General features: G+C 49.7%; 48 protein-coding genes, 24 tRNA genes and 3 pseudogenes (2 of these 75 only partly in view). 32 read left to right on the plus strand and 43 right to left on the minus strand.

The features are described from left to right. The 5 genes in view from lnt to miaB are tightly spaced (at most 60 nt apart) and all read right to left on the minus strand, a layout consistent with a single transcriptional unit that may run on beyond the window. A protein-coding gene (lnt, locus tag WCN91_RS08235; protein ID WP_342678127.1) for an apolipoprotein N-acyltransferase crosses the window boundary here: on the minus strand, positions 1 to 1,292 show its 5' portion. Its footprint begins 259 nt before the window's first position; 1,292 of the gene's 1,551 nt are visible here — the first part of the coding sequence; its start codon is at positions 1,290 to 1,292; the stop codon falls past the left edge of the window. Next, positions 1,267 to 2,148, minus strand: a complete 882-nt coding sequence (gene corC / locus WCN91_RS08240; protein WP_342678037.1) for a CNNM family magnesium/cobalt transport protein CorC — start codon at positions 2,146 to 2,148, stop codon at positions 1,267 to 1,269. Before corC ends, lnt begins: the two co-directional genes overlap by 26 nt. A gap of 60 nt (positions 2,149 to 2,208) precedes the next feature. Next, positions 2,209 to 2,670 carry an rRNA maturation RNase YbeY gene (ybeY, locus tag WCN91_RS08245; RefSeq protein WP_105213646.1) on the minus strand — a complete coding sequence of 154 codons (462 nt, stop codon included), beginning with the start codon at positions 2,668 to 2,670 and terminating at the stop codon, positions 2,209 to 2,211. Next, positions 2,667 to 3,698, minus strand: coding sequence for a PhoH family protein (locus tag WCN91_RS08250; RefSeq protein ID WP_342678129.1), 1,032 nt, complete (start codon positions 3,696 to 3,698; stop codon positions 2,667 to 2,669). Before WCN91_RS08250 ends, ybeY begins: the two co-directional genes overlap by 4 nt. Before the next feature lie 54 nt (positions 3,699 to 3,752). Further along, a complete protein-coding gene (gene miaB / locus WCN91_RS08255) occupies positions 3,753 to 5,189 on the minus strand; it encodes a tRNA (N6-isopentenyl adenosine(37)-C2)-methylthiotransferase MiaB (protein ID WP_342678042.1) in 1,437 nt (478 codons plus the stop codon). Positions 5,190 to 5,456: 267 nt separating this feature from the next. Between miaB and WCN91_RS08260 the strand changes: the two genes are divergently transcribed. After that, a complete protein-coding gene (locus WCN91_RS08260; protein WP_342678044.1) occupies positions 5,457 to 6,620 on the plus strand; it encodes an FAD-dependent oxidoreductase in 1,164 nt (387 codons plus the stop codon). Positions 6,621 to 6,796: 176 nt separating this feature from the next. On the opposite strand, the gene WCN91_RS08265 is transcribed toward WCN91_RS08260, so the two are convergent. From WCN91_RS08265 to lolB, 16 genes are all read right to left on the minus strand, one after another. Next, positions 6,797 to 6,881: transfer RNA gene (locus WCN91_RS08265), tRNA-Leu, on the minus strand. 94 nt (positions 6,882 to 6,975) lie between these two features. Beyond that, a tRNA-Leu gene (locus WCN91_RS08270) sits at positions 6,976 to 7,060 on the minus strand. A 121-nt stretch (positions 7,061 to 7,181) separates the two neighbouring features. Next, positions 7,182 to 7,258, minus strand: a tRNA-Met gene (locus tag WCN91_RS08275). A 1-nt stretch (position 7,259) separates the two neighbouring features. Then, positions 7,260 to 7,334: transfer RNA gene (locus tag WCN91_RS08280), tRNA-Gln, on the minus strand. A 38-nt stretch (positions 7,335 to 7,372) separates the two neighbouring features. After that, positions 7,373 to 7,457 (minus strand) — tRNA-Leu (locus WCN91_RS08285). Positions 7,458 to 7,462: 5 nt separating this feature from the next. Next, positions 7,463 to 7,537: transfer RNA gene (locus WCN91_RS08290), tRNA-Gln, on the minus strand. A gap of 37 nt (positions 7,538 to 7,574) precedes the next feature. Further along, positions 7,575 to 7,659, minus strand: a tRNA-Leu gene (locus WCN91_RS08295). A 5-nt stretch (positions 7,660 to 7,664) separates the two neighbouring features. After that, positions 7,665 to 7,739, minus strand: a tRNA-Gln gene (locus tag WCN91_RS08300). A gap of 140 nt (positions 7,740 to 7,879) precedes the next feature. Continuing rightward, positions 7,880 to 7,964: transfer RNA gene (locus tag WCN91_RS08305), tRNA-Leu, on the minus strand. A 113-nt stretch (positions 7,965 to 8,077) separates the two neighbouring features. Beyond that, positions 8,078 to 8,154, minus strand: a tRNA-Met gene (locus tag WCN91_RS08310). 200 nt (positions 8,155 to 8,354) lie between these two features. After that, positions 8,355 to 9,446 (minus strand): redox-regulated ATPase YchF, encoded by a 1,092-nt coding sequence (gene ychF / locus WCN91_RS08315; RefSeq protein ID WP_342678046.1) that lies wholly within the window; start codon positions 9,444 to 9,446, stop codon positions 8,355 to 8,357. A gap of 28 nt (positions 9,447 to 9,474) precedes the next feature. Continuing rightward, positions 9,475 to 10,044: an aminoacyl-tRNA hydrolase gene (gene pth, locus WCN91_RS08320; protein WP_342678131.1), complete on the minus strand. Its 570-nt coding sequence runs from the start codon at positions 10,042 to 10,044 to the stop codon at positions 9,475 to 9,477. A 34-nt stretch (positions 10,045 to 10,078) separates the two neighbouring features. Then, positions 10,079 to 10,702: a 50S ribosomal protein L25/general stress protein Ctc gene (locus WCN91_RS08325; protein ID WP_342678048.1), complete on the minus strand. Its 624-nt coding sequence runs from the start codon at positions 10,700 to 10,702 to the stop codon at positions 10,079 to 10,081. Positions 10,703 to 10,943: 241 nt separating this feature from the next. Continuing rightward, on the minus strand, positions 10,944 to 11,891 hold the full coding sequence (locus tag WCN91_RS08330) for a ribose-phosphate pyrophosphokinase (protein WP_105200654.1): 948 nt from the start codon (positions 11,889 to 11,891) through the stop codon (positions 10,944 to 10,946). Positions 11,892 to 12,014: 123 nt separating this feature from the next. Next, positions 12,015 to 12,872: a 4-(cytidine 5'-diphospho)-2-C-methyl-D-erythritol kinase gene (ispE, locus tag WCN91_RS08335; RefSeq protein WP_342678051.1), complete on the minus strand. Its 858-nt coding sequence runs from the start codon at positions 12,870 to 12,872 to the stop codon at positions 12,015 to 12,017. An 8-nt stretch (positions 12,873 to 12,880) separates the two neighbouring features. Further along, positions 12,881 to 13,465, minus strand: a complete 585-nt coding sequence (gene lolB, locus WCN91_RS08340; protein ID WP_342678053.1) for a lipoprotein insertase outer membrane protein LolB — start codon at positions 13,463 to 13,465, stop codon at positions 12,881 to 12,883. 217 nt (positions 13,466 to 13,682) lie between these two features. Here lolB and hemA point away from each other — a divergent pair, with 217 nt between their 5' ends. The 11 genes from hemA (at position 13,683) to rlmM (ending at position 23,447) form a co-directional block, all read left to right on the plus strand. Continuing rightward, a complete protein-coding gene (hemA, locus tag WCN91_RS08345) occupies positions 13,683 to 14,939 on the plus strand; it encodes a glutamyl-tRNA reductase (RefSeq protein ID WP_342678055.1) in 1,257 nt (418 codons plus the stop codon). 7 nt (positions 14,940 to 14,946) lie between these two features. Further along, entirely contained in the window at positions 14,947 to 16,032 is a 1,086-nt protein-coding gene (gene prfA / locus WCN91_RS08350; protein ID WP_342678057.1) for a peptide chain release factor 1, read from the plus strand. Position 16,033: 1 nt separating this feature from the next. Further along, positions 16,034 to 16,888: a peptide chain release factor N(5)-glutamine methyltransferase gene (gene prmC / locus WCN91_RS08355; RefSeq protein WP_425416024.1), complete on the plus strand. Its 855-nt coding sequence runs from the start codon at positions 16,034 to 16,036 to the stop codon at positions 16,886 to 16,888. A 36-nt stretch (positions 16,889 to 16,924) separates the two neighbouring features. Further along, entirely contained in the window at positions 16,925 to 17,296 is a 372-nt protein-coding gene (locus tag WCN91_RS08360) for a SirB2 family protein (protein ID WP_342678059.1), read from the plus strand. Positions 17,297 to 17,390: 94 nt separating this feature from the next. Further along, complete coding sequence (locus WCN91_RS08365) at positions 17,391 to 18,191, plus strand: tetratricopeptide repeat protein (RefSeq protein WP_342678061.1); 801 nt, start codon at positions 17,391 to 17,393, stop codon at positions 18,189 to 18,191. 12 nt (positions 18,192 to 18,203) lie between these two features. Next, entirely contained in the window at positions 18,204 to 19,457 is a 1,254-nt protein-coding gene (locus WCN91_RS08370; RefSeq protein ID WP_342678063.1) for a DUF819 family protein, read from the plus strand. 10 nt (positions 19,458 to 19,467) lie between these two features. Continuing rightward, entirely contained in the window at positions 19,468 to 20,322 is an 855-nt protein-coding gene (kdsA, locus tag WCN91_RS08375; protein ID WP_342678065.1) for a 3-deoxy-8-phosphooctulonate synthase, read from the plus strand. A gap of 141 nt (positions 20,323 to 20,463) precedes the next feature. Next, complete coding sequence (locus tag WCN91_RS08380) at positions 20,464 to 21,363, plus strand: transcriptional regulator GcvA (RefSeq protein WP_105200646.1); 900 nt, start codon at positions 20,464 to 20,466, stop codon at positions 21,361 to 21,363. Beyond that, positions 21,364 to 21,990, plus strand: coding sequence for an alpha/beta family hydrolase (locus WCN91_RS08385; protein WP_342678068.1), 627 nt, complete (start codon positions 21,364 to 21,366; stop codon positions 21,988 to 21,990). Next, positions 21,987 to 22,352 (plus strand): DUF423 domain-containing protein, encoded by a 366-nt coding sequence (locus WCN91_RS08390; RefSeq protein ID WP_342678070.1) that lies wholly within the window; start codon positions 21,987 to 21,989, stop codon positions 22,350 to 22,352. The genes WCN91_RS08385 and WCN91_RS08390 overlap by 4 nt, the downstream gene beginning before the upstream one ends. Before the next feature lie 9 nt (positions 22,353 to 22,361). After that, positions 22,362 to 23,447: a 23S rRNA (cytidine(2498)-2'-O)-methyltransferase RlmM gene (gene rlmM, locus WCN91_RS08395; RefSeq protein WP_342678072.1), complete on the plus strand. Its 1,086-nt coding sequence runs from the start codon at positions 22,362 to 22,364 to the stop codon at positions 23,445 to 23,447. Positions 23,448 to 23,478: 31 nt separating this feature from the next. Here the strand turns inward: rlmM and WCN91_RS08400 are convergent, their stop codons facing one another. From WCN91_RS08400 to WCN91_RS08420, 5 genes are all read right to left on the minus strand, one after another. Then, positions 23,479 to 23,883, minus strand: coding sequence for a VanZ family protein (locus tag WCN91_RS08400; RefSeq protein ID WP_342678074.1), 405 nt, complete (start codon positions 23,881 to 23,883; stop codon positions 23,479 to 23,481). 2 nt (positions 23,884 to 23,885) lie between these two features. Further along, positions 23,886 to 24,617 carry a sulfate transporter CysZ gene (cysZ, locus tag WCN91_RS08405; protein WP_342678076.1) on the minus strand — a complete coding sequence of 244 codons (732 nt, stop codon included), beginning with the start codon at positions 24,615 to 24,617 and terminating at the stop codon, positions 23,886 to 23,888. A gap of 151 nt (positions 24,618 to 24,768) precedes the next feature. Then, positions 24,769 to 26,688 carry a hypothetical protein gene (locus WCN91_RS08410; protein WP_342678078.1) on the minus strand — a complete coding sequence of 640 codons (1,920 nt, stop codon included), beginning with the start codon at positions 26,686 to 26,688 and terminating at the stop codon, positions 24,769 to 24,771. Positions 26,689 to 26,716: 28 nt separating this feature from the next. Next, the gene (locus WCN91_RS08415; RefSeq protein ID WP_342678080.1) at positions 26,717 to 27,742 is read right to left on the minus strand and encodes a M48 family metallopeptidase; all 1,026 of its coding nucleotides are present in this window, start codon (positions 27,740 to 27,742) and stop codon (positions 26,717 to 26,719) included. Between the two features lie 3 nt (positions 27,743 to 27,745). Further along, positions 27,746 to 28,855 carry a YjgN family protein gene (locus WCN91_RS08420; protein WP_342678082.1) on the minus strand — a complete coding sequence of 370 codons (1,110 nt, stop codon included), beginning with the start codon at positions 28,853 to 28,855 and terminating at the stop codon, positions 27,746 to 27,748. Between the two features lie 162 nt (positions 28,856 to 29,017). On the opposite strand from WCN91_RS08420, the gene WCN91_RS08425 reads away from it, so the two are divergent. From WCN91_RS08425 to msrB, 8 genes are all read left to right on the plus strand, one after another. Next, positions 29,018 to 29,761: a TrmH family RNA methyltransferase gene (locus tag WCN91_RS08425; RefSeq protein WP_342678084.1), complete on the plus strand. Its 744-nt coding sequence runs from the start codon at positions 29,018 to 29,020 to the stop codon at positions 29,759 to 29,761. 53 nt (positions 29,762 to 29,814) lie between these two features. After that, positions 29,815 to 33,210 carry a chromosome segregation SMC family protein gene (locus WCN91_RS08430; protein WP_342678086.1) on the plus strand — a complete coding sequence of 1,132 codons (3,396 nt, stop codon included), beginning with the start codon at positions 29,815 to 29,817 and terminating at the stop codon, positions 33,208 to 33,210. Positions 33,211 to 33,239: 29 nt separating this feature from the next. Continuing rightward, positions 33,240 to 34,031, plus strand: coding sequence for a cell division protein ZipA (gene zipA, locus WCN91_RS08435; protein WP_342678088.1), 792 nt, complete (start codon positions 33,240 to 33,242; stop codon positions 34,029 to 34,031). Positions 34,032 to 34,126: 95 nt separating this feature from the next. Continuing rightward, on the plus strand, positions 34,127 to 36,145 hold the full coding sequence (ligA, locus tag WCN91_RS08440; RefSeq protein WP_342678090.1) for an NAD-dependent DNA ligase LigA: 2,019 nt from the start codon (positions 34,127 to 34,129) through the stop codon (positions 36,143 to 36,145). Positions 36,146 to 36,148: 3 nt separating this feature from the next. Further along, on the plus strand, positions 36,149 to 36,493 hold the full coding sequence (locus tag WCN91_RS08445) for a DUF3392 family protein (protein WP_342678092.1): 345 nt from the start codon (positions 36,149 to 36,151) through the stop codon (positions 36,491 to 36,493). After that, positions 36,490 to 36,993 (plus strand): DUF2919 domain-containing protein, encoded by a 504-nt coding sequence (locus tag WCN91_RS08450; protein ID WP_342678094.1) that lies wholly within the window; start codon positions 36,490 to 36,492, stop codon positions 36,991 to 36,993. Before WCN91_RS08445 ends, WCN91_RS08450 begins: the two co-directional genes overlap by 4 nt. A gap of 1 nt (position 36,994) precedes the next feature. Next, entirely contained in the window at positions 36,995 to 37,468 is a 474-nt protein-coding gene (locus tag WCN91_RS08455; RefSeq protein ID WP_342678096.1) for a hypothetical protein, read from the plus strand. Positions 37,469 to 37,552: 84 nt separating this feature from the next. After that, complete coding sequence (gene msrB / locus WCN91_RS08460; RefSeq protein ID WP_342678098.1) at positions 37,553 to 37,993, plus strand: peptide-methionine (R)-S-oxide reductase MsrB; 441 nt, start codon at positions 37,553 to 37,555, stop codon at positions 37,991 to 37,993. 39 nt (positions 37,994 to 38,032) lie between these two features. Here the strand turns inward: msrB and WCN91_RS08465 are convergent, their stop codons facing one another. The 8 genes from WCN91_RS08465 to WCN91_RS08500 all read right to left on the minus strand — a co-directional run bounded on the left by WCN91_RS08465 (position 38,033) and on the right by WCN91_RS08500 (position 43,209). Continuing rightward, the gene (locus tag WCN91_RS08465; RefSeq protein ID WP_342678100.1) at positions 38,033 to 39,895 is read right to left on the minus strand and encodes a DUF885 domain-containing protein; all 1,863 of its coding nucleotides are present in this window, start codon (positions 39,893 to 39,895) and stop codon (positions 38,033 to 38,035) included. A gap of 99 nt (positions 39,896 to 39,994) precedes the next feature. Next, complete coding sequence (locus WCN91_RS08470) at positions 39,995 to 41,626, minus strand: response regulator (RefSeq protein WP_342678102.1); 1,632 nt, start codon at positions 41,624 to 41,626, stop codon at positions 39,995 to 39,997. A 319-nt stretch (positions 41,627 to 41,945) separates the two neighbouring features. Then, positions 41,946 to 42,021, minus strand: a tRNA-Val gene (locus WCN91_RS08475). Positions 42,022 to 42,141: 120 nt separating this feature from the next. Next, positions 42,142 to 42,217, minus strand: a tRNA-Val gene (locus WCN91_RS08480). Between the two features lie 313 nt (positions 42,218 to 42,530). Next, a tRNA-Val gene (locus WCN91_RS08485) sits at positions 42,531 to 42,606 on the minus strand. Positions 42,607 to 42,736: 130 nt separating this feature from the next. Beyond that, a tRNA-Val gene (locus tag WCN91_RS08490) sits at positions 42,737 to 42,812 on the minus strand. Positions 42,813 to 43,026: 214 nt separating this feature from the next. After that, positions 43,027 to 43,102 (minus strand) — tRNA-Val (locus tag WCN91_RS08495). A gap of 31 nt (positions 43,103 to 43,133) precedes the next feature. After that, a tRNA-Val gene (locus WCN91_RS08500) sits at positions 43,134 to 43,209 on the minus strand. A gap of 275 nt (positions 43,210 to 43,484) precedes the next feature. Here WCN91_RS08500 and WCN91_RS08505 point away from each other — a divergent pair. The 12 genes from WCN91_RS08505 to WCN91_RS08560 all read left to right on the plus strand — a co-directional run bounded on the left by WCN91_RS08505 (position 43,485) and on the right by WCN91_RS08560 (position 49,637). Continuing rightward, on the plus strand, positions 43,485 to 44,285 hold the full coding sequence (locus tag WCN91_RS08505) for a DODA-type extradiol aromatic ring-opening family dioxygenase (protein WP_342678104.1): 801 nt from the start codon (positions 43,485 to 43,487) through the stop codon (positions 44,283 to 44,285). 192 nt (positions 44,286 to 44,477) lie between these two features. Beyond that, positions 44,478 to 44,553 (plus strand) — tRNA-Ala (locus WCN91_RS08510). Between the two features lie 199 nt (positions 44,554 to 44,752). Further along, positions 44,753 to 44,828 (plus strand) — tRNA-Glu (locus WCN91_RS08515). Positions 44,829 to 44,971: 143 nt separating this feature from the next. Continuing rightward, positions 44,972 to 45,047, plus strand: a tRNA-Glu gene (locus WCN91_RS08520). A gap of 143 nt (positions 45,048 to 45,190) precedes the next feature. Continuing rightward, positions 45,191 to 45,266: transfer RNA gene (locus WCN91_RS08525), tRNA-Glu, on the plus strand. 81 nt (positions 45,267 to 45,347) lie between these two features. Next, a tRNA-Glu gene (locus WCN91_RS08530) sits at positions 45,348 to 45,423 on the plus strand. 143 nt (positions 45,424 to 45,566) lie between these two features. Then, positions 45,567 to 45,642 (plus strand) — tRNA-Glu (locus WCN91_RS08535). A 27-nt stretch (positions 45,643 to 45,669) separates the two neighbouring features. Beyond that, positions 45,670 to 45,745, plus strand: a tRNA-Ala gene (locus WCN91_RS08540). Between the two features lie 153 nt (positions 45,746 to 45,898). After that, a tRNA-Glu gene (locus WCN91_RS08545) sits at positions 45,899 to 45,974 on the plus strand. A 247-nt stretch (positions 45,975 to 46,221) separates the two neighbouring features. Further along, complete coding sequence (locus WCN91_RS08550; RefSeq protein ID WP_342678106.1) at positions 46,222 to 47,388, plus strand: sugar ABC transporter substrate-binding protein; 1,167 nt, start codon at positions 46,222 to 46,224, stop codon at positions 47,386 to 47,388. Continuing rightward, on the plus strand, positions 47,389 to 47,523 hold the full coding sequence (locus WCN91_RS08555) for a hypothetical protein (protein ID WP_342678108.1): 135 nt from the start codon (positions 47,389 to 47,391) through the stop codon (positions 47,521 to 47,523). After that, positions 47,499 to 49,637 carry an ATP-binding protein gene (locus tag WCN91_RS08560; protein WP_342678110.1) on the plus strand — a complete coding sequence of 713 codons (2,139 nt, stop codon included), beginning with the start codon at positions 47,499 to 47,501 and terminating at the stop codon, positions 49,635 to 49,637. The genes WCN91_RS08555 and WCN91_RS08560 overlap by 25 nt, the downstream gene beginning before the upstream one ends. Before the next feature lie 326 nt (positions 49,638 to 49,963). On the opposite strand, the pseudogene gloA reads toward WCN91_RS08560, so the two are convergent. From gloA to WCN91_RS08605, 9 genes and pseudogenes are all read right to left on the minus strand, one after another. Further along, positions 49,964 to 50,362: pseudogene (gene gloA / locus WCN91_RS08565) on the minus strand (lactoylglutathione lyase). Beyond that, entirely contained in the window at positions 50,362 to 51,000 is a 639-nt protein-coding gene (nth, locus tag WCN91_RS08570; RefSeq protein WP_342678112.1) for an endonuclease III, read from the minus strand. The pseudogene gloA and the gene nth overlap by 1 nt, the downstream one beginning before the upstream one ends. Positions 51,001 to 51,039: 39 nt before the next feature. Next, positions 51,040 to 51,741 carry an electron transport complex subunit E gene (locus tag WCN91_RS08575; RefSeq protein ID WP_342678114.1) on the minus strand — a complete coding sequence of 234 codons (702 nt, stop codon included), beginning with the start codon at positions 51,739 to 51,741 and terminating at the stop codon, positions 51,040 to 51,042. Then, positions 51,741 to 52,379, minus strand: a complete 639-nt coding sequence (gene rsxG / locus WCN91_RS08580) for an electron transport complex subunit RsxG (protein WP_342678116.1) — start codon at positions 52,377 to 52,379, stop codon at positions 51,741 to 51,743. Before rsxG ends, WCN91_RS08575 begins: the two co-directional genes overlap by 1 nt. Further along, positions 52,376 to 53,433, minus strand: a pseudogene (rsxD, locus tag WCN91_RS08585) (electron transport complex subunit RsxD). The gene rsxG and the pseudogene rsxD overlap by 4 nt, the downstream one beginning before the upstream one ends. Further along, positions 53,430 to 55,856 carry an electron transport complex subunit RsxC gene (gene rsxC, locus WCN91_RS08590; protein WP_342678135.1) on the minus strand — a complete coding sequence of 809 codons (2,427 nt, stop codon included), beginning with the start codon at positions 55,854 to 55,856 and terminating at the stop codon, positions 53,430 to 53,432. Before rsxC ends, rsxD begins: the two are co-directional and overlap by 4 nt. 11 nt (positions 55,857 to 55,867) lie before the next feature. Beyond that, entirely contained in the window at positions 55,868 to 56,422 is a 555-nt protein-coding gene (rsxB, locus tag WCN91_RS08595; RefSeq protein WP_342678136.1) for an electron transport complex subunit RsxB, read from the minus strand. 2 nt (positions 56,423 to 56,424) lie between these two features. Continuing rightward, a complete protein-coding gene (rsxA, locus tag WCN91_RS08600) occupies positions 56,425 to 57,006 on the minus strand; it encodes an electron transport complex subunit RsxA (RefSeq protein ID WP_105190380.1) in 582 nt (193 codons plus the stop codon). A gap of 114 nt (positions 57,007 to 57,120) precedes the next feature. Next, a pseudogene (locus WCN91_RS08605) lies at positions 57,121 to 57,671 on the minus strand (LacI family DNA-binding transcriptional regulator); it runs 464 nt beyond the window's last position.

Genomic DNA, 57,671 nt, shown 5'->3' on the forward strand with positions numbered 1-57,671 from the left:
ATTTGCATATGCTGATGGGGGCCGTGAGAGTCGCCAAACCAGGCGTCGTTGCTGACGGTAAAGAGAATATCCGAGTCACTGCGATAGTTGGCGCGCACTAAATCGGGAAAGACGATTTCATAGCAGATTGCCGGTAAAATATGATAGCCGTTGGCAAGCAGATTATTCTGCACTCGCTCGCCGCGGCTAAAGCTCGACATGGGCAAGTCGAACAGCGGCGCTATGGGGCGCAATAAATCCTCAAAAGGCACAAACTCACCTATGGGCAAAAGCTGGTGCTTGCGATAGCGATTTCTATGCAGGTAAGTATAGTGACCTTCACTGCTGTCGGCCTCTTGTTTACCCACCACCACAAGCGTGTTGTAGGCCTTGCGGGTGTCATACTGGTAGTCCACTATGCCGGTGATAAGCGCACTGTCGTTAAAGACTGCGGCTTTATCCAAAGAGCGCAGGAAGTCGCCGGCCAGGGACTCCAGCTCGGGCACGGCCGCCTCGGGCCAGACCACCAGATCCGCCTGCCAGTGAGTGCGGGTCATATCCTGGTATTTGAGCATGGTTGGCCAGAAGTTTTCCGGCTCCCAGCGCATGCTTTGTTTAATATTACCCTGCACCAGAGCCACGGAAATATGCTTGTTGGCATACTGATTAGCCGGGGCAAAGTATGCACTCAGCGCTATCACAGCCACTAGGGCACAAGTGCCAACTAGGGGTTGCCAGGCACGGTTCAGGACTAAGCGGAACAGGCCATAACCCAGTGCCAATACGACACAGGCGAGCCCAAATTCGCCCACCAGGGGCGCAAGAATATTAAGCGGTGAGTCGGTCTGCGTATAACCCAGGGAGAGCCAGGGAAAACCGGTTAACAGGGTGCCACGTAGCCACTCAGCGAACGTAAAACTAAGAATGAGAGGTGCAAACCAGCTGCCGCTGCGACGGTAACACCAGCCGGTTATCGCCAGCGCTAGCGCCGGAAACAGGGCCAGATAGCATACCAATAACGCCATAACCGCCAAGGAGGCGATAATGGGTAAGCCGCCGAACTCGGCAATGGAAACATGAACCCAGCTAACTCCGGCTCCAAACCAGCCAAGGCCAAAGGCAAAACCATACCAGGCTGCTTTTTTGGGAGTTTGTTGATAGCTGCACCAGCTCAGCACTGCGATGCTGACAAAGGCGATGGGCCAAAGTGAAAATGGGGCATAGGCCAGGGTTAAAACAAGGCCGGCCACTAAGGCCAGCCAGGTTTTACTATCCCTTAGTGCGCCCTTAAGCCACGTCAGAGTCTTCGCCATCATTCGATTTTGGCAAAGTGACCTGCAGCTGCAAAATTCGACGATTGTCGGAGCTTGTTACCTTAAACTGCAAGGGAGGGATATCAATGATTTCACCGCGCCCAGGCATATGGCCAAAGGCATGAAGAACAATACCACCTATGGTATCGGCTTCGTTGGTATTGAAATCGGTGTTGAATTTATCGTTAAATTCATCGATAGGTGTGAGCGCTTGCACTGAAAACACATGCTTGGAAATCTGCTTAATTTGCAGATTTTCTTCCTCATCATCGTGCTCATCTTCGATTTCGCCGACGATAATTTCCAAAATGTCTTCAATGGTTACCAGACCGGATACACCACCATATTCATCAATGACTATGGCCATATGGTAGCGTTGCTGACGGAACTCGTTAAGCAGGGTGTCAACACGCTTGCTTTCGGGAACAATCACAATCGGGCGTAATAATTCGCGTAGGGAAGGAAGATCGGCTTCCTTATCCATCAATAGAGGAAGTAAATCCTTCGCCAGCAAGATCCCTTCAATATGATCTTTGTCCTCACAGACCACAGGAAAACGCGAGTGCGCCGACTCGATCATCTGCGGTAATTGGTCGAACAGGGGTTTATCGACATCCAGGGTGATCATTTGCGAGCGAGGGATCATGATATCTCGTACTTTGAGTTCAGAGACACCCAAAACACCTTCAATCATTTCCTTGGTTTCAGGATCGATCAGATCACGCTCTTGGGCGTCTGAGATCACTTCTGCCAGCTGTTCCTTATTTTGGGGCTCTCCTTGAAACATCTGGCTGATACGATCTAACCAGGATTTTCCAGAAGAACCCTCTCTACTATGCGAGTTTTCGTCGCTCATTAGCTTTATGCGCTCCAAGTTGAATTAATTCCGATAATGAGACCTAGCTCACTATTGGGATTAACACTCATCATCCCTGTATGGGTCGCTAATATTGATGCTGGCCAGCAAACGTTTTTCCAACGCTTCCATAATCTCGGCATCGGCCTCATTTATATGGTCATAGCCAAGTAAATGCAAGCACCCGTGTACCACCATGTGGGCAAAGTGGTCATGAAATGCCTTGTGTTGTTCTAAGGCTTCACCATATACCACTTGCGGGCAAATAATCAAATCACCCACCAAGGGTAATTCGATTCCGGCCGGGGCGTCAAATTCAAAGGATAAGACATTGGTCGGCTTGTCTTTGCCGCGGTAGCTGTGATTCAGACTTTGGCTTTCCTGCTCATCGGCAATGCGAATAGTGACCTCTGAGTCCGGCTTGAGCTCATCAAGCACTAGTGCCGCCCAGCGCTGAAACTGGGCCTCGCTCGGTAAGTTATCAAACTCACAGGCTATTTGCAGATCGACAGTGGTGCTCATTGATCAGACTCTTTTTTGGCTTGTTCTTTTTGCTGGCGCTTAACACGCTCTGTTTCTTCGTGATGCTCATAGGCTTCAACGATGCGCGCTACCACTGGGTGGCGAACAACATCATGAGATTGGAAGAAGTTCATGCTTATTTCATCAACCTCACCTAGCACTTCAATGGCATGGCGCAGGCCGGAGCGGGCACCACGAGGTAGGTCGACCTGAGTGATATCACCTGTGATCACCGCCTTGGAATTAAAGCCGATACGGGTTAGGAACATCTTCATTTGTTCCACCGTGGTGTTCTGGCTTTCATCGAGAATAATAAAGGCGTCGTTCAAGGTACGGCCACGCATATAAGCCAGTGGAGCAACCTCAATAACGTTTTTCTCAATTAAGCGCTCAACCTTTTCAAAGCCCAGCATCTCAAACAAGGCATCGTAAAGGGGACGTAGATAAGGGTCGATTTTCTGGGTTAAATCACCCGGTAAGAAACCCAGTTTTTCACCGGCTTCTACCGCAGGGCGGGTAAGCAAAATACGGCGAATTTCTTGGCGCTCCAAGGCATCTACGGCGGCGGCAACGGCAAGATAGGTTTTACCCGTACCGGCAGGACCAATACCAAAACAAATGTCATGGTTGAGAATGTTGGCTACATACTGGCTTTGATTTGGGTTACGAGGCTTTATTACGCCGCGGCGGGTTTTAATAAAGACTTCTTTACCCCAGACGCTGGGAGCTTCTTGCTCCAGCACATCGGCTTCTATGATGGCCAGATGCACATGCTCGGGCTCAATTTCTTTTTGCTTGCCTTTGACCGGCGCAGTTTCAAGGTACAAGCTTTTGATGATCTCGCTTGCAGCTTTTGCTGTATGCGGTTTGCCGGTTATTTTAAAGAGGTTTTCGCGGTGCGCAATTTCAACTCCCAGGCGACGCTCGATGTGTTTTATGTTCTCGTCAAAAGGGCCGCATAAAGAAGAAAGACGGGCATTGTCGGACGGTTCTAAATAAATATCGATGTTCTTCAGCTGGTTATTCAAAGTTGCTTCCTGTTGATTGGCGCCGTAGCCTTGGCCACAGCGCATTATTTTTCATTAATTAGGAGTAAAGGTACCCACACCAATCTCGTTGGTTTGCTCTTCGCTTGGTGCCTTGGCGAGAATATCGCTTGGGGCTACGTCACGACGCAGGTTCATATCTGCTTCGGTACGGATAAGTTCACCACGCAGTGAGTTTGGCAGTGCTTCGGTAATACGTACATCCACAAATTGACCGATCACCGAGTGTGGACCTTCAAAGTTTACCACACGGTTGTTTTCGGTACGGCCACGCAGTTCCATTGGGTTCTTCTTCGAAGGACCTTCAACCAAAATACGTTGCTCGGTACCAAACATATCACGGCTGATCTTCTGCGCCATTTGGTTGATGCGATCTTGTAAAATGTATAGGCGTTGCTTTTTCTCGTCTTCGCTTACATCATCCGGTAAATCGGCCGCCGGCGTACCAGGGCGAGCGCTGTAGATAAAGCTAAAGCTCATATCGAAGCCGATGTCATTGATAAGCTTCATGGTGGCTTCAAAGTCTTCGGTGGTTTCACCTGGGAAGCCGATAATAAAGTCTGAGCTCATGCTGATGTTAGGGCGCACCTTGCGCAGGGCACGAATTGTCGACTTGTATTCCATCGCCATATGGCCGCGCTTCATCAGGTTTAAGATACGGTCTGAGCCACTTTGTACTGGCAAGTGTAAGTGGTCAACTAGCTCAGGCACATCGGCATAGGCATCGACTATGTCTTGCGTAAATTCAACCGGGTGCGATGTGGTGTAACGAATACGGTCGATGCCATCAATGGCGGCAACATAGCGCAGTAGATCTGAGAAATAACAGATCTCGCCATCATGGGTGGCACCACGGTAGGCATTTACGTTTTGACCTAGCAGGTTCACTTCACGCACGCCTTGCTCAGCCAACTGAGCCACTTCAAGCAAAACATCATCAAGAGGGCGGCTTACTTCTTCGCCACGGGTGTAAGGCACCACGCAGAAAGTACAATACTTAGAGCAGCCTTCCATAATTGAAACGAATGCACTTGGGCCTTCTGCTTTAGGTTCTGGCAAACGGTCGAACTTCTCGATTTCTGGGAAGGTAATATCGACGACCGAGCCTTCTTTGGCTTGTACTTGCTGGATCATTTCCGGCAGGCGGTGCAAGGTTTGCGGGCCAAATACGATATCAACGAAAGGCGCGCGTTGGCGAATTGTGTCGCCTTCTTGTGAGGCCACACAGCCACCCACACCGATAACCAGATCCGGGTTTTTATCTTTTAATGGCTTCCAGCGGCCTAACTGGTGGAATACTTTCTCTTGTGCTTTCTCACGGATAGAGCAGGTGTTAAGCAAAATCACGTCCGCATCTTCGGCCTCTTCGGTTAGTTGATAGCCATTGGTATCATCTAGAAGATCCGCCATTTTCTGGGAGTCATATTCATTCATCTGACAACCCCAGGTTTTAATATGCAGCTTTTTGCTCATTGAAATATTGCCTCGTTTTCAATCCGGTACTGACTATGCACGACTAGGCCAAATTAATACTCTGAACCTGTAGTCATTGACTTAGCTTAGCCTAAAGGACGCGTATTTTATATGCTATCGCGCTATGAGCCAAGTATAGTTTTGATATTTGCCGCGCTGGGGTGCAGTAAATCAAAGATGCTTGACATCTTGATGTCAACAACTGCCATTTGCCTAAAGAACTGGGTTACAATTGCGCCAGCGAAACAAGAATAAGAGACAAGGCCAATGAGTGTAAAACAGGTGCTGATTGTCGGTGGCGGTATGGTGGGCGCAGCCTGTGCCATCAAGCTTGCCAAGCAGGGCATGCAGGTATGCGTTATCGAGCAGCAGGTAATAGACCCGCAGGCGGTTCTACAAAGCGAGCAGGTTGATATTCGCGTATCCGCTATTAACCGTTTTTCTGAACAGCTGTTAGATGAATTGGGAGCTATGCCGGCTTTGCGTCAAAACCGTATTGCACCATACACCCAGTTGGAAGCGTATGAAGATAAGCCTGAGCAGCTACTTTTCGACTGCCAGGAACTCGGCGCCAGTCATTTAGGGCACCTGGTTGAGAACAAGCTTCTACAAGCAGCATTGTGGGCCCAGTTCGAGCAATACGACATCAAGGTTTGCTCACCCGAGGGACCCGCTCTGCAATTGCTGCAGACGTCTCAAGGGGCAACTCTTATCTATGAACACGAGCAATTTGAGTGCGATTTGATCATTGCCGCTGACGGTGGCCGCTCTCGTATTCGTCAATTGGCGGGCATTGGTGTAACCGGTTGGCAGTATCAGCAACATTGTATGGGCATACTGATAAAGCTGGACGCCCCACAACAAACGAAAACCTGGCAACAATTTAAACCCAGTGGTCCTATTGCGTTTCTACCCATGCAATATCCCTATGCCAATCTTATTTGGTATGACGAAGGCGCTAAGCTTAAGCAACTGCAACAGCTGGATAAAGCGGCGTTAAAGAAACAGATCGAAGCGCACTTTTTTACTCTGCCTGGTGACTTTGAGATAGAAACCGCCGCCGTGTTCCCCTTAGCTCGTCAGCATGCAAATACCTATATCGGCCGACGCGTTACACTAATTGGTGATGCTGCCCACACCATTAACCCTTTGGCGGGGCAGGGGGTTAACCTTGGCTTTAAAGATGTGGATGCACTTGCCAAGGCGCTAGCTGATACCAGCGCGAACTTAGCGGGCGCACTGGTGCATTACCAACGCACGCGACGTACGGACAATCTGCTGATGATGAGTATGATGGATGCCTGTTACTTTGGTTTCTCGAACAGCCTATCGCCACTTAAACACTTGCGTAATTTGGCTCTGACGGCGGCGAATAAGGCTGGCCCCATTAAAAAGCAGGTATTGAAACACGCCATGGGTGGCATTACTTAAAGAAAAACGTTTAAGGTAAAGCGACTGAAAGTATTTCTAAGCTGCTCAATAGGGCGGCTTTTTTATGTCATAACAAATCAGGTATATAACGAACGGATAGAAAGAAGTTTAAGGGTGTTTAAATGATTAAGAATCAGGATTGATATTTTTGAAGGATAACTATGAAGGTTAATACATGGTGCGGAAGGTGAGACTTGAACTCACACATCCGAAGATACTGGAACCTAAATCCAGCGCGTCTACCAATTCCGCCACTCCCGCAATGTATTATTTACATCCAAATTGATTATGGAAGCTAAGTCCAACGTCTCATTTGCATGTATTAAGATGATAATTTTAGTTCTTATCAAGAACATGGTGCGGAAGGTGAGACTTGAACTCACACATCCGAAGATACTGGAACCTAAATCCAGCGCGTCTACCAATTCCGCCACTCCCGCATTTTTTCGCGTTCTGAGAGGGAAGCTAAATCCAGCGTCTAATTCAAGACATCGGCCAATTCCGTCACACCCGCATTCATATTTTGTGTTTTATACCATTTTCTTATTGGTAGCAAGAAAATGGTGGCTACGCCCTGATTTGAACAGGGGACCCCATCATTATGAGTGATGTGCTCTAACCAACTGAGCTACGTAGCCATGGCTGGAGTACCAGGATTTGAACCTGGGAATGGCGGGATCAAAACCCGCTGCCTTACCGCTTGGCGATACTCCAACTAAAGGGTTGATATGTTTTAGTTCTTATCAAGAACATGGTGCGGAAGGTGAGACTTGAACTCACACATCCGAAGATACTGGAACCTAAATCCAGCGCGTCTACCAATTCCGCCACTCCCGCAAGGTTGGCTGGAGTACCAGGATTTGAACCTGGGAATGGCGGGATCAAAACCCGCTGCCTTACCGCTTGGCGATACTCCAACGAAACAAAGTTATTTTAGTTCTAACTTTAAGAACATGGTGCGGAAGGTGAGACTTGAACTCACACATCCGAAGATACTGGAACCTAAATCCAGCGCGTCTACCAATTCCGCCACTCCCGCAAGGTTGGCTGGAGTACCAGGATTTGAACCTGGGAATGGCGGGATCAAAACCCGCTGCCTTACCGCTTGGCGATACTCCAACGAAATCTCAAATCTTTATTGGTCCAGGATTTGAATCTGGGGGTGGACGAGTGAGGGATCAAAACCTCTCTCCTTCTGCCCTTACCGCTTGGCGATACTCCAACGAAACAAAGTTATTTTAGTTCTAACTTTAAGAACATGGTGCGGAAGGTGAGACTTGAACTCACACATCCGAAGATACTGGAACCTAAATCCAGCGCGTCTACCAATTCCGCCACTCCCGCATTTCGCTTAAGTATTTTTATGGAACCTTAATCCAGCGTCTAATTCAAGACATCGGCCAATTCTAATACTTTTGCATACAAACTAGTTTTCCATTCTCCTTGGTAGTGGAAAATGGTGGCTACGCCCTGATTTGAACAGGGGACCCCATCATTATGAGTGATGTGCTCTAACCAACTGAGCTACGTAGCCAACTTTTGTTTGTCATCATCGCTGATGCGGGGCGTATTATGCTGATATGGTGAAAGCGCGTCAACACCTTTTTGCGAAAAACATATTCAGGATGAATCGTTTGCCTGAAAAACAAACGAAGCGAATAAAAATCGACTTACCTTGCTTAAAAAGCCTACAAAAAAGCCCGCTAACAGCGGGCTTCTTAAGGTCAAAAGTTTTTATACGTTGAACAAGAAGTTCATCACATCGCCGTCTTTAACTATGTATTCTTTACCTTCTTGGCGCATCTTACCCGCTTCTTTGGCACCACTTTCACCTTTGAATTCGATGTAGTCAGCAAAAGCAATAGTTTGGGCGCGAATAAAGCCACGTTCAAAGTCGGTGTGGATCTTACCTGCGGCTTGTGGCGCCGTTGCACCCACTGGAATAGTCCAGGCACGAACCTCTTTCACACCGGCGGTGAAGTAGGTTTGCAGTTTTAACAGCTCATAACCACCACGGATTACGCGGTTAAGACCCGGCTCTTCAAGGCCCAAGTCGGCCATAAATTCTTCGCGATCTTCATCATCAAGCTCAGAAAGCTCCGCTTCGATGGCGGCACAAACTGGGATCACAACAGCATCTTCTGCAGCGGCGATTTCACGTACCTTGTCCAGGTGTGGGTTATTTTCAAAGCCATCTTCATTGACGTTGGCAATGTACATGGTTGGTTTGATGGTTAAGAAGTTAAGGTAATCGATAGCCGCCTTTTCTTCTTTCTCCAGGCTTAATGAGCGTAGCGTTAGGCCTTCATCAAGGTGGGCTTTTACTTTCTCAAGTACCTGAATTTCAAATTTAGCGTCTTTGTCGCCACCTTTGGCTTTTTTCGCTTGACGCTGCATGGCGCGATCGGCGGTATCCATATCGGCTAGTACAAGCTCGGTATTGATAACATCGATATCGTCAGCTGGGTCGATTGTGCCTGCTACGTGAACGATATTTTCGTTCTCAAAGCAGCGAACCACGTGGCCGATGGCATCTGTTTCACGAATGTTGGCAAGGAACTGGTTACCTAGGCCTTCACCCTTAGAGGCGCCTTTTACCAGACCGGCAATATCCACAAACTCCATGGTCGTAGGTAGAATACGCTGTGGTTTTACGATTTCGGCCAATTGATTTAGGCGCGTATCTGGAACAGGAACTACACCCGTGTTTGGTTCAATGGTACAAAACGGGAAGTTTTGCGCTTCAATACCAGCTTTAGTAAGTGCGTTAAATAGAGTTGATTTACCTACGTTAGGCAAGCCAACGATGCCACATTTAAAACCCATATTCTTAATACCTATTTAATCTTTAAGCCTAAGGCTTAAATGAATGGAGTCTGTTTTGTGCTTTAAGCACGCCATCTTTCGCCAAAATTTCCATACAACGCACCGCTTCATCTACCGCTGCATCGATCTTTTCTTGATCTGCCGCCGGTGCCTTGCCAAGTACCCAGCCAGTTACTTTATCTCTGTGCCCGGGGTGACCAATGCCAATGCGTAAGCGCATGAACTCTTTATTATTGGCCATTTTGGCAATGATGTCTTTAAGGCCGTTATGACCACCATGACCGCCACCTTTTTTTAATTTGGCTGTGCCAGGCTCTAAGTCCATCTCGTCATGAGCGACAAGAATACTCTCAACTGGGATCTTATAAAAGTTTGCCAGGCTTGAGACGGCTTTACCACTGAGGTTCATATAGGTGGTGGGGATCAATAACTTATATTCTGTGCCAGCAATAAGCACCTTGCCGGTTAGGCCGTGGTGTTTGCTATCGGGCTTGAGGGTGCAGTTGTAACGGGCGGCCAGTTCTTCGATAAACCATGCCCCTGCATTATGGCGAGTATCTTTATATTCGGGGCCTGGATTAGCCAGGCCCACTAGCATTTGAATAGTATTCAAGGTGCTAACACCTTAAACCTTATTCTGCTGCTTCAGTTTCTGCGTCTTCAGCGTCTTCAGCTGCAGCGCCTTTAGGAGCAACAACAGTTACAACTGCTTGGTCGTGATCAGCACCTTTAGCAAGCTCAACTGAAGTAACACCTGAAGGAAGTTTAACGTCAGATAGGTGTAGTGAATCACCTGCAGCTAGTGCAGCTACGTCTACTTCGATGAACTCAGGAAGTGCTTTAGGAAGACACGTGATTTCGATCTCAGTTAGCTGGTGAACAATAGTTGCACCTGTCTTAGCTACTACTTCTTCGTTGATGAAGTGTACAGGGATGCTGGTGTGGATCTTAGAGTTAGCGTCAACACGTTGGAAGTCTAAGTGAGTGATCTTAGGCTTGTACGGGTGACGTTGAACGTCTTTAAGGATCGCTTCAACTGACTCACCGCCGATGTTTAGCGTAAGGATGTGAGTGTAGAAACCTTCGTGTGCTTGGGCTTGGATGATCTTGTTGTGATCAAGCGTAAGTGATACAGCTTCTTTGTCTGCACCGTAAAGGATCGCAGGAACTTTGTCTGCACGACGTAGGCGGCGGCTCGCACCAGTACCTAGCTCAGCACGTACTTCTGCATCAAATGTGTAAGAAATGTTAGACATAACGTCTCCAAAAATAAGTAAATGATTTAAGTTTTAAGACCTTCGCGACCAAAAGTCTTAGCCGATTGATGACAGTTTAAACAATCACCAATCAAAAAAGGCGCGCTATAGTACCACCGCGCCCTTATAAAATAAACAAGAGATATAAAAAAACACCGCAATTGCTCAGAGCTAATGGCTAAGCGATTGCGGTGTTTTTCAAAAGGCTGGGAGAACCCAAGCCCTTGATAAGATGTTGAGCTTAGTGCTCGAACATCGCTGAGATTGATTCTTCGTTGCTGATGCGGCGAATGGTTTCGGCCATCATATCGGCAAGGGTCAATACCTTGATGTTGTCAAGCGCTTTTAGTTCATCAGATAGTGGGATTGAATCAGTTACAATCACTTCATCGATTACTGAGTTGCGCAGGTTCTCGGCTGCTTTACCAGAAAGCACTGGGTGCGTGGCGTAAGCAAAAACGCGCTTGGCGCCATGCTCTTTCAGCGCTTCAGCTGCCTTACATAAAGTACCACCGGTGTCGATCATATCGTCAACGATAATACAGTCACGGCCTTTAACATCACCAATAATGTGCATTACTTGTGATACGTTGGCTTGCGGACGACGCTTGTCGATAATTGCTAAATCTTTGTCGTCTAGCAACTTAGCGATAGCACGGGCACGTACTACACCGCCGATATCAGGAGACACAACAACAACATCTTCAAAGTTACGCTGCTTCATGTCTTCGATTAGTACCGGGCTACCGAATACGTTATCTACTGGCACATCGAAGAAGCCTTGGATTTGCTCTGCGTGTAGGTCAACGGTTAGTACGCGGTCAACACCTACGCTAGATAGGAAGTCGGCAACAACCTTGGCCGTGATAGGTACACGAGCAGAACGCACGCGGCGGTCTTGGCGAGCATAACCAAAGTAAGGAATTACGGCGGTGATACGCCCTGCTGATGCACGACGTAGTGCATCAACCATAACGATCAATTCCATCAAGTTGTCGTTAGTTGGCGCACAGGTAGACTGGATAATAAAAACGTCCGATCCACGGACGTTCTCATTAATAGACACACTGATTTCACCGTCGCTAAAACGACCAACCTCGGCATCGCCTAGTTCGATATATAAACGTTTTGCAACTTTTTGAGCAAGTTCAGGCGTTGCATTACCAGCAAAGAGCTTCATGTCTGGCACGGTAGGGGTCCTCGGGCACTGAAATTTGGGACTAACTTGTAAGTTAAGCATATTGACTGCGATGGCAAACCAAGGTTTGCAATAGTGCAGGATTATGCCTGGTTACAGGCTAACTTAAACACTTTACTTCTCTAAACCAAGTGCCGTATGAGCGGGCGACTTGTTCAGGTTTTTGGCAATAAAGCCATGCCATTTTTCAGGCAGCTTTTCTAGAGCATTGCGTGCGGCTTGTTCGTTTTCGAACTCAGCGAAGCAACATGCCCCAGTGCCAGTCATTCTCGACGGGGCGTATTTTAACAACCACATCAGTGTTTTTTCAACCTCGCTGTACAGCTTTTTGACCAGCGGCTCACAGTCGTTACGCTGCTCGGCCACTTGCCACTGCTCTGGAAGTTTCTCACTATCACGTATTAAGTCGGGGTGAGTGAATACCGCGGCGGTACTAATATGCACCTGAGGATGCACCACCAAATACCAGCGTTCAGGCAGCTCCACGGTGTGTAATTGCTCACCTATGCCGCGCGCCAAAGCGCTGTAGCCGTGAATAAAAACCGGTACATCGGCGCCCAGTGACACCCCAAGTTCAGCCAGTTGTGCCAGGCTTAGGCGCTGTTGCCACATTTTATTTAAAGCCAGCAGTGTGGTGGCCGCATCGGATGAGCCGCCGCCAACGCCGCCGCCCATGGGCAGCACCTTGTCTATACTGATGTCGACGCCTTTATGGGCATAGCCTAATTCTTCATAACGCTGCTGCAGCATGCGCGCGGCGCGATAGATAAGGTTATCGCTATTGGCTACGCCGGGCATGGGAGCGACAACTATTTCCTGATCAGGGCGCTCTTTAAAATGCAAGGTGTCGCCGTAATTGAGAAAAGTAAACAGGGTTTCCAGTTCATGGTAACCGTCATCGCGACGCCCGGTAATATGTAAAAAGAGGTTGAGCTTTGCTGGGGCAATAGCGCTCAAAGTTTCCAAATTCATTGCACTACTCATTGCACTTGCCATTGATTAATTAAAAGTTTTACCCGCAGTGACTCATGAACCAGGGTGATGCGGGTAGGCAACCAGACGCCGTTTATGGCCTCGAATTGCTCATAGCGAATTTGCCAGCGGCGCTGATCCGGGCTTAGCCAGTGGGCGCTGCGCACGCGTTTTAGCTCATCCATCTGGGCATCGCTTTCAAGTTGCCCGAGCAGCCAGCTTTGTGGCTCAGTCAAAGGTAGCAACCAGCCGCTTAAGCGGTAAACCAGTTGCTGCGCGTTACTGTCTTGATAATGCTCATCATCCACTTCCAGGAGTACCTGCTCACCTTGCTTTTGCAGGCGCAGTACATTGGTGCCGATAAAGGTGTTGAGATCCAGTTCATAGTCTTTATTTTGCTGTTGCCACACAAAGTTAGCCGATTGGCGCTTTTGTGGCGAAATAAAGGCCATTTTTCCCTCGGCACTAAAATGAGAGATGGTCGCAAGTTGCTGGCGCCAGTTGTCATCTGGGGTGGTGGATTTTGGGATTTGTTGAGCACAGCCAGTGATAAACAAAAAAAACACCAGCAAAATCAATCGAAAGTTAATCAAATGTCTTTCCTGCCTTTTCTTATTCGCTTGATTTTCGTAAAATTATTCGCTTGTAGCAGGTTTTGACCAATATTAATTGCAAGCGATTTGTATTTAGCGTCGATTAAAGCGTTTACCGACATCGTAAAAATTCATTTGCCGGTAAGGTGCTTGTGTGCGCTAATTTATCAATGAGTAGGTATTTAATCAAATTGGTTGTTAAGCAATAGTTGTCACCATGACCATAGTCGCACTGGGTATTAATCACAAAACGGCCTCCGTTGATTTACGAGAAAAAGTCGCCTTTTCGGCGGAGCAGCTTGATCGTGCACTACAGCAACTCACCATGCAGGATGAATTCGCTGAGTCCGTGATTGTTTCGACCTGTAACCGCACCGAAATTTATTGCTCGCTAGAGAGCGGCACACCTGAGCAGGTATTACAGTGGCTGGCCGAATTCCATTGTCTGGATATCGAAGAGCTGGCCGATAATGTTTACAGTTACGACCATAATGATGCCATAGCTCACTTGATGAAGGTGGCATGTGGCCTGGACTCCTTAGTCTTGGGCGAGCCGCAAATTCTTGGGCAAATTAAACAGGCTTATGCCAGCGCCAAGAAAAACGGCGGTGTTGGCGTACTGTTCGAGCGCTTATTCCAGCGTACCTTCTCGGTGGCCAAGCAAGTACGTACCGAGACCAATATAGGTGCCAGCGCGGTTTCTGTTGCCTATGCAGCGGTGAATCTGGCCAAGCATATTTACGGTCAACTTAATAACACCAGCGTTTTACTTATCGGGGCCGGCGAAACCATAGAGCTGGTAGCGCGCCATATTCATCAGCATTCACCCAAGTCCATGACGGTGGCAAACCGTACTCTGGATAGGGCCCGTAATCTCGCCGATGAATTTGCCGCCGGGGTGATCTCTTTAGCGCAATTGCCCGAGCAACTGGCCAATGCGGATATAGTGATCAGCTCCACCGCCAGTACCTTGCCCATTATCGGTAAGGGTGTGGTTGAGCAGGCGCTGCGCACTCGTAAAAACAAGCCTATGCTGTTTATCGATATCGCCGTGCCGCGGGATATCGAAAGCCAGGTAGCGGAACTTGACGATGCCTACCTTTATTCGGTGGACGATCTGCAGGCCATAGTGAGTGAAAATATGGCGACGCGAGAGCTGGCAGCACAGCAGGCACAGAGCATTATTGCCGCCAAGGTGGAAGAGTTTGCGAGTTGGCTGAAGTCCCTTGACTCGCTCGATATGATCCGCGATTACCGCAACGAGGTAACGCAAACCAAAGAACAATTGTTAGAGCGGGCGCTAAGCCAGCTTGCCAGCGGCAAAGAACCGGACAAGGTGATGGTCGAGCTGGCCAATAAATTGACCAATCGTTTGATGCACGCTCCTACCAAGGCGATTAAAGACGCCGCTGAAAAAGGCGAGCTGGGGCAGTTGGCACAAATGAAGAAGATGTTAGGAATTAACCAGGAATAACAAACAGATGAAAGAGTCCGTATACCATAAGTTAGAATCCTTAGTGGAACGCTATGAAGAAGTGCAGGCGTTGCTCAGTGATCCCGAGGTGATCGGCAATCAGGATCGTTTCCGCGCTTTATCTAAAGAGTATTCGGAGCTCGAAGAAGTAGCAAAAACTTTTACCGCATACCAGCGGGCGCAGGATGATGTCGCCGCAGCAGAAGAAATGCTCAAAGACTCAGATCCGGATATGCGTGAAATGGCGCAGGAAGAGTTCAAAGAAGCCAAAGGCCAAATTGAGTCTCTTGAAGACGAGCTACAAGTGCTGATGCTGCCTAAAGATCCAAAAGACAACAACAACGTCTTCCTTGAAGTACGTGCCGGTACCGGTGGTGACGAAGCGGCGATTTTTGCCGGTGATCTGTTCCGCATGTACAGTCGCTACGCCGAGTCACAAAAGTGGCAGGTGGAAGTAGTTAGCGCCAACGAAGGCGAGCACGGCGGTTATAAAGAAGTGATTGCTAATATCAAGGGGGATGGCGTTTACGGCAAACTTAAGTTTGAATCCGGCGCCCACCGTGTACAGCGTGTACCAGAAACCGAATCTCAGGGCCGAGTGCATACCTCTGCCTGTACCGTGGCCGTGATGCCTGAAATTCCAGAGGCAGAAGCCATTGAAATCAATCCGGCGGATATCAAGGTTGATACCTTCCGCGCCTCCGGCGCCGGTGGTCAGCACGTTAACAAAACCGACTCGGCAATTCGTATTACTCACTTACCAACCGGTGTGGTGGTTGAGTGTCAGGACGAGCGTTCACAGCATAAGAACCGCGCTAAGGCCATGTCTGTACTTGCCGCTCGCCTAGAGCAGGCAGAAACAGAAAAGCGTCAGGCCGCAGAAGCAACGCAACGCCGTAACCTGGTAGGTAGCGGTGATCGCTCTGAGCGTATTCGCACCTATAACTACCCGCAAGGTCGTATTACCGACCACCGTATCAATTTAACCTTATATCGCCTTAACGAAATCGTTGCCGGCGAACTGGGCGCGGTTATCGACCCACTTTTACTTGAGCATCAGGCCGACCTACTGGCGGCGATGGGAGAGGAATAAGTTGGCACTGCCATCCATAGATGATGCCTTGTCAGCGGCCACAAAGCGCCTGCAAGCCCTGAGCGACTCGCCAAAACTTGACGCTCAGGTGCTGATGTTGCATGTCTTGCAACGCCCCCGCAGTTACCTTTTTGCCTGGGGCGACCGCCCACTTAGCGAACAGGAATACCATGACTTTACGCAGCTACTGGGAAAGCGCTGCGCCGGTCATCCCGTTGCTCACCTCACCGGAGTGCGGGAGTTCTGGTCGCTGCCCATCATGGTTAATAACAGCACCCTTATTCCTCGCCCCGATACCGAAACTCTGGTTGAGCAAGCCCTAGCATTAGCCTTGCCGGATAACGCCAGAATGCTAGATCTTGGCACAGGCACCGGAGCCATAGCCCTGGCGCTGGCCTCTGAGTGCCCCAACTGGCACATCGATGCCCTTGATGCCAGCGCGGATGCCGTGGCATTAGCACTAAAAAATAAACAAAATCTAGGGCTTAGCAATGTGCAAATTATACACAGCGACTGGTTTAGCGCCCTTAATGATGTTACATATGATTTAATCGTCAGCAATCCGCCTTATATCGATGCGGCGGACCCCCATTTGCAGCAGGGTGATGTGCGCTTTGAGCCGCTTAGCGCCCTGGTTGCCGCGCAGCAGGGGCTAGCCGATATAGAGCATATTATTATTCATGCCAAAGCGTTTTTAGCGCGCCCCGGTGTGCTGATGTTTGAACATGGTTACGAGCAAGGGGCTGCGGTGCGTCAATTGTTCACCGAGCATGGTTACATTAATGCCCGCACCGAGCGCGATTTAGGTGACAATGACCGCATTACTCTGGCCGACTTGGTGCCCGGGTGTGCATAGAATAAAGATAAAATAATAAGACCCTTAAGGAAGAACATGGATTATATCGCTATCAAACACACGCATGTGTTATTTGTGCTACTCAGTGTAGTGCTTTTTTATGTCCGCGCCTTTTCGCGCCTTGGCAGTGGCAAAATTGCCGCCAACAAGGTCGTATTTATCAGCAGTCATGTAATCGACACCCTATTACTAGTGAGCGCGGTGGCGCTACTCATTGTGGCCAGCATGAATCCGTTGACCATGCCCTGGTTATGGCAAAAAATCATCCTAGTTGTGGCCTATATTGTTATTGGCTTTAAGCTACTTAAAGCGCAAAGTAAAGGGAAAAAATGGCTATGGCTGGGAGTTAACACCTTGGTGTTGTTGGCAATTGGCTATTTGGCGGGTACTAAATCTGCGTTTTTCTAGCCGTGAATACGGCGCTAACGCAGTGAAATTGGTATCTTAGGGCGATCCTAGGTAAACTAGTGGCCATTTTATTGCCTGTGAGATATCCCTATCTATGTCTGATGTTTGGTTAGATGACCAATTTGATTTAGAGCACAGCTACAGTGTTAGCGCCATAAACCGTTGTATTGCCGCCGAATCACGCTGGCAGGCCCAGGCTCAGGCCGAGCAAGCCTATACGCAATTGCAGCAGTTAGAGCAGCAAGCGCATGAAATAGTTGCGCGTTATGAAGATGATAAACACCAGGCACTGGATGCTGTGGTCGATAATTTCTACAGCGAATGGGGCTTTAGTGGCACCCATCAGGAGCTGCCCGAGTATCGCCTGAACAGCGTGTACTTTGCCTTGCTTTATCGCACCGGAAACAGCCTGGCGCTGGGCATTATTTTGCATGGTATCTTAGAGGACGCAGGTTTTAATGCGGATCTGGTGCTGGTGGATCAAAGCGTGATGGTGCAGGTGCATTTTAGCGATCAGGAGCATTACCTGATCGAGCCGACTTCGGGCCAGCAAATGTGGCATCTGCAGCCGGAAAACGCCGAGCCAGAGCAAAGCCCTGAGCTGCTTATAGACGAAGAAATCTATAAGCTGTATCTGGCTCATCAAAAATGGGCTTTTATTGCCGCCGAGCGTTTTGGCAGCGCCTTGGCCTGCGCTGAGCTGTTGTTAGAGCTGATAGGTGACGACCCTTACGAGCGTCGCGACCGTGGTTATTTGCTCAATCAGATTAATCGCCCGGAGCTGGCCAAAGAAGACTTGCGTTTCTTTGTTGAAGAATGCCCGGACGACCCAGGCATTGAGATAGTGCGCCATCAAATTGATGAGCTCGACAATAATAACAACACACTACACTAATAAGGAATCATTATGGATCAACCTGCTGAGGCCATGATCAGCAATCCAGCCGTGGTGATGGGCCTGCTCGCCGTTATTCTCGGCGTGATTTTTAAAACTGCCCACAGTCAAAACCACTGGCTAAGGACCTTTTATAAGTATGTACCGGCGCTATTGCTGTGTTACTTCCTGCCTTCTTTACTTAATACCTTTGGCGTTGTCTCTGAGCAAAGCGCAGGCAGCGTGTATCACGTGGCTTCGCGCTATTTACTGCCAGCCTGTTTGATTTTGCTGACCATCAGTATCGACTTAAAGGCCATTATTAACCTTGGCCCTAAGGCGCTGATCATGTTCCTGACCGGTACAGTCGGCATAGTCATAGGCGGCCCCTTGGCCATTCTGGTGATGAGTGCGGTAAACCCCGAGGTAGTTGGCGGTCATGGCCCTGATGCCGTGTGGCGTGGCATGACCACCATAGCCGGCAGCTGGATAGGCGGCGGGGCTAACCAGGCCTCGATGAAGGAAATGTTTGACGTTGGGGGAGATATCTTCTCCGCCATGGTGACCGTGGATGTCATTGTTGCCAACCTCTGGATGGCGGTATTGCTCTTGATGGCTGGTAACCATAAAGCCATAGATGCGAAAACCGGCGCCGACACCAGCGCCATCGAAGATCTTAAAAAACGCGTCGAAGCCTATCATGCCGAGCATGCACGCCTGCCGACCTTGAATGATTATATGACCATAATCGCCATCGCTTTTGGTATTACCGGTTTGGCTCATTTCTGTGGCGATATACTGGCGCCTTATTTCGACCAGTTTGCCTGGGCGCAAGAATACAGCTTAAACAGCAAGTTCTTCTGGCTAATCGTGATTTCAACCACTTTAGGTATTGCCCTGTCATTTACCCGAGTGCGCCATATCGAAGCCTTTGGCGCCTCAAAAGTGGCATCTAGCTTCTTGTATATTCTGGTGGCCTCTATCGGTTTGCATATGAATGTCACCGCCATCTTCGATACCCCATGGTACTTTGTCTTGGGTGCTATCTGGATGCTGACTCACGCGGCCTTGATGTTGATTGTTGCTAAGGCCATTAAGGCGCCACTGTTTTATATGGCGGTGGGCTCGCAGGCCAATGTTGGCGGTGCGGCTTCGGCTCCGGTAGTAGCCTCGGCTTTTCACCCCTCGCTAGCCCCTGTGGGTGTATTGTTGGCTGTACTGGGTTACGGCGTAGGTACGTATATGGCTTATATTTGCGGCTTGATCATGCAGTCGGTCGCCCCTTAAGGAATTAAAAATGACCATTAAACAAATTAATATTGGCGCCATTGAACTGGCCAACGACAAACCCTTTGTTCTGTTCGGTGGCATGAATGTGTTGGAGTCTCGCGATCTGGCCATGCGCATCGCTGAGCACTATGTGGAAGTGACCAGCAAGTTAAACATTCCTTACGTGTTTAAAGCCTCTTTTGATAAGGCCAATCGCTCGTCGATTAATTCTTATCGTGGCCCAGGTCTGGAAGAAGGTTTAAAGATTTTTGAGGAAATCAAAAACACCTTTAATGTGCCTTTGATCACCGATGTGCATGAACCATATCAAGCAGCGCCTGTGGCCGAAGTGGTTGATGTTATTCAGTTGCCTGCCTTTTTGGCACGTCAAACCGACCTGGTGATGGCCATGGCGCAAACCGGCAATGTGATCAATGTGAAAAAGCCGCAGTTTTTAGCGCCGCACGAAATGCGTCATATCATCAAGAAATTTGCCGAAGCCGGTAATGAGCAGGTAGCCCTGTGTGAGCGTGGTACCAGCTTTGGTTATAACAATCTAGTGGTTGATATGCTGGGTATGGACGATATGAAAGCCATGGCTCCAGTTATCTTTGACGCCACTCATGCCTTGCAGCGCCCAGGCGGACGCAGCGACAGCGCCGATGGCCGTCGTGCACAGGCCGCAGAGCTGGCACGCAGTGGTATGGCACTGGGTATCGCTGGTTTGTTTATTGAAGCGCATCCAAATCCCAATGAAGCCAAATGTGACGGTCCTTGTGCCTTACCATTGGCTAAGTTAGAAGGGTATTTGACGCAAATGAAGGCCATTGATGATCTGGTAAAAAGCTTTGAACCACTAGATACCAGCGCCAGCGATCTGTAAGTAGCCTAGATTTATTTTACCGCTTTAGAGCCAGCACTAGTTGCTGGCTTTTTTATGTTTGAGCCAGTGCTGCGCACTAAATTGGCATCTTGAAGGCCTTTGTATATAATCAGCTCAAATTAAAAAAACTAATCTATTGCTATGGCTCGGCGACTTCCCCCTCTTAATTCACTCAAGGCTTTTGAAGCTGCGGCAAGGCACTTAAGCTTTACCAAGGCTGCAGAAGAGCTTTATGTTACTCAGGCCGCGGTGAGCCATCAGATCAAAACATTAGAAGAGCATCTTGGCTTAAAATTATTTTTACGTAAGAACCGCTCTTTATTGCTGACCGAAGAAGGTCAGGGTTATTTTCTCGATATTAAAGAGATCTTCACTCAGCTGGACGATGCCACCGAAAGGCTCCTTGCTCGCGGTGCCAAGGGCTCCTTAACCGTCAGCCTGACGCCAAGTTTCGCCATTCAATGGCTGGTGCCACGTTTAAGCCTGTTTAACGAACAGCATCCGGATATCGATGTGCGAATTAAGGCACAGGATCAGGACGACAACTCGCTGCAAGATGATGTGGATGTAGCCATTTATTATGGTCGTGGCCATTGGAGTGGGGTGGAAACCCATAAGCTGCATACGGAATATCTGGTGCCCTTGTGTAGCCCCATGCTGCTCACCGGGCCCAAGCCTTTGAACGAGCCACAGGATCTGCAAAATCACACCCTGTTGCACGACACCACCCGACGTCCTTGGAAGGTGTGGATGAAAACCGCTGGGGTGCGTAATGTTCAGGTTAATCAGGGACCGATTTTCTCCCACTCGTCCATGGCCATGCAGGCCGCAACCCATGGTCAGGGGGTGGCTTTAGGGAACCTGGTATTGGCAAAACCTGAAATCGACGCCGGACGTTTGATAGTGCCCTTTAATCACAGCTTGGAAAGTAAAAATGCTTATTATCTGGTATTTCGCGAGTCACAATCCGAGCTGGGTAAAATCGTGTCCTTCAAAGAATGGATGTTAGGCCTGGTAGAAAAAGAGCAGGAGCAACTTTAAATGCAGTGGTTTAATGCAGAGCAGCCGATTGCTCAATTTATTTTTGCCCATGGTGCCGGTGCCGGTATGGACAGCGAGTTTATGCAAGAGCTGGCGCGCTTAATGGCGGCGCAGGGCATTAGTGTGGGCTTGTTTGATTTTCCCTATATGGAAAAAGCTAAGGCGGAAGGTAAGCGCCGCCCGCCGGAACGTGCCGATAAGTTGCTGGTAAGTTTTAATGAGCAACTGACACAACAACAAGATGACTTGCCCCTGTTTATCGGTGGTAAATCCATGGGTGGTCGTATGGCCAGTATGCTGGTGGCGCAGCCCGAAGGAATAAGTGCAGAGGTGCGTGGAGTAGTAGCCTTTGGCTATCCGTTTCATCCTCCGGGGAAAAAAGACAAACTCAGGGTTGGCCATTTTAGTGATATCAAGGTGCCGTTTTGCGTTATTCAGGGGGAGCGGGACACCTTTGGCAAGCAAGACGAATTAAGCCAGCTTGCCGACACCCGCCCGGCACAAATCCATTGGCTGAGCGATGGCGATCACTCCCTGGTGCCACGTAAAAAAAGCGGTTATACCCAGCAGGGTAATTGGCGGCAGGCAGCAGATATTGCTGTAAACTTTATTAAGGAGCAGCTATGAGTCAGTTATTTTTGGTGCTGGGCGCGATTTTCGCCGGGCTCGGTGTTATACTCGGCGCCTTTGCCGCTCATGGCCTAAAAAGTCGACTCTCGGAGCACGCTATCGGCGTCTTTCAAACCGGGGTTGAATACCAGATGTATCATGCACTTGGGCTCATTTTAATCGGCGTGCTGGGGAAACTCGGGATGCAATTTAATGTCAGCGGCTACTTTATGCTCGCCGGCATCCTATTATTTAGTGGCAGTCTGTACGCTTTGGCCCTTACCGGCATTAAGTGGTTTGGCCCTATTACTCCTTTAGGTGGCCTGTGCTTTATTGTCGCCTGGGCGGCGATGGTTATTAAACTTTTACAAATGAAATAAGTCATTACCATGTCCTGTATCGTTATTTATTGTCGCGCTGGTTTCGAAAACGACGCTGCCGCAGAGATCACTCATCACGCCAGTAACCTGGGTGTGGGCGGTTATGTTAAGACGAAGCCGAATTCGGCCTTAGTGGCATATCATTGCTATAGCCATGATGAAGCTGAATACCTGATCAAGAAGATCCCGTTTAAGGACATGATCTTTGCCCGCCAGTGGTTTATCGGCACGCAAGTGGCAAAAATGCCTATCGACGACCGTGTTGGTAGCATTTGTGAGGTGGCCAAGTCATTCCCCCTGTGCGGTGAATTGCGTGTGGAAACCTGTGATACCAATGAAGGCAAAGAGCTTTCCAAGTTATGTAAAAAAATCAGCAATCCACTGGCCAAGGCATTAGAGGGTCAAGAAACCCTGCTGCGTCAACAGGTGAAAAACCGTCCGACCTTGCATGTGCTGTTTATCGCCAGCGATACCGTTTATGTGGGTTATTCGTTTAGCTTTAACAACTCGCCTTTGTATATGGGTATCCCGCGCCTGCGTTATCCTAAGGATGCACCGAGCCGCTCAACCCTGAAGCTGGATGAAGCCTTTATGATGTTTGTGCCAGAAGATGAGCGCGAAGAGCGTGTAGCCTCAGGTATGAAAGCGGTGGACCTGGGTGCTTGCCCTGGCGGTTGGACCTATCAGTTGGTGCGCCGTGGCATGTTTGTACAGGCCATAGACAATGGCCCTATGGATCAGGCTTTGATGGACAGTGGTCAGGTGAAGCACTACCGCGAAGACGGCTTTAAGTTCCGCCCTGAGCGTCGTAATATCAGCTGGTTGGTGTGCGACATGGTGGAAAAGCCAAGCCGCGTGACCGAGCTAATGATAGATTGGGCGGTGAACGGTTTTGCGAAAGAGTTGATTTTCAACCTTAAACTGCCAATGAAAAAGCGCTTTGATACCGTGTATGAGAACCTTCAGCGCATTCGCGATGAACTGCATGAGTACGGCGTTAAATACAACCTGCAGGCCAAGCATCTCTATCATGATCGTGAAGAGGTTACGGTACATCTGCAAGTGCTGCGTGTACCGCAAAACGTTTTTAGCTAATCTCGTTTGAGATGATGAAAAAAGCCAGAGACTAACTCTGGCTTTTTTTGTATTGCTTGACCAAAAGGCTAACCAGATAACTGGCCGCGGCTATGCCGAAAACGTCGGCGCTTAAATCCACCAGATCAAAGGTGCGGCTGGCAACAAAGGCCTGGCTTATTTCCTCGCTTAGAGCAAAGAGAAAAACGATTAAGGCACCCCAGTAGAGTTTTACCCTGCCAAGGCGCCAGAAGGCGGCTTTAAGTGCTAGGCTCAGCAACAAGGTAGCAGCGCCAAAGAGCACAAAGTGGCCCAGCTTATCGCCATAGGGCAGGGCTCTGACCAAGTCAAAAAAGATGCTTGGCTGGCCTGTATTAGCGAGATAGATGATCCAGCCCAAAAACGCAAAAAAGCCAAGCGCCAATAACATCAGCATCCATTGCCAACTGCTTTTCATCGTTATTGCCCGCGATAATTGTTACGGTAATTCTCCACCCACAACTTGGTGGCGCCACACACGGCCACTGGCATGACTATCATGTTGAGAATGGGGATCATGGCACAGATCATCACCCCGGCGCCAAAGCCGTAGGACAGTCCTCTATGTGCATTTAAATCGCGCTTCATATCAGCAAAGCTCACCTTATGGTTATCGAAGGCATAATCCTTATATTGAATGGCGAACATCCAGCAGGTAAAGAGCGCCCAGATGATCTGTCCAATTATCGGTAGGAACCACATCAGGATAAAAAAGCCGATGGCGCGGGGCAGGTAGTAACATAGCTTGGTCCATTCCCGGCCAAGCATACGTGGTACATCGCGCATGGTATCGAGCAGACCATCGTCGTTGACGCGCTGCCCGGTTAAATGTAATTCCACTTTCTCGGCGAGGAGGCCGTTAAAGGGGGCGGCGATAAAATTAGTGATCACCGTAAAGATCATCGAATAGCTAAAGAGCACCACCAAAAAAGCTAAAGGCCACAATAGCCACTCAAGCCAGGACAGCCACTCGGGTAGCTGGGCATTAATCCAGGCGAAGGCATCGGTTAGCCAACCATAAATAAAAAACAGGGATGTGCCGAAAATCACTAGGTTGATCAATAGAGGGATCAGTACAAAGCGCTTTAGGCCTTTTTCGGTGATCATAGGGAAACCACTAAAAAAGTATTCAAATCCGCGACCTAACTGCATGCTTTACCTCAAAGTGTTACAGGGTATGGTTTGCAGTATATCTAAGGTGCTGCGAATTTACAGCGCAAAGTGGTAAACAATTGTTGCAAAAACAGCGGGCTAGGGTTTTAAAAAACAGGCAATAAAAAGCCCTGCGAGGCAGGGCGTTTTATTAGTTCTTATCTTCGAGCATATCAGCTTCTTGTTGCTGACGTTCGCGGTAGGCTCCGCCTTGCTCTTCGATTAGCGTCGGCGTTTCCTGTTGAGCGCGTGATACCTGATTCATCTTTAAGATGTTTTCTGCGTGTTGCAGATCTGAGGTATTGCTGAAACCTGCGATGTTCTCGCGCGCTTTCAAGAAGCTGTGGATTTCATCGACTATGGTATTGAGCTCTTGCTCATTCTTCTTCATTGCCATCACGTAACGCGGCATCTCAACATTATCGGCACCGCTGGTGGCGAAGGTGCTAGAGCTGATGCGTGAGCTGATGATCCAAGGCGTGATCGATGACTTGATCACCACGTTTTCACTGCGCGTTGAGTCATGAATAGACATACCGGTAGAGATCTTCGACTCGGTGAAGGTACCTTCGGTTTTCAAATACAGTAGCAAGGAGTTAAATTGCATTTCCGCCCAGAACACATGGCTGAAGTTTTCCAACATACGGCCTATGGTGCTGAAGATCTGCCACATAAAGAAGGTGCCAAGTACGGCCACGATAAGAGAAGAAAGCTCGCCTAACCAGTTTTGTAGCAGCTCGATATTGCCACGGTTTGCGGCACGGGTGAACTCAGGTAACAGGCCGCTTTGCTGGCTGATAAAGTGATACAGGCCAATGGCTTCACCGGCCAGAGAGAAGAACAACAAGGCACCGATCACCAAACAAAGCTGAGCCGCTGTGGTGCTTACCAAACGGGTAATATTAAAGCCCTTGTTGCCAGGACGCGGATTAAACTCAGGCTGGGTTTCAATTAGCAATTCGCCGCGGAAGTCACCCTTGCTGCTGCTTTGCTCGTTCAATACCGGATCGAAGTCGATATAGGTACGGTTCGGGATTTCCTTATAACGACGGTTGGCAAGAACTATGCTTTCGATATTGATAAAGATCTCGTTCGGATGCACTTCTTCTTGCAAGTTAGCACGGTATTCGCTGACCTCGGTAGCCACTTCGTTTTGCTTGCTACGGGCATTAATTAGGTAGAAAACTGCCGCACAGCAAAGCGCACCTAGGAATAATAAAGTAAAGAGGCTAGGCCAGGCCGAGAACAGGCTTACCTTTTCTGTCAGCTGTGCCCATTGCTCCAGCTCACCCTTATGTGGGGCGAAGAACTGGTTATAAATCAGGCCAATAACAACGGGGAAGATCACCGAAAAGGCGATGATTTTCGCCAAAGAGGCGGCGCCTACGTCTTTAAGACGCTTTACTCGGTTTAGGCTTACCGCATTGGCGGCACTGCGCCAGCATAGCAGTAGGTAAACCAAAATCAGCGCTGAGAAAACCGGTACGATAATATGACCCGCTTCACCGGCCAGGCCTGAAGATGAGACAAAATAGGTCAGGCCGAAGGCAACAAAGGCCAAAATGGTTTGCAGAATAACGCCAATGACTTCCTGCGCCACGTTACGCATGGGATAGGGCAAGAAGATAAGTTTTGGTAATACCGAGTGAGCAAAACGACCCACCCAGCCTTTGGGCTCGGTGAAGGTGGCGTTTTTGCGCCCCATCAACATGGACTCCAAGGTTTTTGCCGTATAGGCCAGGGAGCCTTTCTTTTGCTCCAGCGCCGCATTTTCCTGCTCGCTTTTGCTTAAGTTGGGTGCCAATGAACTGGGTACCGAGCGGCCAACGAAGAATTTAAACAGTTGGAAAAGGCCGCTACCACAGCGTTTTAAGCCTAAGATCATCAGCACTAAGCCTACTGCTGCATAGGCCCAGGCGGAGATCATATCGGTTTGTGTTAACGAGGTGACTTTAAAAAGGCTAAATAAACCTATCAGGGTGATAATGGCACCACCTGCGGTACGTATCGCCCCTTCAATTTTAAATGGGTTAGAAATGCCTAGCCCTTTCGAGCCAAAATCATAAGCCATGATGATTCCTTGGAGTTAATAGAATTCTTTAATCCGTTTTATGCGCATTTTCTATGCGCTCGGAAATTGCCGGGTGTGATGAGAGATAATCCCACAAAGAGCCTTGCTCTTTTTCATCCATCCCGTGCGCCTGAGCCAGGGCTTGCATGGCCTCGGCAAAGGCCGAGCGATGATAACCTAATTGGCTAAGCTGCTCTAGTGCAAAGGTATCGGCCTGACGTTCCATATCGCGAGAAAACTGCTGTTGTATCAAGGCCGAGCCCGTTCCCATAATGATCTCGGCAAAGCCTTCGAGGTCGCCAAACATCAGCGCCAAAGTGACCGAAGAGCCGGCGGATTGAGCCGCTAAAGTCAGGCCATGCTGATGGTGAACATGACCAATCTCATGCAATAAAACAGCCAATAAAGCGGTGTCATTATCCTTGAGGATAAGCGCAAGCTCATCGGTTAAGACCACCTGACCATCGGGCAGGGCAAAGGCATTGGCGCCTATCTCAGGGGCACTGTAAAAGTGCAAAACCAAATGCTCTGGGGCATCGTCAATTTGTGCAATATGGCGTTGCCACAGGGTGCGAATATGGGTTTGCTGCGCAGCGTCCAGATTTGTGGGTTCCAGATACACGTATTCCAGTGCTGCCAAGGTTTGCTCTGATGCCGCATGCACCACTGAGTCAGGCAATGAGCGTGCGACCACGGCGGCGCTGGCGGGTATGACTTTAAAGAACAACAGCCAGGCGAGCACGGCGCTGGCAATTACACAGCCGAGTACCGCCGTTTTATGTTTCTCGATGCGCTCCAACAGGCGATCCCAAGTGGACTCTGAAGGCCAGCGATGGCTGGCGCTATGAGGTACAAAACGACTGCCGTCAATAAACACCAGCTCTACCGGCAGACCGCTGAGTTGCTGGCCTTGACGATACTCGTCAAACTGCACCAGCAATTCATCGCCATTGTAAATGCGCACTTGCTCGCACCTGTTATCCTGCGTTAGCCACAGGGTTACTTCCGTGCTGTGGCTTTGATTGCGCAGGTAATAATAGCCGGTGACTTGCATGTCTTAGCCCAAAGATAAGTCGATATCGAACATGTCAGCGGCTTCTTCACCGAACGCCGATTGCTGCTCGCCGAGCTGGTCGTGCAGGGTTTGCGGGTCGCACAAAAAGGTTACTTCGGTGGCGTTACTGAGCATACGGGCGCTGCGCACCTTGGCCCAGGGGTAAGCCAAACCCAGGCTAAAGACGATGGCCAGGGTATTGGTAAAGACCAGCAGGGTGTAGTCGATCATCTTTAAATCCGACTTAAAGTCGGCGATGCCATGCAGCTCACTGCTGTTAAGCAGGTGATTGCGAATATGAGTCTGATAAATGCCCGTGGCTACCGCAAAGGCAACAAAGTAAACGATCATCATCATCACCATGAGGATTACACCGGCAAGGGCACTGGCTTGGTCGTTCATCATTTCTGGGTCCTGGATCATGGCCTCTAGACCAAAACCGAAGACACCGGCCACGGCCAGCATAAGTACCGCGACAATAGCGGCGGCTACATAGGCCATCAGCGCCGCTAAATAATACTCGCCGCCACGGGTGTTGACGCTAATAGGAGTATCGGAAAACTCGATATTGCTGTGTAAGTACTGATCAATGCGTTTAAACACGTAAGGCAATAGCAAATAAAGGGTGAATACGCTTAGGAAAGGCAGCAGTATAAACACCATAAAGGCCTCGCCATAGTTGCCCTTAAAGTTAAAGCGTACATTGCGATAACGGCTCATGCGCATATTAAAGCGCATACCCTGATTAATGATCCAGGGCGTTAAAAACAGCAGGATAAAAATCGCCAATATGCCCAGCACAGGCACAAACTGGGTGCAGAACATATAAATAACAAAGAAGATAAAGGCTAGAATACGGCCTTTAAGTATCTGTATCGGCGTTGCCAAATAATCAAATCTATGACCATCGAGTTGGGTGTGGCCGTAAAAGTAACGATAGGTGCGCACCTTGGCCCAGGCGGAATAAATCCCCAGGGTTAACAAGGTCAAAACGATATTAACGATCCAAATTGAGAAAAACTCTTTCCCTGAGCCACTAAATTCGACGCGACGGCTATAAGGTTGAAACTGAGGTGTCGGGCTAGTTGTGCTATCTGTTTGTGATAAATCCATTTTTTAGTCTTTTTGGCGGTTAAAACGCAGCCCATTAATTTAGCGTTAAGTTTCAAATAATGCAACAGATGCAAGGGCTTAACTCGCTTTTACTCTCTGCAACGGGGTAAAGCATGTGTATAATAGAGCGAACCCCTTAGTTATTAGCCAAGGCCATGTCATATGCTTTCAAAAAATCAGCAAAAGCACCTGCGTCAATTAGGTCAAAAAAAATACCGTAAACAGCGGCAAGAGTTTTTAGTGCAGGGCACTAAAAATGTACTTGAGCTGTTGCAAAGCGAGCATGACGTGCTTGAGCTTTTTGCCAGCGACGAGTTCTGTGCGGCCCATAAGCAGTTGATTGAAAGTCGCTTAAGTGGCAAGGATGTACATAGCTGTGATGAAGCGGCCTTGTCTAAGGTCAGTACCCTAGTCACCAATAACGATGCTATTGCCGTGGCGCCCATGGCTCAGGTGGAAATTGAGCATACCCCTTGGCAAATAGCCCTGGACGGCGTCAGCGATCCGGGCAATCTCGGCACCATTATTCGTCTGGCGGACTGGTACGGTTTTAAACAGGTCTTGTTGTCGGCCAATTGCGCCGACCCTTATAACCCTAAGGTGATCAGTGCCACCATGGGCTCCTTTACCCGGGTGTCCTGCCATCAAGTCGATTTGCCAGCCTATTTGCAAAGCTGTGATAAACCGGTTTACGGCGCCTTCTTAGGCGGCAAAAACCTCCATCACACCAACTTTGGCGGACAAGGTATCCTGGTGATGGGCAGTGAATCCCACGGCATCAGTGATGCGGTGGCGGCGCATGTCAGCGAGCGTATCACCATAGTGGGCTACGGTGGCGCCGAATCCCTGAATGTGGCTATTGCCAGTGGCATTATTTTAGATAATATAAAGCGTTGTCACGGTTAAGCGCCTAGCGCTTAAGCAGATGTTGCCACTAACAATAAGAATAATGAGGCGTAATGCGCTTAAGCAGCATAAAACTGGCGGGTTTTAAGTCCTTCGTTGATGCCACCAAGATCCCATTTCCCGACCCCATGACCTGTGTGGTGGGGCCAAACGGCTGTGGCAAATCTAACGTTATTGATGCGGTGCGCTGGGTACTCGGTGAAAGCTCGGCAAAAAACCTTCGTGGCGATGCCATGACGGATGTTATTTTTAACGGTGCCGCGACCCGCAAACCGGTTTCCCAAGCCTCGGTGGAGCTGGTGTTTGATAACACACTTGGGCGCTTACCCGGCACTATGGCGGCGCGAAATCAGGTGGCTATTAAGCGCGTGGTGACCCGCGACGGCCAGTCCCTTTATTACCTCAATGGCAGTAAGTGCCGCAAACGCGATATTACCGATATCTTCTTAGGCACCGGCCTTGGGCCGCGTAGCTATGCCATTATCGAACAGGGCATGATCTCCCGGCTGATCGAAAGTAAGCCACTGGAACTTAGGGTCTTTATTGAAGAAGCCGCCGGCGTGTCCAAATACAAGGAGCGTCGCCGCGAGACACAAACTCGTATTCGCAGCACCAAGGAAAACCTTGAGCGTCTGCTTGATGTGCGCGCCGAGCTGCAAAGTCAGCTCGATAAGCTAGAGCATCAGGCCCAGCAAGCCAGCAGTTATCGTGAACTCAAAGCCCAGCAGCGCCGCTATAAGGGCGAGCTGGCGGTACTTAAATGGCAAAAACTGCATCAACAACAATTGCAACAGTCTGAACAACTTACCGAGCTAAAAGAGCAGCTGGCGTTTTTTAAGGATGCTCACCGTGGTGAGCAGGACGTGCTGAGCGCCTATCAGCAGCAACTGGATGACACCAGCGCAGCGCTCAATCATAACCAGCAGCAAATATTTAAAACCGATAATCAGCTGGCACGTTTAGAGCAGCAACAAATTCACGCCAAGCAACGGGCCCACCAGTTGCAAACCAGCATAGCGCAAAATCAGCAGCAACAGGCGCAGCTGCTTGAGGCCCAGCGCCAGCAAAATGAGTTTGTGGCCCAGCATCAGGAGCGGTGTGAGCAGCAGCTGCAGGTGAGTGAGCAACTGCAAGAAACCATGCTCGAATGCCAGGCGGTGCGTGATGAGGCCGATGAAGGCTTTGCCCAGCTGCAAGAGCAGCAGCATCAACAGCGCGAGCTTTTATTTCAAAGTCAGCAGCAGTTGCAGCAATGCCGCCACGAGCACCAAGGCGCTGCCGTCAAACTGCAGGCCTTGCAGCAGCAGGCACAAGACAACAGCGCCGCTCTAAGTAGGCATCAGGATTCCTCGGTTGCACAGCAAGTTAACGACAGCGAGCAACAAAGCAAGGCCTTGACCGAGCGCCTGGCCAAGGCACAAAGTGCGCAGCTAAAGCTTGAGCAGGCCTTGCACGCCAATGGCGAAGAGTTAAATCACGCCAGTGAAGAGCATCAAGACATAGTGCGACAAATGCAGGAGCTCGGCGCCAAACGTGAGGCCATTGCCTCCCTGTTACAGGATGAAGAGGCTGAGCAGGGCAAGGGCATCTTATTCCAGCTTGAGGTGCAAAAGGGTTATGAGCAGATAATTGAAGCTGCTTTGATGCAACTGCGCCATTTGCAGCTTATGGTTGATAAAAGTGGCAGCTGGTTGGCGCCGCAAACCAATAAAGCGCCCGAGCACTCGGTCGCCCAGTTTATTCAATCCGGCCACTACCCGGATCTGTTACATCGCATCGCCTTTGACGCCAAGGGCGATATTCGGCTGTTGGACGACCCCAGCTGGTTGGCTGTGGTTGATGAAAACGCCCACCTGCATGGCCGCCACTGGTGTTTGCAGGCTAACAGCGAGCAAGTCTCAGTGCTTGCCCAGCGCCAGCAGCTCAATGAATTAGAGACAGCCTTAGAGCAGCGCCGGGATAAATTACCGGCCATAGAAAAAGAGTTGCAGCAGCTCAACGGCGAGCGACAAACGCTTAAAGTATCGCTGGAACAGACCAAGCAAGAAGTTCACGAGCATTCTAAATCTTACGCCAGTATGCAAACCCGCCAAGAGCTCCTCAAAGAGCAGGCTCAGGTATGGCAACAGGAACTTGAGCGTTTGCAATCTCAAGAGCAAACCCTGAACGAGCAAATTGAAACGGCACAAATGACGCTTGAACAACAGCAGGCGCGTATTGAGCAAGCCGAGGAAAGCTTAGAGCAGGCCGAGCACAATTCACTCCAGGAGCGCCGCCAGTTTGAGCAAGCTCAGCAGGCATTGAAGCAGGCTCAGTTGCGTGTTCAAGAGCTGCACGCTCAAGTAAACGAGGCACAAATTAGCACAGAGCGGCAGCAAAGCGAGCTGATGTTAAGTCGTAGCAAGCTGCAAAATATTGACCGCTCGTTGGAGCAATCCCGTGAGCAATTGGCCGAGGCTGAAGCCGAGCAGCAGGAAGTGGCCGAGCCCCTCGCCATGCAGGAAGAGCAAATCGCCCACTTGCTGGAGCAAAAAGAGCAGCTGAGTGAGGAGCAATTGGCCTTGCAACAGCGCCTTGAGCAGGCACAAAGCGAATTGCAGCAAAATAAAGACAAATTGGCGCAGGGCGAGCAGCAAAGAGAGCAATTGCAAGAGCAGATCCAGCAGGCTCTGTTGGCAGAGCAAACTCTGGCCTTAAAGGCACAACAGGCTCTGGCTCCCCTAGAAGAGCTCAATACCAGCTTAAAAACCGTGCTCGAAACCTTGCCACAAGATGCGCAAGCCGGGCGCTGGCAGGCGCAGCTTACGACCCTGGATAAGCAAATCAGCGATTTGGGTGCAGTGAACCTGGCGGCCATCGATGAGTTTGCCAGTGCCAAGGAGCGCAAGCAGTATTTGGATGAGCAATTAGACGATCTCACCAAGGCGATGGACACCCTGGAAGCGGCCATAGCCAAAATCGACCGCCAGACCAAGGCCCAGTTTAAGGCCACCTTCGAGCAGATCAATAAGGACTTGCAAGAGCTGTTTCCCAAGGTCTTTGGTGGCGGCTCGGCGTATTTGGAATTGACCAGCGACGACCTGCTTGAAAGTGGGGTTGCGATTATGGCAAGGCCCCCAGGTAAGAAAAATTCCACAATCCATTTGTTAAGTGGTGGAGAAAAAGCGCTGACCGCATTATCATTGGTGTTTTCGATATTCAGGCTCAATCCAGCACCATTTTGTATGCTTGACGAGGTTGATGCGCCGTTAGATGATGCCAATGTTGGTCGTTTTTGCCGTTTGGTTGAAGAAATGTCGCAAACCGTGCAATTTGTATACATAAGCCATAATAAAATAGCCATGGAAATGGCTGGGCGCCTGACCGGCGTGACTATGGCGGAACCTGGAGTGTCACGTATGGTGGCGGTGGATATTGAGCAAGCAATGGAAATGGCTCAAGCCAGTTAATTGAACAAACTAAGAATAAAGGTGAGGGGATGGCCGAAGATCTCAGATGGGTATTAATTCTAATCAGTGCGGTAGTTATTGGCGGATTGCTAATTCACGGCCTTTGGTCGGTGCGCAAACGCTCGCAGGCGGTTGATAGCAGCGCGGCGACAAAAGCCAAATCAGCTCCGCAGCAAAAAGCAGCCAGTGAGCCTATCCCTACAGCGGCGACCGAGGTTGCAGCGAACGACCAAAAAAGCGCAGTGGGTCAAATCGATGAACCAGCTCTGACTCCTGAAGTGGCTTCAGAAGTGTGTGAAGAGCCTAGCTTTAATGCCTTAGACGATGATGAGCCTAAGATGGGCGACTTTAGCATTGAAGCCGAAGAGCAAACGGATATTGAGACCGAGCCACAGCCAAGTGCCGAAGAGCTGCCAGAAGATTTTGTAATTATCCATGTGCATATGCCTGAGGGCTTGCAAATGCAGGGCGCCAAGTTATTGCCTTTGGCTTTAACTCTGGGCTTCAAATATGCCGACGATGGCTTTTTCCATCGCCACGAACAAAGCAGCGGCCAAGGGCCGGTACTTTTCAGCATGGTGAACATGTACAACCCGGGTACCTTTGATATCGACAATATGGAGCAATTCAGCACCGCAGGTATCAGCTTGTATATGACCTTGCCGAACGAAGGCGAAGCCATGACCACCTTCAATATGCTGCACAGTGCCGCGAAAAAGCTGGCCGAAGAATTCGGTGCCGAGCTATTGGATCATCAGCGTCAGCCGCTGAGTGTAAACGGCATACGCGAGTACGTGGAAAAAGTCCGCGAGTACGCTTAATCCTGAGGTGTCGGCCTTGAAGTGCCAAGGCCGACACCTCAGGGAAACACATTGACACTAAGCCACCTCCCGGTGGCTTTTTTATCGAGGTAGATATGAGTCTCACCCCTGAGCAACAGATTGCCGAGCTTAGCTCCAAGCTGGAGGAGCACAATTATAATTATTATGTGTTGGACAACCCCAGCATTCCCGACTCTGAATATGACCGCCTGATGCGCCAGTTACAGGCTTTGGAAGCCGAGCACCCGCATTTACAAAGCCCTGACTCGCCAAGCCAGAAGGTGGGCGGTGCGGCGCTGAGCAAATTCTCTCAGGTGACCCACCAGGTGCCCATGTTGTCTCTGGACAATGCTTTTGATGAAGACGAGTTTAATGCCTTTAATAAGCGTATTAACGACCGGTTGGCCTCAAACACTCAGCCGATGTTTTGTTGTGAGCCCAAGCTTGATGGTCTGGCGGTGTCTATTTTGTATCGTGACGGCGTGCTGGTGCAGGCGGCGACCCGAGGTGATGGTCAGGTAGGTGAAAACATCACCGAAAATGTTAAAACCATTCGCAATATTCCCCTGAAGCTGCGCGGTGATTTCCCCGAAGAGTTAGAAGTGCGCGGCGAAGTATTTATGGACTTGGTCGGTTTCCACCGTCTTAACGAGGAAGCCAAGGCAAACGAGGGTAAGGTGTTTGCTAACCCGCGTAATGCCGCCGCCGGAAGTTTGCGTCAGCTCGACTCTAAGATCACCGCCAAACGCCCACTGATGTTTTACGCCTATTCCATGGGCCAGGTAACCGGCGCCGAATTGGCAGGGGGTCATTTCGAGCAGTTGCATCAGTTGAAAGACTGGGGTTTGCCTCTTTGTCCGGAGACCAAGTTGGTCAATGGCGCCGATGAGGCCATCGCCTATTACCAAGATATTCTTACGCGCCGCGGCGAGTTGAAATATGAAATCGATGGCGTGGTGATCAAGGTTAACGATAAAGACGCCCAAGAGCAGCTGGGCTTTGTTGCCCGCGCGCCGCGTTGGGCCATTGCTTTTAAGTTCCCAGCGCAAGAAGAGATCACCCAGTTGCTGGATGTGGAATTCCAGGTTGGCCGTACCGGAGCTATTACCCCTGTGGCACGCTTGGCACCTGTGTACGTAGGTGGGGTGACGGTGTCCAATGCCACCTTGCACAATGGCGATGAAATTGCCCGTCTCGGGGTGAAAATTGGCGATACCGTTGTGGTGCGCCGCGCCGGTGATGTGATCCCGCAGATCACTCAAGTGGTGCTGGAGCAGCGCCCGGCAGATGCAAAAGACATTCTTTTCCCAAGCGAGTGCCCCGTGTGCCATTCCCATGTCGAGCGAATCGAAGGGGAGGCGGTGGCCCGTTGTAGCGGCGGTCTTGTATGTGCGGCGCAGCGTAAAGAAGCGATTAAACATTTCGCCTCACGCAAGGCCATGGATATAGATGGTCTGGGCGATAAAATTGTCGAGCAGCTGGTTGAGCGCGAGCTTATCCATACTCCGGCTGAGCTATTCCAGTTGCGTCAGGGGCATTTTGAAAGCCTAGAGCGTATGGGGCCTAAGTCGGCTGCTAACCTGGTCAATGCCTTAGAAGCGGCCAAGACCACAACCCTGGCCAAGTTTATCTATTCTCTGGGTATCCGCGAGGTAGGTGAGGCGACGGCGCAAAACCTGGCCAATCATTACCTGAGCCTGGATGCCATTATGCAGGCGAGTATAGAGCAGCTTCAGGAAGTCAGTGATGTGGGTGAGATAGTTGCCAAGCATATTCATAGCTTCTTTAGTGAGGAGTCGAATCAAGGGGGGGTTCAGGCGTTGCTTGATGAAGGCGTAAACTGGCCGGCACTGGAAGTTAAAAATGAAAGTGAGCAGCCACTTACGGGCTTGACCTATGTGCTTACCGGTACTTTGCATACGCTGAACCGCAATGACGCCAAGGCACGCTTGCAGGCCTTAGGTGCCAAGGTGGCGGGCAGTGTGTCGGCAAAAACTCATGCCCTGGTGGCCGGAGAAAAGGCCGGCTCTAAACTCACCAAGGCGCAGGAGCTGGGTATAGAGGTACTTAGTGAAGACGACTTAATAGCCTTGTTTGCCGAGCACGGTGCCTAAGCCATGAGTGATTTTATCGCCTGGCTGGAGTCGGGCTTAGCGCGTTTTGGCCAGTGGCTGTCACCTTATCTGGGTGATATCGCCCTGGTGTTTGTGGTCTGCATTATCGGCCTGTATGCCGGGGATGTGATCAAAAGCGTTAAAAAGCTGGTGGCCGGTAAGCACTTTTTACTGCGCACCTTAGCCTTTGTGCTGGTGAGCGCCTTTGGTTTAGGAGTGTTAACCCTGTGGGTGAGCCCCTTTATGGCCAAGGCCCTGATGTTTTTCGGCAGCACCTATTTGCCGCTAACCGTGTTTGTCGCCTTTATCCTGGTAGGGATTTTAGCGGACAGGAAGTCTCAGCTGTGAAGCTCTATGGTCCTGAATATTGGGATAAGTATGGCGCCTATCGTACCCCGATAGGCTTTACCCTGGCGCTTATCATCTTGCTGCGCCCTTATCTTATCTGGGCCTTTGCCGCTATATCGCGACGCCCTGAGCTTGATTTGGTGGCCCTGGTGTATCGGCAAAAGCAGGATTTTTTTGTCGCCTTGGCCATAGCTGCTATCGCCATTGTGCCAGCCACTGTGTACTCCCTGCGTCGTCCCGGCAGCAGTTTGAGGTTAAAATCCCTGTGGCGGCATATGCGCTGGCCCTTAGTGCTCTGTGCTATGCTGGATTTGGCCTGGCTTATTTTACAGGCCTCACAACAGTACTATAAATTTTCCTTGTATATTGCCGTGCAAGCGGTGGCGGTGGCCTGGATCCTGCTGTATTTAATGCGCAGCCGCTATTTACGGGTGTTTTTTGCCGATTGGCCGGATGAGCTGGAGAGCAAGAAAAGCGATGCAAAAGGGAAGGACAACTAGGGTGTTCAGCGCCAGCTCTGTGCGTCCCGTAGATAAAACTCTAGCCAAGTTCACCTTGGTGGCTTTGCCATTTGTGGCTATTTTGCTCTTGTTGGCTGCCCCTTGGCCACTTGTACGCCTGACCTTGATGCTGGCCTATTCTGTTGCGCTGGCATCCTGCCTGTATCGCCTGACACCCTGGTTTATCGCCCGCAACCCTCTAAGCCGTTTTGTGCAACGCGAGCAGGGGCACTTAAAGGTTTGTTCACTGGCGGGCTTTTTTGACTTCCATGGTCCTTGGCATTATCTGCCCATAGAGAGGATTTCGTCGGTACATGTGTGGCCGCACGGCATTGAGATTAAAGCCGAGGAGAGGGAATATCGCCTTAGTGTTGTTGGCTCCGCAGATAGCCTGCACGCCTATATGAGCTCGGTGCTTGCCGATGCCCTTGGCGCTGGTGTCAGTTTTAACATGGAACCTGGGTCTAAGTATTAAGCCCGTTTAGGCACTAAGAGCTAGACCTAGGGCGCGCAGGTGTGTCAAAGTTGCCTTGCCGACTAGCCAAATATTGGAGTAACTATGCTGAACTGGCAAAATATTCTTATGATGAGCGCCAAGGGCAATCCTGAGCCCCCTTATCGCGTGGAAAAAACCGAGCAGCAGTGGCGTGAACAGTTAAGCGAAGAGGCCTTTTACGTGACCCGTAAAAAAGGCACTGAACGCCCTTTTAGCAGTGATTCATGCACCTTGTTTGAGCCTGGACGCTATCACTGTGTGTGTTGCGATAACCTTTTGTTTGATGCGGCCGAGAAGTTCGACAGCGGCAGCGGCTGGCCTTCGTTTACGCAACCAGCAACACCTAATGCTATTGCCTATATTGCCGATGTGAGCCACGGAATGAGCAGAGTAGAAACCCTATGCAATGTGTGCGACGCGCATTTAGGGCATGTCTTTCCCGATGGTCCGCCGCCATCGCATCTGCGCTATTGTATTAATGCCGTTGCCTTAATTAAAGGTTAAGGGCGAAGATAAGCCAAGGGCCCTGTTGGGCCCTTGGTGTTATTTCTGTGTTGCTATCCAGGCATCGACATCCTGCTCGACGATAGTCATGGGGCGGGCGCCAGAGAGTAAGATAACATCATGAAAGGCCTTGATATTAAACTTGTCACCAAGCGCCTGCTGTGCGCGCTCGCGAAGTTCAACCAGTTTTAACATACCCAGTTTATAACCCAGGGCTTGGCCCGGCCAGGCGATATAGCGGTCAATGGCGGGCACCACATCACTCATGGGGCTGCCGGTGGCCGCAGCAAAGTAATCTATGGCTTGCTGACGGGACCATTTCTTGTAATGCAAACCTGTATCTACCACCAAGCGCGCGGCGCGATAAACTTCCGCCTGCAAACGACCAAGATCGCCAAAAGGGTCGTTCTCATACATACCTATTTCATAGGCAACCAGCTCGGAATACAGAGCCCAGCCTTCAACATAGGCATTGAAAGATGCATTTTGGCGCATTAGGCCTATGTCTTGCTGCAACATGTTCAGAGCGATTTGGAAGTGATGCCCAGGCACGGCTTCATGATAGGTCAGGGTCTTCATGCCAAAGCTGGGTACCGCAGCCATATCTTTAAGATTGATATAGAAGACTCCGGGGCGTGAGCCATCAAGCGACGGACCATTGTAGTAACCACCGGCCGATCCCGCTTCCACAGCCACGGGAATACGACGCACCTCGACCTTTTGCGGCGGCAGGGTTGAGAAGTAGTCCGGTGCTTTTTGATTTATGGTAACTATTTCTTCGCGCAGGAAGGCCAATAGCTCGGCGCGACCTGCATCACTGTCTTCATACAAGAAGCGCGGCTCGGCGTTAAGCTGCTGCATGCGCTCGTTGACGCTGCCTTCGCTATAGCCATTTGCCTTTAAAATCTCGTCCATACGCTCGCTAATGCGTTTAACTTCATCCAAGCCCAGCTGGTGGATTTGTTCGGCACTGAGGTCGGAGTCGCCCAAATAAGTGATTTCATGTTGGTAGAAGGCCTCACCATTGGGTTGAGCCCAGATACCTACCTGCTCAGGTGCTTGCTCTTGTAGGCGCTGCATGTCTTTGTAGATGCTTGCAAAAGCGGGGTAAATCTTGCTGCGAACTATTTCCTCGGCTTGTTGCACATACTCAGTAACTTGCTGCTTGCTTAGACCTTCAAGCTGATCCAACTTGGTTTTCATTGAACTGACCAGGGAATGTTTGCCTGGCGCTTCTGAGGTGAAGTTTTCCAAATAACCCAAGGTATTGGGGAATAAAGCCTTAGGTAAAATGACGCCTAGCTTGGCATCGGCATTGACCTTTTCCTGCACTTGTTTGACTACGTCATTAAAGGCATTAAGGCGGGCAAGATAGTCTTTGGCGTCTTGCTCTGAGTTTATCTCATGCTGGTCTTTTAACAGATTTGGCAGGTCGATTAAGGGCCCGGAAAGCTGATTAACCACATAGGGGAGATGACCGCCCCAGGTGTCGATATAGCCGGCGGCAAAATCGACATCGCCAGCATAGTAGTTGGCGATCACCTGATTGACCTTAAGATGTAAGGCATCTTTTGGGGCCAATGCCGGGTGTTGCAAAGCAGCCAACTGCTCGGCGGCATGGCGCATATCTTGTTGCAAGCGTTGCATACCGGCCACCGAATAATCCGGTAACTTGCTGGCGTAAGGACCATATTGCTCGCTCGGCAATTTTAAGGATGTCGCCAGTGCGCTTTGATGATCGATAAAGCTTTGGGTATAGGCATCTACCGCCTTGGCGATTTGCTGTGAGCTTGGCGCAGCAGGAGCCGCCTGTGTTTGATTTTCTTGTTGTGGGGTAGGGGCATCTTGGCAACCGGCCAAAGCCAGTGATACACCAAGAGCCAGGGCTGTTAGTTTATTCATTTTGAGCTCGTTTGTTATTGATTTATGGCATCAATATACAGGCTTTGATACACATTGCTAGTCGCGAGCGCCGGCCGTCAGCGCTTAGGGTGAAGGGGGTTATTGCACTACTGGGTGGGCGTGAAGATATTTCTGCTTAATTTTTTCGTAGCGGCTGCTTAGCTCATCATCGAGTTTGCTGTTATCAAGCAGGGCACAGCATTTATCGGCCAGCAGTTGGTTAAAGCTAGTGCCCTGGCGAATGCTGCCTTCGTACAGGCATTGCAGCAGGTTTAAGGCGATACTGCGGTTTTTCGGCATCACCCGAAAAGCTTGGCTAAAGGCCTCAAGTGCCAGCAGGTAGTTGCCCTGTTTAAACTTCTCTACCGCGTGATTATTCAGTTCTCGCGGTCCCATGGTGAGGTCACGACGTTCGTTTTGCTGCTGTATAGCGGTTTTTAATTGCAGCGCTGAGCGTCGCTCTGGGTAGCGCTCACAGTGGTCGATAATCTTGTTATACAGGGTTTGTGCCTGGGCATGAAAGCCGAGTTCATGGTAGGCCTTGGCCTGATCTAAGGCGCCGTCGATGGAGCGAATAGGGCTTTCATCCATGGCCAGCTGCTCTAGCAGCATTTTCGCCTTGTGATGCTCATCCTTAAGGTAGTAAAGCCGAGCATTAAGTACATCTACTTGTATCTGTTGCAGGGCATCGGGAAATTGCTTTTTAAGATCATTGAGGTACTTGGTGGTTTGGCGTGTAACCCGGGCTATATGTTCGCTCTGATCTGTGGTGAGTGCATAGTCGATACCGGCTCGAGCGGCGTTAAGATAGACATCCGGGCTGTCATGGATCGAGTGCGGCGCAAACTTGGCGATATCGCGACAGGTTTGATAATTTTGTTCGTAATCATGGTTGATTTGCGCTACTTGGGACAGGCTGGCCTGACGCGCCAAGTTTCTAGGCGCCATGGTGGTCGCGGCACTTAGGTAGTTTTGTGCCTGTTCATACTGGTTCAGCTTAATTTCCAACTGGCTAAGCAGGTCGTAGGCAACCAAGCGGGTTTCATCGCGTTCCAGCATGGTTTTTAACATGCGGTGAGCGAGGTTATGTTCGTCATTGCCAATTAGTGCCTCGACCATGCCGATGCGCGCCCAGGTAAACTTTTGAATATCCAGTACGGATTTAAAAAAGCTTTTGGCTTGTTCGAACTGCTTTTGCAGCAGTAATACCTCACCCTTGAGGCGCAGTAACACAGCTGCATAACCCTGGTTGGCGACCAGTTTAGTATCAATTACTTTAAGTGCCTTGGAGTAGTTTTCGTCGTCAATAAGCTGATAAACGTCTTTAAGGGCCTGTTTGCGTTTAACGATACGTTCGATGCGGCTTTGCAGCTCCAGGGTGTTAAAGGGTTTCACTAAAAAGTCGTCGGGATGCAGCTCCAATACACTATGTACTAGGGCTCCTGAAGTTTCCGCAGAAATAAAGATAAAACCGGTAGCGCCTTTAATCAGCTTTTTGACCTTGAGTTCTTCATAGAGCTGGTAGCCATCCTGATACTTGCTGAGATTGAAAGCGCAAATGAGCAAATCGAAGCGCTGCTCTTTGCATAACTCTTTGGCAATAACCGCATTTTCAGCAAAACGCAGGGAGCGATAGCCGAGCCGCTCCAGAGACTGCTTCATATAGCTCAGAGCCAGAGGCTGTTCTTCAATGATGAGAATATGGGCTGAACTGGTTACTTGCTGAGACATGCCATGAGTAGTTCAAGATACTTTATATTGACTATATAAACTAGACTCGCGACTGACAAGTAAATCGGGAATAAAGCCTTAAATTGCATTGGTGACAAGCCGTTGCTTAGTCAGTATCTAGGATTTCAGTATGGATTTTGGTGGTGTTATGGCGTGTAAAAGCCATGCTAATGGGAATAGCGCGATGTGAGTCATCGATTTAAGATACAAAGGAACCAAAGAATGGTGGGTTGTACTGGATTTAACCAATAAACCTCGCCTTGCTAAGGGGAATAGCGCGATGCAGAGCATCGTATCTTCCTGAACTCCATCTAGATGATGGTGGGTTGTACTGGACTTGAACCAGTGACCCTCGCCTTGTAAGGGCGATGCTCTCCCAACTGAGCTAACAACCCGCAGTAGGATTACGTTTTAGTAGATGGTGGGTTGTACTGGGTTTAACCAATAAACCTAGCGTTGCTAAGGATAGTAGTGCGATGCAGAGCATCGTATTCTCCTTAACTCCATCTAGAAGATGGTGGGTTGTACTGGACTTGAACCAGTGACCCTCGCCTTGTAAGGGCGATGCTCTCCCAACTGAGCTAACAACCCAAAACGTAATTTTTTGCGATTTCTATATGGTGGGTTGTACTGGAATTAACCAATAAACCTCGCCTTGCTAAGGATAATAGTGCGATGCAGAGCATCGTATTCTCCTTAACTCCATCTAGAAGATGATGGGTAGTACTGGATTTAACCAATAAACCTCGCCTTGCTAAGGATAATAGTGCGATGCAGAGCATCGTATTCTCCTTAACTCCATCAGTAGATGGTGGGTTGTACTGGATTTAACCAATAAACCTCTCCTTGCTAAGGATAATAGTGCGATGCAGAGCATCGTATTCTCCTTAACTCCATCAGTAGATGGTGGGTTGTACTGGACTTGAACCAGTGACCCTCGCCTTGTAAGGGCGATGCTCTCCCAACTGAGCTAACAACCCATATAGAAATATCAGATGTGTCACTTTAAAATGATGGTGGGTAGTACTGGATTAAACCAATAAACCTCGCCTTGCTAAGGGTAATAGTGCGATGCAGAGCATCGTATTCTCCTTAACTCCATCTAGAAGATGGTGGGTTGTACTGGACTTGAACCAGTGACCCTCGCCTTGTAAGGGCGATGCTCTCCCAACTGAGCTAACAACCCGGGTCTTTTTAAATTCTATATGGTGGGTTGTACTGGACTTAAGCCAATAAACCTCGCTTTGCTAAGGATAATAGTGCGATGCAGAGCATCGTATTCTCCTTAACGCCATCAAAATGATGGTGGGTTGTACTGGACTTAAGCCAATAAACCTCGCTTTGCTAAGGATAATAGTGCGATGCAGAGCATCGTATTCTCCTTAATGCCATCAAAATGATGGTGGGTTGTACTGGACTTGAACCAGTGACCCTCGCCTTGTAAGGGCGATGCTCTCCCAACTGAGCTAACAACCCATATAGAATTTTCAGATGTGTCACTTTAGAGTGGTGGGTTGTACTGGACTTGAACCAGTGACCCTCGCCTTGTAAGGGCGATGCTCTCCCAACTGAGCTAACAACCCACATCTGGTAACAACATTGCTTGCTAAACGAATTAGCCGCGTTGTTGTGGGGCGCTATTATAGATAGAGAGAAAAGACTGTCAACACTTGAATGATACATTTTGTTTTAGGTGAGGTATTTATAGCCAATGCGTGGGCTATTTAATCAATTTTACATATATCAAAGAGGTTATTAGTGCGTTGTTGAACATTAGTTGTGCGCCTAGGGCCTAGCATTCGACTCTGCATCTAACGACAATGCTCATATTCTGTATACACAAGATGGAAAATTATCTATGAACTATAGTGCGTTTATTTCTCACGGTGGTGGGCCGCTCCCTCTTTTGGGTCATGAAGGGCATAAAGAGATGGTTGAAATCTTAGAAGAGTTTGCGTCCTTAATTCCCAAACCTGATGCAATTGTGGTGATCAGTGCCCATTGGGATACGACGGAGATTAAAGTGAACACCCAGGCTCAGCCACACTTATTGTATGACTATTATGGATTCCCAGAACCGGCCTACAATATTAAATATCCTGTTTCGGGCGCTCCTCAGTTGGCAAAAGAGTTGCTGTCAGGTTTGCAAGGGCTAGGTGTGCCAGTAATAGAGGAAACCGAGCGAGGTCTAGATCATGGTGTTTTTGTGCCCTTGGCAATAATGTCCCCAGAGGCAGATATTCCTTGTGTGCAAATTTCACTTCAGTGCGATTATAGCCCCGAGCTTCATCTACAAATTGGTGAGCATATAGCAAAGACTATTGCATCATTAGATAATGTCCTTCTTTTAGGCTCCGGATTTTCCTTTCATAATATGGCCGCATTTCGATTGGCCGATAATAAGGAAGCCATTAAGAACAACCTTGAGTTCGAGAGTTGGCTGGAGCAGGTTTTAAATACGCCATTATCTAAGCAGGAGAGGGTGCAGCACCTAATAAACTGGCAAAGTGCTCCTGGAGCGCGATATTGTCATCCTACTGAGGAGCATTTAATGCCTTTGCATGTGGCTTATGGTGCTGCTCAGTCTACGCCTATCGCTTTTAAACAAGTTTCTGTGCTGCATAAGAAGGCAACGTTTGCGCTCTGGACTATGGCCTAAATAGGGTCTTTTGTTCAATAAAAAACCACAAATACCAGTGTCTTGCACAAGCTTTATGCGTATTGTTTAAAATTGCCGCGGTCGATAAAAAGTTACCTAAAAAATGTTGACTTTGTTTTGGTGGCTGCATAGAATGCGCCCCGCACTAAGCGAGATGACGACGTTAAGTCGGTTGTTTTTGCACTCAGGTTTGGGGCTATAGCTCAGCTGGGAGAGCGCTTGCATGGCATGCAAGAGGTCGGCGGTTCGATCCCGCCTAGCTCCACCAAGATCTGCAGTGTATACGCTGCCCACCTGTTGGGCTGGACTTCGAATGTCTAGGTGTTTAACTCGTATGGTAAGAGTCTAAATAACCAGTCCTAGTGACAAAAAGCATGTGTTTTTGTAATTAGGTTGCTTGGCCTCGCTGGCTCGGCTGCCGCGCTTACAAAAATTCGTCGAAGCAGTGCTTCGATATGCAAATTTTTGTCCCCTTCGTCTAGAGGCCTAGGACACCGCCCTTTCACGGCGGTAACAGGGGTTCGAATCCCCTAGGGGACGCCACTTTACTCGTATGGTAAGAGTCTAAATAACCAGTCCTAGTGACAAAAAGCATGTGTTTTTGTAATTAGGTTGCTTGGCCTCGCTGGCTCGGCTGCCGCACTTACAAAAATTCGTCGAAGCAGTGCTTCGATATGCAAATTTTTGTCCCCTTCGTCTAGAGGCCTAGGACACCGCCCTTTCACGGCGGTAACAGGGGTTCGAATCCCCTAGGGGACGCCACTTTACTCGCATGGTAAGAGTCTAAATAACCAGTCCTAGTGACAAAAAGCATGTGTTTTTGTAATTAGGTTGCTTAGCCTCGCTGGCTCGGCTGCCGCGCTTATAAAAATTAATCGAAGCAGTGCTTCGATATGCAAGTTTTTGTCCCCTTCGTCTAGAGGCCTAGGACACCGCCCTTTCACGGCGGTAACAGGGGTTCGAATCCCCTAGGGGACGCCACTTTACTCGTATGGTAAGAGTCTAAATAACCAGTCCTAGTGACAAAAATCATCGAAGCAGTGCTTCGATATGCAAATTTTTGTCCCCTTCGTCTAGAGGCCTAGGACACCGCCCTTTCACGGCGGTAACAGGGGTTCGAATCCCCTAGGGGACGCCAATTTACTCGTATGGTAAGAGTCTAAATAACCAGTCCTAGTGACAAAAAGCATGTGTTTTTGTAATTAGGTTGCTTAGCCTCGCAGGCTTTGCTGACGCGCTTACAAAAATTCATCGAAGCAGTGCTTCGATACGCGAATTTTTGTCCCCTTCGTCTAGAGGCCTAGGACACCGCCCTTTCACGGCGGTAACAGGGGTTCGAATCCCCTAGGGGACGCCACTTTACTGATTTTCAGTATCAGGTTTTGGGGCTATAGCTCAGCTGGGAGAGCGCTTGCATGGCATGCAAGAGGTCGGCGGTTCGATCCCGCCTAGCTCCACCAAATCCTTTGCTCGATAACTCGTATGGTAAGAGTCTAAATAACCAGTCCTAGTGACAAAAGTGAATGTTTTTGTAATTAGGTTGCTTGGCCTCACTGGCTCGGCTGCCGCGGTTACAAAAATTCATCGAAGCAGCGCTTCGATACGCAAATTTTGTCCCCTTCGTCTAGAGGCCTAGGACACCGCCCTTTCACGGCGGTAACAGGGGTTCGAATCCCCTAGGGGACGCCACTTTCTTCTTTGTTATATCTAGTTATTTCCACCTTTCAAAACAACATTTTTATCTCCTTCTCTTTATCAGAAAAACGACAAATTCTTTTGCCGGTTCAGTAACTTTCAGTTAACTTATTGAGCACTATTGCATGTCGATTTCATACCAACACAGTTAGCACTATATTTAGCCCGCTAGAATGATTAGCTATTTAAGTGAATTGGTATCATACCATTTGTGCATGTATAAAGACTTGAAGGAGCTATTGTGTTGGCTAGGTTACTTCAAGCTGTTATCTTGCTTTTTGGTGTGGGCTTAAGCTGCCCGAGCCAGGCCACGCTGACCCTTGCATACTCCCTTAAAAACAGTGAGTTTGCTTCCTTTTTGACAGAGTCAGCCGCGACTCAGGGCCTAGCAATAGATGCTCAATGGGTCGACCAAAAACTGTTAAAAGTTAGATTGATTCAAAGTGCTGAAAGCGGGGCGCGTGCCGATGCCATTTTAGTTCCTGCAGATCATTTAGGGATGGATGAATTCGTAAATTTCAGCGAAATTCCACAATCCATGCTCAGCCCTGAGCAGTCTCCTTTATTTGCCGCCAGCGGCCGCATGCAAGGGCGCCAACTAGGTATTCCCATTGTTGCTGGTAACCACCTGGTGCTTTATTACAACAAGGGGTTAATAATAGAGCCGGCAACCAGCTGGCAGCAATTAATTCAATATTATCAGCAGCATGGTAAGGCTCCCATAGGTTGGAGCTTTATGGAGATGTTTTGGTTTGTGCCCTTTGTTACCGCCTTTGGAGAGCCTCCGCTCGTTACTGATCAACCTAATCTAAATACCAAGGCCATGCATCAAGCCCTGGAGTATGTTTGGAGTTTGGCCGAGCAGGGGGTGGTTGATCCCAAGTGTGACTACAGCTGCAGTGAGCAGCGTTTTATGAGTGCCAAGTTGCCCTACACTATTAACGGTATTTGGGCCTATGATAATTATCGGCACGGTCTCGGGGATCAGTTGGGTGTTGCAGCCTTACCAAGGCTGGCAGGAAATACCATGAAGCCATATTCAACCGCCTTTGTGCTGGCGTTCCCCGAACAGTCTTTGCACGGTGAGAAACGTGCGCAGTTAGAGCAATTAGCGGCGCTTTTACAGCACCCAGGTGTACAAACTCAGCTCTGGCAGCGTTATGTAGGGATCCCAGTCCATAAGCAGGTTCAGAAAAATATATTGGCTCACGCCGATGCCGACAGCCAAGTGTTCTTTGAAACCTTAGCGCAAAGTGAGCCGATGCCGAATTCCCCCAATATGATGATACTTTGGGAAGTGATGTTAAAAGGTTACACCCGCTTTGGTGCCAAAGCCATGAATGCCCAGCAGGCTGGCGAGTTTATGCAGCATCTTGCTGAGCGATCCATAGCACCAAGGAAGGAATAAATGCGTACAGCCAAATTTAGTCACGCCTTGTTTGTCAGCATAGTCTGGATCAGCCTGGTTCCCATGTTGTTGGTAGTGCTTTTTTTGGTTATCAGTTCTATCAAAACTCCTTGGCTCAAGCGCAGCAAACTCTAAATTGGCGCGCCAATAATGACGCTCTGGCATTGCGTCAGCAATTGTTTAAAACCGCCATAGATAATGAGCGCCTGGCTAACTCCAAAGCCATTGCTGAATTACCCATTCGTATTCTTTATTCGCAGTTTGCGCTAACGCAACTGCAGGAATATGTGACCCAAAATAGCAATATCCATGCGGCCATGGTGATCGACAAGGCGGGCTTTACCGTTGAAGGATTTCCCCTAAAGGCGCTGAATATGGATATTGCAACCACGGCGCCCTTAGTGCAGCAGAGTATGATGCAATCCGGCTCTAGTTATTTTGTTATTGAATATGACGACCTTAACGACAGCCAAGCACAACCCCTGGCTTATTTGGCAATTGCCACCCCACTTAACTTAGAGCGCGGATCTCTGAGCACACCTTATCAAACCACGGGAATTTTGCTCACCTTGCAGCCAATATCATCCTTGCTTGGCTCTTTGGCACAAATAGAGCAGGTTGAGCAACTGGAACAAAATAATACTTATCGCATGATGCTGGCGCATAATGAGTTGGCTGAATTGGGTAAACTCAGCTCCAGGGCACAGCTCACGGCGCAAAGTGATATTGTTGCCGTATTGCATAAGGGTAAAAGCAGCCCATTGAGCTTGTTGCTTAGCGAGCCTCACGAGCTGCATTTAAGCGCTCTGCGACGTAGTTTGGCATTTGTCGCCATCCTGATATTGAGCCTGAGTATTTTGGCACTGCTGTTGGCGCGCTGGCTAGTACGCAGGTTTAATCAACCGCTTACGGATATTGCCTTGCTGAGTCAAGATTATGCCCAAGGCCAGTATGAATCTCAGGTGCACCCTTTTCGCTATCATGAATTTGAAAATATCAGCACCAATTTGCAAAGCATGGCAAAAACAATAGAAGCGCAAATTGCCTCGTTAAAAGAAAAAAAACTTCGAGCCCAGGCGTCTGAGCGGGCCAAAAGCTTATTTTTGGCCAATATGAGCCATGAACTTCGTACCCCGTTAAATGGCATTTTTGGCTTTGTGCAGTTGTTGCAAAGCACTCAATTGGAGTCACAACAGGCTCAGTATACGCAGCAAATTCAGCTCTCTACCAAGATGTTGCTCACTGTCATAAACGACATTCTCGACTTTTCAAAAATTGAAGCAAATAAGGTGGCGATTGAGAGCCGTCCTTGCGAACTAGTGCAGCTGGTCAAAGATGCTAATGCGTTCTTTGCACCCAGCTGCGCACAGAAGGGGATCTCCTGCACCTTAGTGCTGCCAGAGCAAGGCCAAGTGTATGCCTTGTGTGATGAAATGCGATTGCGCCAAGTGCTTAGCAACCTGGTTTCTAATGCCGTAAAGTTTACCTCTCAAGGGGGAATCGAAATCGGTTTGCGGGTAAGCGAAACCCAGTCAAATTATCAATGTGGTTTTTATGTGAAAGACACAGGGGTTGGCATAGCAAAAGAGCAAAGGGCACAATTATTTCAGCCTTTTGTTCAAGCTCAGGCCAGCACCACCCGTGAGTTTGGCGGTACTGGGCTTGGGCTCAGTATTTGCAAGCGGTTACTCGAACTGATGGGGGGCACAATTAGTCTCACCAGTGAGCTAGGGGTGGGCAGTACCTTTAGTATCAGTCTTGAGGTGGAGCGAACTGCACCCATAACAAAAGTAGATCCTGATAAGACCAGCCCCGCACAGCAGCGGTTTGATGGTTTTCGGGCTTTGGTGGCTGAAGATAACCCCATAAATCAGCGTGTTATTAGCATGTTTTTGGAGAAGCTTGGTGTAACTGTACACTTAGTGGAGAACGGTGAGCAGGCCATTGCTGCCGAAGCGGAGCAGGATTTTGATTTGATTTTAATGGATATTCAAATGCCTGTGATGGATGGACTTAGCGCCAGTCGTGCTATTTGTGCGCAAAACCCGCATCATGCGCCCATCATCGCGGTCAGCGCCAATGCCATGAGTCAGGATATAGATAAGGCTTTGGCTGCAGGGATGCAAGATCACCTGGCCAAGCCCATTGAGTATCAGGCCTTGCTCGCCTTATTGCATAAATGGCTGGCAAGTAAGGCGGCACAACCTAGGGTCTGTTTATTTTTGCGGTTTACTTTATGTTCAATCTAAACGCATTCTGATGAATATAATCACTGATTTATGTGGTCAAATTCATCCATGAAGCTTGGTTACATCGCGCATCCATGCGCTCACCTCGCTAAGCTGCGAAGCATTGCTTCGGACTTGCTCGCCTATGTTCATAGCGAGCAACACAGAGCAGGATGCGTTTAGGTGAACCCGTAGGGCAGCGTTTGTAGCGCATTTCTACTGTGTTGTTACATGTTTATGTAGAATAACTACACCACACATGTGCCGCCTTGTACAAATACACTACAAACTGCTGCAGAAACAAACAACAAAGGTCAACAGACCCTAGTTAACCGCCGATTTTTAGCTTAAAAGATGTTGTTATCTTTTTTCTGAATTAGCTCGATAGCATAGCCATCTGCGTCTTTCACAAAAGCGATTTCCGTGGTGGTGCCTTTTACCGGACCCGGCTCACGGCTAATAATTCCACCTGCGGCGCGAATATCGTCGCTCGCCTTGTAGATATCATCATACTCGATGGCGATATGGCCATAAGCTGTGCCCAGCTCATAGCTATCCTGATCCCAGTTATAAGTCAGCTCAAGCACGGTATGATCTTGCTCTTCACCGTAACCTATGAAGGCCAGGGTATAACGATATTCTTCATTATCTGCTCAGCGCAGTTCTGTCATACCTAAAACTTGCGTGCAAAACTCAATTGAACGTTCTAAATTGCTCACGCGTAACATGGTGTGTAATAAGCGCATTATTCCACCTCAGTTTTGTCTTTAAATTCACATAAATCTTCAATAATACAGCTGCCACAGCGCGGTTTACGCGCGATGCAGGTGTAGCGGCCATGGAGAATAAGCCAGTGATGCACATCGACCTTAAACTCTTTGGGCACCACTTTTTCCAGCTTTTGCTCAACCGCAACTACGTCTTTACCCATGGCAAACTTGGTACGGTTGGAAACGCGAAAGATATGGGTGTCCACCGCTATGGTCGGCCAGCCGAAAGCTGTGTTTAGGACCACATTCGCGGTTTTACGGCCAACGCCGGGGAGGGCTTCTAAGGCCTCGCGATTTTCCGGTACTTCGCCGCCATGTTGCTCCACTAGAATTTGGCACATCTTGTAGACATTATTGGCTTTGGAGTTAAACAGGCCGATAGTTTTAATGGCTTCACGCAGCTCTTCGAGGCCTAAATCAAGAATGGCTTGAGGCGTATTGGCACGCGGAAAAAGTTTGCGGGTGGCCTTGTTAACGCCCACATCCGTAGCCTGAGCAGACAAGGTAACGGCAACCAGCAGCTCAAACGGCGAGCTGTATTCAAGCTCGGTTTCTGGGTGCGGATTGGCTTCACGTAAACGCTCTAAAATCATGCGTCGTTTTTCTTTATTCATTTTCTGCCCTTGTTATTCTTATACAGTTTCGCGTGGACGCTAGTCTAAGCTGGTAACCCGAGCGCGAGGCCCTTTTACCGGCTCAGCATCAGGCGTCAGTTGTTTTGCCTTTAACTGGGCGTCAATCAGGTTTTTAGCGGCAATTAATAAGCCTAAACCGATAAAGGCACCGGGCGGCAAAATAGCCAGCAATAATTGATTATCAAAATGAATGATGTCCAGGCGCAGACTTTGAGCCCAGGGGCCCAGTAGCAAGTCGGCACCGTCAAACAAGGTACCTTGGCCAATCAATTCACGCATGGCGCCCAGCACACAAAGAATAAGGGCAAAGCCAAAACCCATCATCAAGCCATCCCAGGCACTGAGCAGGGGGCTATTTTTTGACGCAAATGCCTCGGCGCGACCAATAATGGCGCAGTTGGTCACTATCAAGGGAATGAAAATTCCCAGTGATTGGTACAGGCCAAAGGTAAAGGCATTCATCAGCAATTGAATAATGGTTACAAAGGCGGCAATGATCATCACAAACACGGGAATACGTATGTCTTTAGGCACCCAGTTACGTACCAGGGACACGGTGACATTCGAGCCCACCAAGACCAGCAAGGTGGCAAGGCCAAGACCTAGGGCATTGGTGATGGTGCTGCTCACCGCCAGTAAGGGGCACAAACCTAGCAGCTGAACCAGGGCCGGGTTATTGGCCCAGACACCGTCTTTAAAAAGGGTTTTAAAATCGCTCATTATGACTCTCCCGGGTTGCAGCTGTTGTCTGCCTGAGCCAGGGTGTTGAAATTACGCTGCGCATAAAGCACGGTATTTTTTACTGCACCGACCACGGCGCGCGGGGTTATGGTGGCCCCGGTAAACTGATCAAAGGTGCCGCCGTCTTTTTTCACCGCCCAGCGTTTGTCGTCCTGGCTGCGCACCTGTTGGCTGCTAAAGCTGTTGATCCACTCGCTGCGCTTGGCTTCTATCTTATCGCCAAGGCCGGGCGTTTCGTTGTGCTTAGTAACACGCACGCCCGCTACTGTACCATCGGGGTAGATGGCACTAAGTAGCTCGATATTGCCGCTGTAGCCGTTAGGAGCCGTGCTTTGCATCACCAAGGCCACCACCTCCCCTTGCTTGCGGGCACGGTAGACGGTATAGCTAGGCTGTGGGCCTAGCTCCTGAGCGCTTATCTGAGTGCAATCCAGATACAATTCGTTGTCATAAGCAGACTCGGGAAGTACCTGGTGCAGCAGCCCTTGCAATTGCTTCTTTTCTTGCAGGGCAATTTTGGGTGCGGTGAATTGCTGCACCAGGGTCACAGCACCTGTGGTGAGCAGCGCAAAGGCGGTTAAAATGGCGCCATTTTTGCCCATAGATGAGAGGATCATGATTTTGCTCCATGGCCATAGGTGCGCGGTTGGGTGTAATGGTCAATCAGCGGCACCGCCATATTCATCAATAATACGGCAAACGCCACCGCATCCGGGTAGCCACCGAAACTGCGGATCAGGTAAACGATCACGCCAATGGCAGCGCCATAAATCAGGCGGCCACGATTAGTGGTAGATGCCGAAACCGGATCCGTGGCGATAAAGAAGGCGCCCAGCATGGTGGCGCCACTGAGTAAGTGGAATGCTAAGCCGGGCTGATTGCCTGAATCAAAGATATAACCGATGCTGGCACATAGCGACAGGGCTGCGAGCATGGCCACGGGAATATGCCAATTGATCACCCGCTGTTGCAGTAAAAATAAGCCACCGAGCAGATAGGCCAGGTTCACCCATTGCCAGCCTAGGCCGGCGGTTTCACCAAACACCGGCTTTGCCATGCTCTCGGCCACAGTCAGGCCATGGCTTATATCGGTGCGCAGAGTATCCAAGGGCGTGGCCATGGTAATGCCATCAACATTGGAGCGCAGCTGCTCCAAACTGTATCCAGATTGGCTATAGTTGCTGAAAATCATGCTTAGCTCATCAAGCAAACCGACCTGATGATGCATTAATTCCGCTGGCGGTAACCAAGAGGTCATTTGCACCGGGAAAGACACCAGCAGCAAGACATAGCCCGCCATAGCCGGGTTAAAGAGGTTGCCACCCAAGCCACCATAAAGCTGCTTAACAAAAACGATGGCGAAGAAAGTGCCGATCACTATCACCCACCAGGGTGCCAAGGGTGGAATACTTATCGCCAATAACAATCCTGTCAGCCAGGCGCTGCCGTCTTGCAAGGTGTGCCAAACTTGGCGGCCACGAATAAAGAGAATGGCGGCTTCAAACAGGGTGACACACACCAGGGCCAATGCCAGCTGGACTAACACTCCAGTGCCGAAAAAATAGCACTGTGCCAATATTCCGGCACTGCTGCCAGGGCCACCAACATCATCACACTCGTGAGCGATTTATGGCTGTGCTTAAAAGGTGAACTCATCATAGTGAGATTCATGATGGATCCTCTTGTTCTGGTTTATTTTCTGCGTCGCGCGCCGCTTTTTTCGCTTTGGCACGAGCTATGGCTGCGGCCACTGCGGCTTTCTTTTTATCTTCTGGAGACTGTTCAGCTTCTGGCGTCTTGGAGTTTTCGCTAGCGTCGTCCTGAGCTTCATCGCTTTGCGCTGCCTTGGCCTCTTTTTTCGCCTTGGCACGAGCTATTGCTGCCGCAACCGCTGCTTTTTTCTTGTCTTCAGGCGATTGCGTCTCTGATGATTGAGTATCAGTGCCTGTATTATTCTCTTCGCAAGGCTCGGTCGATGACTCGCTTGATGGCTTCACTGTTGCCTCAGCTTGCGCCGCCTTTTTCGCTTTGGCACGAGCTATGGCAGCAGCGACGGCGGCTTTCTTTTTATCTTCCTCGGACTGTTCTGTTGCAGGAGTGTCTGTATTGCCGCTTGTTTGCGTTTGGGCCTTATCGGCTTCTGCAGCCTGAGCTGCTTTTTTCGCTTTGGCGCGAGCTATGGCAGCGGCTACCGCGGCTTTTTTATCGTCCTGCGCCGGTGCGTCAGCATCTTCGGCTTGCGCCGCTTTTTTCGCTTTGGCGCGGGCTATGGCAGCGGCTACCGCGGCTTTTTTATCGTCTTGGGCTGGCGCTTCAGTTTCTTCAGCCTGAGCCGTTTTTTTCGCTTTAGCGCGAGCTATGGCTGCAGCAACTGCGGCTTTCTTATCGTCTTTTGCTACCGGCTCGGCGGTGTCTGCCTGTTGCTTTTGCTCTTTATACAAGCGGGCCTGCTCTTTTCGGGCGGCGCGCTCCTGCGCTACTTCGCTGTTATCCGGTTCAAGTTGTTCGCCTGCTTTTTTCGCTTTAGCACGGGCAATGGCGGCGGCGACCTTGTCTTTGTCAGCGCCTTTATCGGCTTGCTTGCTTTTAACCCGAGCTAGGGCTTCGGCCACCTTTTCTTTGCTTTGCGCGTCTTGCTCTTTGCTGCGACTAGGACGCTTATGGCGATTGCGACGTTCTTCTTGTTCGCGTTCTAAGCGCTCCTTGCGGGCTTCAAAGCGCTCCTTGGCACGGTCCGATTTAATTTGTTCAATCTGCTGTTCGCGAATTTCCGCTTTGGCCACGCGATAATACTGCACCAGTGGGATTTCGCTGGGGCAGACATAGGCGCAGGCACCGCATTCGATACAGTCGAATAGCTTGTGCTCTTCGAGCTTTTTGTATTCCTTGGTCTTGGCGAACCATTGCAACTGTTGCGGCAACAAAGAAGCCGGGCAGGCATCGGCGCAGGCGCTACAGCGAATGCAGGCACGCTCTTCACCTGGGAATGGCATCTCGGCTTCACTTGGCGCCAGGATACAGTTGGTGGTTTTCACTACGGGAATACGTACCGTGGGCAGGGTAAACCCCATCATGGGGCCGCCCATAATCACCCTTTGCATCGGCTCCGGGTTAAAGTCTTGCTGTGCCAACAGGTGTTTGACCTCGGTTCCCAGCAAGGCCCACACATTGCGCTGCTCGGCCAGGGTGTCACCGGTAACCGTGACCACACGTTCAATCAGTGGCTTACCCAGCTCAACCGCCTGTTGCACTGCGTACATGGTACCTATGTTTTGCACCAACACGCCAATGTCGGCGGGAATGCCGCCGGCGGGCACTTCTTTTGACGTTAGAATTTGGATCAGCTGTTTTTCCCCGCCGGACGGATACTTGGTGGGGATGGCGCGCACCTGCATATCGTCAATGCTGGCACAGGCTTGCTCCATGGCCGCTATTGCCTTGGGCTTATCGTCTTCGATAGCTATCAGGGTGATCTTGGGCTGTAACAGGTGGCGCAGTACTTCAATACCGCGCACGATTTCGTCGCTGTGCGCCTGCATCAGCACATCATCGGCACTGATATAGGGTTCGCACTCGGCGCCGTTGATGATCAGCACTTCTATTTGCTGCTTGGTCGAAGCCTTAATATAGGTTGGGAAACCGGCGCCACCCATGCCGGAAATACCGGCAAAATGCAGTATATCGATTAAACGCTCGGCAGTCAGCTCGCGGTAATTAGGGTGGGGCACCAGCTCGCACCAACGGTCTTCGCCATCGGGCTCAATAATAATGCTGAGCTCCGGCAATGCCGACGGGTGTGCCGAGGGCATAGGAGTAATATCGACGATGCGCCCAGAGGTTGGTGCATGCACGGGCACCGACCAGTTGGCGTGAGGCTTGGTTAATGCCTGGCCTTTAAGCACCTGCTCATGGACATTCACCAACAGGTGTCCTTGCGCTCCTATATGCTGTTTTACCGGTAACACCAGGCGCGGCGGCAGTGGCGGAATGCGGATAGGCAACGAATTTGACTGGCTTTTATTTAGTGCCGGGTGTATGCCACCTGGGCTTGGCCATAGTTGTCCGCGACTAATACGAGCTAATAAAGAGTCCAACACTGCACCTCTTAATCAATTTGTGTCACGGGGATGGCTTGCAACTGCCATTTCCACGTCTGTTTGGTTTGCGCTACCGGCACCATGTCGATGCAATCCACCGGGCAGGGGTCGACACATAGGTCACAGCCGGTGCATTCGTCGATCAAAATTGTGTGCATCTGTCGTGTGGCGCCAACTATGGCGTCCACTGGGCAAGCCTGAATACATTTGGTGCAGCCGATGCACTCGTCTTCGCGAATGTAGGCTACTTTTTTCTCCGGCTCGGCCTGTTCGCCACCTGCGAGCGGGGTAGCTTCAACGCCCATAAGGTCGGCTAATTTTTTAACCGTGGCTTCACCACCGGGCGGGCACTTGTTGACATCATCGCCATTGGCTATGGCTTCGGCATAGGGACGACAGCCTGGATAACCGCACTGACCACACTGGGTCTGTGGCAAAATGGCATCAATTTGTTCGACTATGGGGTCGCTTTCAACGCGAAAACGCACCGCGGCAAAACCTAGGATGACGCCGAAGATTAACGCTAGGAGCCCTAAGGCACAGAGGGCGTAAAATAAAATCATCATTAAAACTTAACTAATCCGCTAAAGCCCATAAAGGCCATAGACATTAACCCAGCGGTGACCATGGCAATGGCCGCGCCTTTAAAGGGCACAGGCACATCGGCACCGGCTAAGCGCTCGCGCATGGCTGCAAACAGCACCAAGACCAAGGAGAAGCCCACCGCGGCACCGAAGCCATAAACGGCCGACTCGACAAAACTGTGCTGCTCTTTGATATTTAACAAGGCCACACCTAGCACCGCACAGTTGGTGGTGATGAGCGGCAAGAAGATACCCAGCAAGCGGTAAAGTGTGGGGGAGGTTTTTTGCACCACCATTTCGGTAAATTGCACCACCACGGCGATCACCAAGATAAAGCTCATGGTACGCAAAAAGGTCAGCTCAAGAGGCAGCAGAATATATTGATTCACCAGGTAACTAGTGACGGACGCCAGAGTCAGTACAAAGGTGGTGGCCAGTGACATACCAACGGCAGTATCCAGTTTGCTGGACACGCCCATAAAGGGGCACAGACCCAAAAATTGTACTAATACGAAATTGTTGACCAACACGGTACTGACAAGCAGTAAAAGATATTCCGTCATAGGCACCCAAGAAGCTGAAAAGAACCGAACTATTATCCTTATTTCTCGGCCATTTCACAACCATTGCGATGGTTAATCGCGAGAGAGTGGCGGCCAAGACCGCCCTGTTCGTGCTTAGGCGGTTTTGGCGTCGGAGCTGCCGCGGATCACCAGGCTTGGGGTGAAGATGCGAGTGATGTCTTTATCCTGATTGCGTGCGCCTCGGGTTTTACTGAACAAGAGTCGCGCCGCATGCTGGGAGATCTCGTCATTATTCTGATGAGCTGTGGTCAACTTGGGCCAGGTCTGCTTGGAGAAGGGTGAGTCCTCAAAGCCGGTGATAGCCAGTTCGCCAGGGATGGCAATATTCATCAGGCGGGCTGCAAACAAGGCGCCGGCGGCGATTTCATCGTTACCGCCCATCACGGCGGTGATGCCAAGGGCATTGTCGTTTTTGAGCAGTTCCTTAGCACCTTTTACGCCAGACTCAAAAGAATAGTCGCCGTGGTAGAGCAGGGCTTTGCTGGCCTGAATCTGATTGTCTGCCAGAGCTTGTTGATAGCCGGCCAAACGCTCGGTGGTGGACTTGTGTCCCTGATCACCGCAAATAAAGGCGATGTTTTTATGGCCAAGCTGCAACAGGTGAGAGGTGATCTCGTAGGCCGCCGCATAGTCATTCACATAAA

Origin of the sequence: Pseudoalteromonas qingdaonensis (assembly GCF_038739665.1) — a bacterium.
GTDB lineage: Bacteria > Pseudomonadota > Gammaproteobacteria > Enterobacterales > Alteromonadaceae > Pseudoalteromonas > Pseudoalteromonas qingdaonensis.

Coding starts and splice junctions, on each gene's coding strand:
- corC (WP_342678037.1), bottom strand. CDS start 2,148: ATGAGCGACGAAAACTCGCATAGTAGAGAGGGTTCTTCTGGAAAATCC.
- ybeY (WP_105213646.1), bottom strand. CDS start 2,670: ATGAGCACCACTGTCGATCTGCAAATAGCCTGTGAGTTTGATAACTTA.
- miaB (WP_342678042.1), bottom strand. CDS start 5,189: ATGAGCAAAAAGCTGCATATTAAAACCTGGGGTTGTCAGATGAATGAA.
- WCN91_RS08260 (WP_342678044.1), top strand. CDS start 5,457: ATGAGTGTAAAACAGGTGCTGATTGTCGGTGGCGGTATGGTGGGCGCA.
- ychF (WP_342678046.1), bottom strand. CDS start 9,446: ATGGGTTTTAAATGTGGCATCGTTGGCTTGCCTAACGTAGGTAAATCA.
- pth (WP_342678131.1), bottom strand. CDS start 10,044: ATGCTAGTGGGCCTGGCTAATCCAGGCCCCGAATATAAAGATACTCGC.
- WCN91_RS08325 (WP_342678048.1), bottom strand. CDS start 10,702: ATGTCTAACATTTCTTACACATTTGATGCAGAAGTACGTGCTGAGCTA.
- ispE (WP_342678051.1), bottom strand. CDS start 12,872: ATGAATTTGGAAACTTTGAGCGCTATTGCCCCAGCAAAGCTCAACCTC.
- hemA (WP_342678055.1), top strand. CDS start 13,683: ATGACCATAGTCGCACTGGGTATTAATCACAAAACGGCCTCCGTTGAT.
- prfA (WP_342678057.1), top strand. CDS start 14,947: ATGAAAGAGTCCGTATACCATAAGTTAGAATCCTTAGTGGAACGCTAT.
- WCN91_RS08360 (WP_342678059.1), top strand. CDS start 16,925: ATGGATTATATCGCTATCAAACACACGCATGTGTTATTTGTGCTACTC.
- WCN91_RS08365 (WP_342678061.1), top strand. CDS start 17,391: ATGTCTGATGTTTGGTTAGATGACCAATTTGATTTAGAGCACAGCTAC.
- WCN91_RS08370 (WP_342678063.1), top strand. CDS start 18,204: ATGGATCAACCTGCTGAGGCCATGATCAGCAATCCAGCCGTGGTGATG.
- kdsA (WP_342678065.1), top strand. CDS start 19,468: ATGACCATTAAACAAATTAATATTGGCGCCATTGAACTGGCCAACGAC.
- WCN91_RS08380 (WP_105200646.1), top strand. CDS start 20,464: ATGGCTCGGCGACTTCCCCCTCTTAATTCACTCAAGGCTTTTGAAGCT.
- WCN91_RS08385 (WP_342678068.1), top strand. CDS start 21,364: ATGCAGTGGTTTAATGCAGAGCAGCCGATTGCTCAATTTATTTTTGCC.
- WCN91_RS08390 (WP_342678070.1), top strand. CDS start 21,987: ATGAGTCAGTTATTTTTGGTGCTGGGCGCGATTTTCGCCGGGCTCGGT.
- rlmM (WP_342678072.1), top strand. CDS start 22,362: ATGTCCTGTATCGTTATTTATTGTCGCGCTGGTTTCGAAAACGACGCT.
- WCN91_RS08400 (WP_342678074.1), bottom strand. CDS start 23,883: ATGAAAAGCAGTTGGCAATGGATGCTGATGTTATTGGCGCTTGGCTTT.
- cysZ (WP_342678076.1), bottom strand. CDS start 24,617: ATGCAGTTAGGTCGCGGATTTGAATACTTTTTTAGTGGTTTCCCTATG.
- WCN91_RS08410 (WP_342678078.1), bottom strand. CDS start 26,688: ATGGCTTATGATTTTGGCTCGAAAGGGCTAGGCATTTCTAACCCATTT.
- WCN91_RS08415 (WP_342678080.1), bottom strand. CDS start 27,742: ATGCAAGTCACCGGCTATTATTACCTGCGCAATCAAAGCCACAGCACG.
- WCN91_RS08420 (WP_342678082.1), bottom strand. CDS start 28,855: ATGGATTTATCACAAACAGATAGCACAACTAGCCCGACACCTCAGTTT.
- WCN91_RS08425 (WP_342678084.1), top strand. CDS start 29,018: ATGCTTTCAAAAAATCAGCAAAAGCACCTGCGTCAATTAGGTCAAAAA.
- WCN91_RS08430 (WP_342678086.1), top strand. CDS start 29,815: ATGCGCTTAAGCAGCATAAAACTGGCGGGTTTTAAGTCCTTCGTTGAT.
- zipA (WP_342678088.1), top strand. CDS start 33,240: ATGGCCGAAGATCTCAGATGGGTATTAATTCTAATCAGTGCGGTAGTT.
- ligA (WP_342678090.1), top strand. CDS start 34,127: ATGAGTCTCACCCCTGAGCAACAGATTGCCGAGCTTAGCTCCAAGCTG.
- WCN91_RS08445 (WP_342678092.1), top strand. CDS start 36,149: ATGAGTGATTTTATCGCCTGGCTGGAGTCGGGCTTAGCGCGTTTTGGC.
- msrB (WP_342678098.1), top strand. CDS start 37,553: ATGCTGAACTGGCAAAATATTCTTATGATGAGCGCCAAGGGCAATCCT.
- WCN91_RS08465 (WP_342678100.1), bottom strand. CDS start 39,895: ATGAATAAACTAACAGCCCTGGCTCTTGGTGTATCACTGGCTTTGGCC.
- WCN91_RS08470 (WP_342678102.1), bottom strand. CDS start 41,626: ATGTCTCAGCAAGTAACCAGTTCAGCCCATATTCTCATCATTGAAGAA.
- WCN91_RS08505 (WP_342678104.1), top strand. CDS start 43,485: ATGAACTATAGTGCGTTTATTTCTCACGGTGGTGGGCCGCTCCCTCTT.
- WCN91_RS08555 (WP_342678108.1), top strand. CDS start 47,389: ATGCGTACAGCCAAATTTAGTCACGCCTTGTTTGTCAGCATAGTCTGG.
- nth (WP_342678112.1), bottom strand. CDS start 51,000: ATGAATAAAGAAAAACGACGCATGATTTTAGAGCGTTTACGTGAAGCC.
- WCN91_RS08575 (WP_342678114.1), bottom strand. CDS start 51,741: ATGAGCGATTTTAAAACCCTTTTTAAAGACGGTGTCTGGGCCAATAAC.
- rsxG (WP_342678116.1), bottom strand. CDS start 52,379: ATGATCCTCTCATCTATGGGCAAAAATGGCGCCATTTTAACCGCCTTT.
- rsxB (WP_342678136.1), bottom strand. CDS start 56,422: ATGATTTTATTTTACGCCCTCTGTGCCTTAGGGCTCCTAGCGTTAATC.
- rsxA (WP_105190380.1), bottom strand. CDS start 57,006: ATGACGGAATATCTTTTACTGCTTGTCAGTACCGTGTTGGTCAACAAT.